The organism is Ruegeria sp. I1 (assembly GCF_056532675.1).
Genome location: NZ_JBQFNM010000009.1, coordinates 113606 through 168220, shown reverse-complemented (window position 1 = coordinate 168220; position 54615 = coordinate 113606). Strand labels below are relative to the sequence as shown.

The window sequence follows — 54615 nt, the reverse complement described above, 5'->3', positions numbered from 1 at the left end:
ACATCGTTCTGATGGGCATGGGCGAGCCGCTTTATAACTTCGAAAACGTCCGTGATGCGATGAAGATCGCCATGGACCCTGAAGGTATTTCCCTGTCGCGCCGCCGGATCACGCTGTCCACATCTGGCGTGGTGCCTGAAATCGCACGGACTGCCGAAGAAATCGGCTGCCTGCTGGCGATCTCATTCCATGCCACCACGGATGAGACCCGAGACGTTCTGGTTCCCATCAACAAGCGCTGGAATATTGAGGAGTTGCTGCAAGCGCTCGCGAGCTATCCTAACGCGTCGAATTCCGAGCGGATCACCTTTGAATATGTGATGCTGGATGGCGTCAATGACAGTGATGAGGACGCGCATCGCCTGATCGAGCACATAAAGCGCCACAATATACCCGCCAAGATCAACCTGATCCCATTCAACGAATGGCCCGGCGCGCCGTACAAGCGCAGCTCGAACAATCGTATCCGGGCCTTTGCGAACATCATCTATCAGGCAGGCTATGCCTCACCGATCCGCAAAACACGCGGAGAAGACATCATGGCCGCCTGTGGCCAGCTGAAATCGGCCACCGAACGTGCTCGTAAATCACGCAAGCAGATTGAGGCCGAGGCTGGGCTGAACGGCTGAGCGACACTGCCAGCGCCTGTTTTCTGAACTCAAAATTTGTTATATTTGGCCTGTTCGGTTCAGGTCGGGCTCACCTTTGTGCACAAGGCTGTGAGAGGAATGGGTCGTTGTGAACCACAAGCTAAATCCTTGACAATGTCCTGCGCGCGGACCGAACGCAGGCAAACTGTTTTCAGATGGGCCAATACCATGAGCACGATTTTAAAAATTAGTTTCAAAACAATACTCACCGCCTCATTCTCGCTTCTTTTCCATATCGGAGCCGCGAAGGCCGATGACCGCGAGGCACACATCACAATCGAGAACCCCGCTGAGCTCAGCAAAGACGAGGCCGAAGAGATTTATCAATCGCTTAGCCGACGTCTGGCACGCGGCTATGCCGGGGCGCGACTTGACCTGATCCGGAATTATCAAAGCTGGGCGCTGTTCAATGACTCGCCTTATGTGTCGGCGACCCACGGTCAACGATATGTGAACAGCTACGCCAATCGCATGGCCCATAACTACGGAGCCATGCAGGACGGAGACGTGTTGCCAGCGGGGTCGGTTCTGGCAAAGGACAGTATGACGGTTACCGATGAGGGTAAGATCTTTCCGGGTGCGATGTTCGTGATGGAGAAGCTACCGCAGGGCACCAACCCTGCAACGGCTGATTGGCGTTACATCATGGTGCTGCCTGACGGTTCGCTTTATGGAGACACCACAGGATCACGCCCCAATCAGGTTGTTTATTGCCACGAATGTCACGAACAGGTGGCTGAGCGTGACTACACATTCTTCGTGCCCGAAGAGTATCGGGTCAAGGCTGAGTAGCTTTCAACTTATCCACGCTTAAGGCGCGCCGTGCCGATCACTTCGATCATTTGTTGGCGGACGGGTTCGGGTTGGGCTTCGACAGCATTCAAAACCTCGCGCAGTTCGGCGCGCAACCCGTGCATCTGATCGATCAGAGAGATCATCATCGACAGGGCATCCGCCTCCATATCGTATTGCTCATGAAGCTCGCAGGCCAGTTCCAGCCGGGCGACGTCGATGCTGCGATAAACCACGCCTTGTGCCGATTGCTCGGGGATCACAATTTCAGCGGCCAGATATTCGGTCAGACGGTCCGAGGTCAGGCGGGTGATGGTGGCGATCAGTTCCTCTTCGGTCAGGGTCATGACGGCATTCCTTTCCGAGGATCATAGCTGTGGCTTTCGCGCCAGGTTTCCATGAAGTGCTTCAGGTCATCGTCGATCTGATCGGGAAGGGCGACGGTCAACTCGATCAGTTGATCCCCCCGCCCAGACGAGCCGCGTTTTTTGACCCCCTTGCCCCGCAGGCGCAGTGTCTTGCCGCTGCTGGTGCCCGCCGGGACGGTCACGTTGACACCGCCGTCGATTGTCGGGGCGGGGATTTTGCCGCCCAGAATAGCCTCATCAATGCTGATGGGCAGGGTGATGTGGATATCATCGCCCTGCCGGTCGAACACGGGATGGTCCGCAACCGAAATCGTGACCAGCGCATCACCCGCCGGTCCGTCACCATAGCCCGGAGCGCCTTTGCCCCGCAGCCGGATGGTCTGGCCCGAGGTGATGCCCGCCGGTATCTTGACCTCAATCCGGTTGCCATCGGGCAGGGTCAGTTTCTGACTGGCCCCAAACACAGCATCCAGAAAGCTGATCTGCAGCGAGTAGTTCAGGTTGTGACCCGGCGCGTGGAATTCCTGCGCGCGCTGACTGCCAAACCCACTGCGGCCACGCATGAATTCAGCGAAGATGTCTGACATATCATCCGGGTCCGCCTGCCGCCCGCGATAAGGGTTTCCGGCGGCCTCGGCATAATCACGATAGTATTGCTGTTGCGGGCGTTCCTGACCGGAGGCGTCGATCTCGCCATTGTCATAACGGGCACGGGTTTCAGGGTCTTTCAGCAGATCGTAAGCAGCGGCGGCGGCTTTGAACTTTGCCTCAGCCTCGGCATCACCGGGTTTCAGATCCGGATGGCATTCTTTTGCGATGCGCCGATAAGCTTTCTTGATATCGGCAGCACTGGCGTCTTTGGCTACGCCAAGGACGGAATAGGGATCGTCGCTCATCTCACCTCTCGCGGATGTGGGTCGGTCTGATCTTTATGAATGTGTTTTATCATGCGATTTCAACCGGCCGAAAGGAAGAGGCAATTGAATTGCTTCGTAAAATCCGGCGGGTCTGGTAGTATCTACATGATCTCAGATGTTCTTTGACGGAGGCCCCGCATGTCACGCAGATTCAAATCCGCTTTGGCCTTGCTGGCCGGGAACGCAATCGGGTTGATATTGGCCGTACTGCTGCTGACCGGTTTTGCGATCAAACCTTTGTCCTTTGTGGTCGTGGTGATTGTCTTCACCGTTGTTCAAGTGATCGCAGAGCCTTTGATCCTGAAGATCGGAGAAAAGAAAGCGCCTGCACTCAGAGGTGGGATCGCCCTGATCGTGACTTTTGTGGGTCTGCTGGTGACCGAATGGATCACAGCCGGACTTGTTATCGGAGGGGTGGCAAATCTGTTGGCAGCAACGCTGCTGGTTTGGTTGGGCGCTTTGATCGGCAGTATTGTTCTGCCGATCTATGTGTTCCCTGAACTGCGTGCGCCGAAGAAGTAGCTACAGTGCGTTCAGGCTGGCCTCGATGGCTTGCCATAGTTCCTCAACAGGTTCACATCCAACAGACAGGCGGATGAAACCGGGGTCAACATCATCGCCCCAGCGGGCGCGACGCTCGGCCGAGCTGTGGACGCCGCCAAAGGATGTCGCAGGGCGCAACAAAGGGCATCCGTTAATAAACGCCTCTGCTATGTCCTCATTGTCCAGCGTCAGGGACAACAGAAATCCGAACCGTTTCGTCTGAGCCTGCGCAAGCACATGCGCCGGATCGCCAGGCAGCCCCGGATAGCGCACTTGCATGACAGCGGAATGGGTAGCCAGCTGTTCGGCCAGCACCTGCGCTGTACTGCACATTCGGTCGTAGCGCACGTCCAGTGTTTCCAGCCCGCGATGTAGCAACCACGCCTCATGCGGGCCGGGGATCGCGCCTGAGACGCGTCGCCATTCCTCGACCCGTTCCATGATCTGCTCGTTGCGGCTGGCGACATGACCCATCAGCAAATCTGAATGTCCGCCCATTGCCTTGGTGTCGGAGGACACCACGACATCAATCCCCAGATCCAGCGGGCGCTGGCCCAGCGGTGTCAGGGTTGTGTTATCTGAAATTGTTACCCCTCCGGCGGTGCGCACTTGTTCAGCAACGTCGGCCAGATCGATCATATCCAGACCGGGGTTCGACGGGCTTTCGACGAACACCACGTCAAACCCCTCGAAACCACCCTCGGCAAAGGACGTTGTTGCGCGTTCCTCAACCTCGACCCCGAGACGCGAGAGGAATCGATCCGACAGCAAGCGCGTGACATAGTACCCGTCCGACGGGATCAGCAGGCGTGATCCGGCCTGAACCGTGGCAAACAACGCTGCTGAGATCGCCGCCATACCCGATGGAAAGCTGAGGCTCGGCGCGTCTTCAAGATGTGACAGCATATGTTCCAGCTGCACCCATGTCGGATTGTCGACGCGGCCATAAGTGGCCAGACCATCCGTTGCGCCCGGCAGGTGGTACATGCTGCTTTGGGTCAGCGGCAGGGCGACCGGTTCACCTTCGTTCAAGGAATTGCCACGCAGGTGCAGCATCTTTCCGATCTTGGGGGCCATGGTTCAGCGCCCCGGAATGGCGTCGCGGGGCGGGGCGGGTTCCCAATTCTCGATGATATCGACCGCTTCTTGCGCAGTATCGACAAAACGGAACAGGTCAAGGTCTTCGTCCGAGATCGTGCCCGCATCGGCCAGTGCCGCCCAGTTGATGACTTTCTCCCAGAACTCACGACCAAACAGCAGGAAGGGCACACGCTCCATCCGGCCTGTCTGGATCAGGGTCAGGGATTCGAACAGTTCATCCATTGTGCCGAAACCACCGGGGAAGATGGTGATGGCGCGGGCGCGCATCAGGAAATGCATCTTGCGGATGGCGAAGTAATGGAAGTTGAAACTAAGATCGGGTGTCACGTACAGGTTCGGTGCCTGTTCGTGCGGCAGCACGATGTTCAACCCGATGGAGCAGCCGTTTGCGTCTTGCGCGCCGCGGTTCCCGGCCTCCATCACGCCAGGGCCACCGCCGGTGACGATCACGTTTTCACGCCCACCGGTCTCGTTGGATTTTTCGGTCATAAGTCGCGCGAATTCGCGGGCTTCATCGTAGTATTGAGATAGACCTGCCAGCGTTTCGGTCCGTGCAGTGTGCTTTTGCGACGGCTCTGGAATACGCGCGCCGCCGAACATGACGATGGTCGAGGTGATCTCACGCTCGCTCATGATCATCTCGGGCTTGAGCAACTCCAACTGCAGACGCACCGGGCGCAGCTCATCCCGGCAAAGGAATTCTTCATCGGCAAAAGCAAGGCGATAGGCAGGCGAGCGGGTCTGCGGCGTATCCGGCACCTCGCGCGCGGTCGAGCGATCTGTTTGTGCGTCGCGGAACGGGCTGTGACGGTCTTCTCTCATGGGTGATCGATCCCTGCTTGCGTGTTTTTCAAACAGCTATAGGGTTCGCGGACAGAGCGCCAGTCACGGAAAGACAAGAATGAATTGGAAGAGTGAAATATTAGCCGCCCAGCATCGCATTTCAGGCTATGCGCAGGTCACACCCGTGATGACCAGCAAGATACCAGGCTATCCCATCGAACTGAAGCTGGAGCAGATGCAGCATACCGGCAGTTTCAAGGCGCGAGGGGCGTTCAATACTCTGATCAGTTCCGACGTGCCTGAGGCCGGTGTGGTCGCGGCATCCGGTGGCAACCATGGCGCAGCCGCCGCCTATGCGGCGCAGGCGCTGGGCTACCCGGCCAAGATTTTTGTGCCCGAGCTTGCGGGGCCGTCCAAAATCGCATTGATCAAGCAAACCGGTGCGGACCTGAGCGTTGTCTCGGGTGAGTATGCCAACGCGCTGACGGCCGCGCAGGCGCATGAACAAGCTACCGGCGCGATGCAGATTCATGCCTATGACGCGCCCGCAACGGTGGCTGGGCAGGGGACGTGCTTTGCCGAGTGGGACGCTCAGGGGCTGGAAGCCGATACTGTTCTAGTTGCGGTTGGTGGCGGTGGTCTGATTGCGGGCGCTCTGGCGTGGTTTGACGGCGCGCGCAAGGTTGTGGCGGTCGAACCCGAGACTTCTTGCGCCTTGAATGCAGCGCTGAAGGCGGGTGAGCCTGTGGATGTGTCCGTGTCCGGCATTGCAGCGAATGCGTTGGGTGCCCGGCGGATTGGCCAGATTTGCTTTGATCTGGCGCAGGGTATGAGCTCGGTTCTGGTGAGTGATGAAGCCATTGCAGAAGCGCAGCAGATGCTTTGGCAGGCGCATCGAATTCTGGTGGAACCCGCAGGGGCCGCAGCGCTGGCGGCGCTGACCTCGGGGGCCTATCAGCCCGAACCGGGTGAGCGTGTCGCGGTCCTGATCTGCGGTGGGAATATCGCCCCCGACCCGCTTGCCGGGTGAATGATCGTTGCCCAGACGTAAACGGAACCGTGTTCGTCGCATTGCGCCATGAGTGTCACTTGCGTATAGGCCAAACCAACACGAACAGATTCTGTAGGGAGACGCCCAATGTCCAACGCGCAATTGGAAGCCGCCATCGAAGCCGCCTGGGACGCGCGCGATACGATCACACCAGCAACCACGGGTGAGCAGCGCGAAGCCATCGAGGATACCCTGAACGCGCTGGACGGCGGGTCATTGCGGGTTGCCGAGAAGCAGGAGAGCGGTGACTGGCATGTGAACCAATGGGCGAAGAAAGCGGTTCTGCTGGGCTTTCGCATCAAGGATATGGAAACGCAAACCGGCGGCCCGCAGGGCGGCGGCTGGTGGGACAAGGTCGACAGCAAGTTCGCAGGTTGGGGTGACAACCAGTGGAAAGCCGCTGGCTTCCGCGCGGTTCCGAACTGCGTTGTCCGCAAATCTGCCTTCATCGCACCGGGCGTCGTTCTGATGCCGTCTTTCGTGAACCTGGGTGCCTATGTGGACGAAGGCACCATGGTTGATACCTGGGCCACTGTTGGGTCCTGTGCGCAGATCGGCAAGAATGTACACCTGTCCGGCGGCGTTGGCATTGGCGGTGTGTTGGAGCCGATGCAGGCGGGCCCAACAATCATCGAGGACAACTGCTTTATCGGCGCGCGTTCCGAAGTTGTCGAGGGCTGCATCGTGCGCGAAGGCTCGGTTCTGGGGATGGGCGTGTTCATCGGCAAGTCGACCAAGATCGTGGATCGTGAGACCGGCGAGGTCATGTATGGCGAAGTACCGCCTTATTCAGTGGTTGTCGCCGGATCGATGCCGTCCAAGAACAACGTGAACCTCTATTGCGCGGTTATCGTGAAACGTGTGGATGAGAAAACCCGTTCGAAAACCGGGATCAATGAGCTGCTGCGTGACTGATCCAAACGTAGCGTGAATGACAAAAGGCCGTGGATAGGCTCCGCGGCCTTTTTTGTAAGAACATCATGCTGCTATACCGGGCGCTGCTGCACAAGAAGAGGAAGACCCATGATCCCAATCGATATAGCCATCTTGTTCATGGGGGCTGCGATTGCGTTGGCCGCTGTTCCGGGGCCGGACAATATCTTTGTGATGACGCAATCGGCACTCTATGGCCGGATGTCAGGGTTGGTTGTGACGCTGGGACTGGCCTCTGGGCTTATCGTGCACACCACCGCGGCGGCTTTGGGCGTGGCCGTCATTTTCCAAACTTCACAAACTGCCTTTGCGGCGCTGAAATACGCAGGTGCGGCTTATCTGGTCTATTTGGCGTGGAAGGCGTTTACTGCAGCAGGGACTGCGCTTGACGGCGGTGATGCGCCGGAGATCCCGACGCGCAAGCTCTATCTGCATGGGTTGATCATGAACATCGCCAATCCGAAGGTGACGATTTTCATGCTGGCCTTCCTACCGCAATTTGTTGATCCGCTGAACGGATCGCTGATCGGGCAGTTCTATCAACTGGGCGCACTGATGTTCCTGGCGACGGTTGTGGTGTTTGGGGCCGTGGCCCTGGCTGCCGGTACGTTGGGTAGCTGGCTGAGGGGTTCGCCTTCTGTTCAGCTGTGGATGAACCGCGTTTCGGGCGTGATCTTTGTTGCGCTGGCCCTCAAACTGGCCACGGCCGAGCGCTAGGGGCCGGACCCTAAGCTTGACCAATTCAGGCCGCAGGGCTAAGGCCCGTGCCATGGAAAAGCAGAAAAAACCCTCGCGCCAGCAAGTCTATACCCTTCTTGTTCAGATCGGACGGAAGGATGGAGATGGTTTGCCCGACAGGGCAACGGGTGCGGCGTTGATCTGTTATGCCAGTGGCGTGGATGAGGCCGAGGCCGTGCGCGAGACCGTGGCGATCCTGAAGCAAGCAGATACCGCGCCTCTGGATGTCACCGGTTACGGCACGTTGGCTGAGCGTGAGGCGCAAGGCCATGACATCGATGCGGATGAACGTACCCTGATGCAGCGAGCGCTGGACGAAAACGCGGTAATCGTGGCGCAGATGACTCCGTTTTTTGAAGACGAAACCTCAGCCTCTTAGTTCTGCGATCCGAACCATTTGCGGTGTAACTCGTCATAGGTCCCGTCCTCACGCAGGGACAGCAGCGCCTGATTGACCTCTTCCACCAGTGGCGAGCCGGTCGGGAAGGCAATGCCATAGTTTTCTCGCAGGAAGATGCTACCCGTCATCGTTGCAATCCTGCGTCCCTCATGCGCCGCGAAGTAGGACAGGATAGGCGCGTCGAACACGACAGCGTCCAGATCTTCGGCTTTAAATGCCTCAAGCATCTGATCGAGCCCCGGATAGCCCGCATATTCGATTTCGCGCCGGTCCAGGAAGCTGGCCGCAGTTGAACCTGTAATGGTGCCGACATTCTTGCCATAGAGATCATTCACCGAATTCACATTGCCGGTGATCGCATCCACCGTCATGACACTGGTGATGCGGGCGGTGAAGACCGATACAATGAACAGCGAGGATACCACGAGCACCACGCCCAGAATGCGGCCAAATGGTGTGCGGGGCATCCGTTCTTCAAAACCGCCATTTACGACCAGATTCAGCGCCCACCAGAAGGATGGGAACCATGCCTCGTTCAGCTTACGGTCGAAATAGGGCTGCGCACGTCGTTCGAAACCCCACATCAACATGCCACCGCCAAGCAGGATGGCGAAGGCCAAACCAATGGCTAGAAACAATTCGGTGGACAGCAGCGCCTGCAACAGCGACGGTCTGCGCACCGCATCCGATGGCACCATGATCTGCAAGCCCGCCTCAAAAATCGGCTGGCTAAAATCCATCTGTGTTTCGCGCGATGCCGTGATCGAGATATTGGCGATGGCTAAATCGGCCGATCCGTCCTCGACCGCGCCCAGCATCTCGGCAAATGAGTCCACGCGCTGGACAGAGTATTCCCATCCCAAGGCCTCAGAAAGAGCCCCCAGCAAGTCCATCGAGAATCCGGTTTCGGCACCGTCCTCGACATAGGAAAACGGCGGGCGTGTCACTGTCGTGACATTTAGCGTCTGTGCCAGGCTTTGCTGTGCGAGAACGGCGAAAGTCAGGCTGATCAATGCGTAGAATGCGCGCTTCATGGTCAAGTCACCCGTTTCGCGGCCCTGTAACGCGAATGTATATGCGTGGGCAAGGTGGCCGCTGGGTAAATCGACATGTTTTGTTGCACTCTCAGGCTGATACTTTGCCTGTTCAGGGAGATAAATTTTGTGGATTGGCCTTGGCAATCCGGTCAATTCGTTGAATCTGTGCACGAACCTGAGCGCAAGACCAACAGCGAGGCCCACATATGACCGATGCAGTTCAACTGACGGCAGACCTGATCCGTTGCCCATCGGTCACACCTGATGAGGGCGGAGCGCTCGTTCTGCTGCAGGACATCCTAACGGAGGCAGGGTTCGAATGTACTCGGGTGGATCGCGGTGGCATTAGTAACCTGTTCGCCCGTTGGGGCCCCAAGGGACACGCGCGGACATTTGGGTTCAACGGCCATACGGATGTGGTGCCTGTGGGGGATCAGGCGGCCTGGACCAAACCGCCCTTCGGGGCCGAGGTTCATGACGGGGTGATGTATGGGCGCGGCGCGACGGATATGAAATCGGGCGTTGCCGCCTTTGCGGCTGCGGCGATTGATTTCGTGCGCGACACCCCACCCGACGGGGCGATTATCCTGACCATTACGGGCGACGAAGAAGCTGACGCGTTGGATGGCACAACCGCCCTGCTTGATCATATGGATCAGCTTGGCGAAAAGATGAGCGTGTGCCTGGTTGGTGAACCCACATGCCCGAACCGGATGGGCGAGATGATGAAAATCGGCCGGCGCGGGTCGATGACTGCATGGTTCACCGTGACGGGGATTCAGGGACATTCAGCCTATCCGCATCGGGCCAAAAACCCTTTGCCAGCCATCGCGCGGCTGATGGATCGGCTGGCCAGTCATGAACTGGACCAGGGCACCGATCACTTCGATGCGTCCACACTGGCCGTGGTCACCATCGACACCGGTAATCCCGCGACAAATGTCATCCCCGCGCAATGCAGTGGCACCGTCAATATCCGCTTCAACGACACGCATACCGGTGCGAGCTTGAGTGACTGGCTTAAGGCTGAAGCGGCGCGCGTAGCCGATGAGTTTGGCGTTCAGGTTGATACAAAGATCAAGATCTCGGGCGAAAGTTTCCTGACCCCGCCGGGCGCACTGTCCGATTTGGTGGCGCAAGCGGTTGAGGCCGAAACGAGCATGCGACCCGAACTGTCAACAACAGGCGGCACCTCGGATGCGCGGTTTGTAAAAAACCACTGCCCGGTGGTCGAGTTCGGGCTTGTCGGACGCACGATGCATCAGGTCGATGAATGCGTCGAGGTGGCCCAGATCGAGCAGTTGAAGGCGATTTATACGCGTATTCTGACTGACTATTTTGCCTGAGCGATGCAGCGCACTCTGGTCATCATGGTCAAAGAGCCTCGTCCGGGCCGCGTTAAAACCCGGTTGGGACGCGATTTCGGTATGGTAGGCGCTGCATGGTGGTTCCGGCACCAGACCCGGTCGCTGATCCGGCGGCTGCACGATCCGCGTTGGCAGATTGTGTTGGCGGTTTCCCCTGACGCAGAAGGGCTGACCAGTCGGATCTGGCCTGCCGATCTGCCACGCGTGGCGCAGGGGCGAGGCGATCTGGGTGACCGTATGGGGCGGATGCTGCGCGGGATGCCAAAAGGGCCGGTTTGCCTGATTGGGGCGGATATTCCGGGTATCGCGCTATGTCATATCTCGGACGCGTTCAAGGCATTGGGTCGTTCGCAAATGGTGTTCGGCCCGGCCCCGGATGGCGGCTATTGGCTGGTCGGTGCGCAACGCTATGGCGCGTTGCCCTTGGGCTTGTTTCGGGATGTGCGCTGGTCGACGGAACATGCGCTAGCCGATACGTTGGCGTCTGCTTCCGGCTGTCGTATCGCCCTGTTGGACGAGCTGCGTGATGTGGATACCGTCGCTGATTTGCGCGGCTGAGCCGAATGGACACTTTTTGGTCATGACGCGGTTGCATGCGCGTGCTAGGCCAAAGACATGAGTCGCATTCCCAGCAAGCAGGAGGTCCTCGACTGGATCTCAGCGAACCCCACCCTGACCTCGAAACGTGATATCGCCAAGGCCTTCGGCATCAAGGGCGCGGATCGGATCGATCTGAAGCGCATCCTCAAAGAGCTTGAGGCCGAGGGGCATCTGGAAAAGCGCAAGCGCAGCTATCGTGACCCGGATCGTCTGCCGCCGGTCAGCGTTTTGCAAGTGAAGGCCCCGAATGAAGATGGCGATCTGTTCGCGCGGCCCTTGGAATGGCATGGCGAGGGGGTCGAGCCCATCGTTCTGCTGATCACCCGCGCCAGCGATCCGGCGCTGGGGGAAGGCGACCGCATTCTGGCGCGCCTGACCGTGGTGCAGGAAGAAGACCACAATTATGAGGCCCGCCTGATCCGCCGTATCGGAACCAACCCGCGCAAGATCGTAGGTATATATCGCAAAGGGGCCGAGGGCGGGCGGATCGTGCCCATCGACAAAGCCGGTTCGACGGAATGGTTGGTGCCCGAAGGCGCGATGCATGGGGCCAAGGATGGCGAACTGGTCGAGGCCGAACAGGCCGGGCCCAAGAACCGTATGGGGCTGCCCCGTGCGCGCGTTGTTGAACGTTTGGGCGATCCGACCGCACCCAAGGCTGTCTCGCTGATAGCCATTCACCAACATGGCATCCCTGACGATTTTCCCGATAAGGTTATTGATGAGGCGGACAAAGCCAAACCCGTTGGCTTGAAGGGCCGCGAAGACCTTCGGGACATGCCGTTGCTGACTATCGACCCGTCGGACGCGCGCGACCATGATGATGCCTGCTATGCGCATGCCGATGACGACCCGAAGAACCCCGGCGGGCATGTCATCTGGGTCGCCATCGCCGATGTTGCTGCCTATGTGCAGCCCGGCACCGCGCTGGATCGCGAGGCGCGTAAGCGGGGCAATTCCAGTTACTTCCCCGACCGGGTGGTGCCGATGCTGCCGGATCGCCTGTCCGGTGATCTGTGTTCCCTGCACGAAGGTGTCCCGCGGGCATGTATCGCCGTGCGGATGCAGATCGACGCCGAGGGCAACAAGATCGGTCATCGCTTTCTGCGCGGCTTGATGCGCTCGGCCGCGTCTCTGCACTACGCCGAGGTGCAGGAGGCCATCGACGGCACCCCCAACGAACGTACCGGACCGCTGTTGGAGCCGGTTCTGAAACCGCTCTACGCCGCCTATGCCGCGCTGAAAACCGCGCGCGCGGCGCGCCAGCCGCTGGAGCTGGACCTGCCGGAGCGCAAGATCGTCCTGTCCGACACGGGTGAGGTGACCAGCGTGGCGTTCCGCGACCGGCTGGATGCGCATAAGCTGATCGAAGAGTTCATGATCCTTGCCAATGTCGCCGCTGCCGAGACGCTGATCGCCAAGCGTCGCCCGCTGCTGTTCCGTGTGCACGAAGAACCGGCCCCCGAAAAGCTGGAGAGCTTGCGTGAAACGGCGCAAGCCGCTGGCCTGAACCTTGCCAAGGGTCAGGTTCTGCAAACCCGTCACCTGAACGCCCTGCTGAATGCGGCTGCGGGTACCGAAGATGCGGAATTGATCAACCTGACCACCCTGCGGTCGATGGCGCAGGCCTATTACAACCCCGAGAATTTCGGACATTTTGGTCTGGCGCTGCGAAACTACGCGCATTTCACCTCGCCCATTCGTCGCTATGCTGACCTGATTGTTCACCGCGCGCTGATCACGGGCCACGGTTGGGGTGATGACGGTCTGACCGAGGAGGAAATCGCCCGACTTGATGAAACCGCAACGCATATTTCGGACACTGAGCGTCGCTCGATGATGGCTGAACGCGACACGACCGACCGCTATCTGGCGGCCTATCTCAGCGAACGCGTGGGCAATGAGTTCACGGGCCGGATCAGCGGCATCGCCCGGTTCGGAGCCTTTGTCAAAATGGACGAAACCGGGGCCGATGGTCTGGTGCCCGTGCGGTCCCTGGGGCGTGAGTTCTTTCATTTCGACCGCGAGGCCGGAACCCTGATGGGGTCGGATACCGGGTTGATCATCGCCATCGGCCAGCGCGTCACCGTGCGCCTGACCGAGGCAACCCCGGTGACAGGTGGGCTGGAGCTGGAACTGCTGTCCATCGACGATCAGGCCTTACCGCGCGGGCGCGGCCCCACCAAACGGGGCGTGCGGCGCAAGGCGGTCAGCACTAAGCGCAAGAAGGATAAAATCAAGCGCAAGGTCGAACGTAAGCGTCGTCAGAGATGATAGGTTAACGCCCGCGCGATCAACCAGCCATGGCGGGTGGCGTCGATCTGATCCACATCGTCGAACAGCACCGCCCTGTTGCCTTCAATCCGATCCTCATCGGGAAAGGCGGTCGTGAAGTCCCCCATCAAACGGCTTTGGCAGTGTACGAACAGGGCAAATGGCGCGGACTTATGTCCACCCAACCGAATGGTTGAGCCTTTGGGGGCCAGATAGGCGGGCTGACCCCAGCGCAGCGCCTCTTGCAGCGGTTGAGCATTGGGCAGGGTGTTGGCCGTCTCAAAGATCAGATCGCGCAACGCAAGCGCTCCGGCTCGGGTTTCCGGTGGCAAAGCCGCAAAGGCAGCGGCGACGGCAGGGTCTTCAATCTGGGTCATGACAGCGGCACAGCCTGTTCCATCCTGTCTACGTAAGTGTTGAGCAGGTTATCGTGTTTGATGCGCCGGGTCAGCGGTGTTTCGACGGGTGTTGCCCGCATTGCCGCCAGCATGGGACCAACGCTCATATCCGCCGCCGTGGGCTGATCACCCAGCAGAAACGGTGATTGCCACAGATACGCCGAGATCGCCTCAAGGTCGCGTTCGACCCGCTCAAGACGTTCGTTTAGGGAAAAGCGACCGATGCCCTGAGCGTTGATGCCTTTCAGAACGGATTTGCGGATTGCATTAGAGGCCGGTTTGCGGATTAGGGCTGGAATGCCGTTAAAGAACATCTCGCGCAGGATGGGCCAGACCTCATCATTGCCCCAGCGATCCAGAACGATGTGGAAATAGAGATGCTCCTCGGCCATACGGATTAAGGCGCGGGATTGCGCCTTTTCAACATCCGACAAGCCCGCGTCGAAGTCGGCCCCTTGCTGTTCCAGCCAATCGCGGATCAGATCGCTGTCCGGGACCAAACGCTCGGGCGTACGTAGCACAGGCAGCTTCTGGTGCGGCATCTTGCGAGGGTCCAAAATGTCGGATCGCTGCCAGGTCTGGCCGGATTTTTGCAGCATCAGCGCGGTTTTCACGCAGAACGGGCTGGCGCTGAACAAGCCAAAGGCCGAAGGGTAAGTGAGAAGGGTCAGCATCAGGGGGCTCCATCATTGGGGATGGCCGGACCTTAGACAAGTCTGATGACAGTTTCTGACATTAGGGGTAAGCTAATATCCGATATGTCCCGCACCGCCCGCCTGTTCCAGCTCATGCAAGCCCTGCGCTCTGGCCCGTCGCCGAAAACCTCGGTTCAACTGGCTGACGAACTCGGCGTGTCTCCCCGTACGATCCACCGCGATATCGATGCGCTGCGCGGCCTCGGCGCGGTTATTGATGGCGAGGCCGGATTCGGGTTCACCTTGATCGAAGACGCTACCCTGCCGCCGCTGGGATTTACCGATGATGAGCTTGAGGCGCTGGTTCTGGGACTGCGCGAAGTGCAGGTGATCGGCGATCCTGCACTGGCTGACGCCGCCAGCGCGGCACTGCGCAAACTTCAAGGACGGCTGCCGCCGCGCCAATCCCACCGACTGAGTCACGCGGTGCTGGCTGCAACGCGATTCAACCGCCCCCCTGCGCCGACCATCGAAGTTGCCGATCTGCGGCAGGCCACATGGGATGAACGCACAGTCGAATTCGCATATACCGACGCCAAGGGAGATGAGACCCGCAGGCGGGTGGACCCCTTGAGCATCGTCTACATGGACCGCTCGAATGTCTTGCTCAGTTGGTGCCATCTCAGGCAGGATTTCCGCGTCTTTCGGTTGGATCGCATGCGGGAAATGTCGGTGACAGATCAAAGCTTTCGTCCAAATCGTATACCAATGCTGCGCGATGTTATTGCCCAGATTCGTGCAAAGCGTGCCGCACATGAGCAGGATGAAAACACCTAAGACCTTTGAGAATTGCCGATTTTGCGCTATCCTTGAAGTTGAGCAGTACTCAGGAAAAAAATCGGAATGCATAAATGCATAGGTGGCGTCATGACCGCCGCATTATGGGCATCCATCGTGCAGGCGTCAGCGGCAGAACACGCCCCCAGGCCCGAGATTCGGCCTGTGGGTGGCGAAATTCAATTGGCTTCGGCGGATGTTACAACATCCCTGCGACCGGTGCCCCGACCCACGGTTGAGGTCGTGCGAGCGTCCTCGGCAGGAAACGCCCGGTTTCAGGCCTGGCTTGGGGCGTTTGAGGACCGGGCGCGGGATCAGGGTATCTCACAATCTACGCTGGGCCACGCCTTGGCGGACCTGTCCTATGATCTGGACGTTATCAAGCGGGATCGCAATCAGGCTGAATTCTCAAAGCCGATTTGGGAATATCTGGACAGCGCCGTCTCGGATACACGCATCGCAAATGGCCGTGCGGCGCTGGATCGGCACCAAAAGGTCCTAAAGCGGATCGAGGCTCAATACGGCGTCGAGAAAGAGGTCGTAACCGCGATCTGGGGGTTAGAGACATCGTTCGGTACCTATCGGGGCAGTAACCCGACGATCCGGTCTTTGGCGACACTGGCCTTTGATGCGCGTCGCGCATCCTTCTTTGAAACCCAGCTGATTGCGGCTTTACAGATCATTCAGGCAGGCGATGTCAGTGCGGGCCGGATGATCGGCAGTTGGGCTGGGGCGATGGGGCATACGCAGTTCATGCCGACCTCGTACCTAGATCATGCGGTTGATTTCGACGGCGATGGGCGGCGCGATATCTGGTCGGACGACCCAACCGACGCGCTGGCCTCGGCGGCGGCCTATCTGGCCCGGCACGGTTGGACCAAGGGGCAGCCTTGGGGTGTCGAAGTACGCCTGCCCGAGGGGTTCGACTATGCCACGGCCAAACGGGATTACACCTTGATGCCGTCGGAGTGGGCGACACTAGGTGTGGTTGGACGCGATGGTAAACCTGTTGCCGATCACGGGCAGGCCGCGATCCTGCTACCCGCTGGCGGGCAGGGCGTTGCGCTGATGATCTTCGATAACTTCGGTGTGATTGAGAGCTATAACGGGGCAGATGCCTATGTCATTGGCATTGGTCACCTGTCCGACCGCCTGGCAGGCCGCGCACCGTTTCAGGCCCCTTGGCCACGCGGCGACCGGGTGCTGAGCTTTACCGAGAAGAAGGAACTACAAACCCGACTGACCAAAGCTGGATTTGATACGCAAGGCATTGATGGGCGGACAGGACCAAACACCATCAACGCAGTGAGGGCGTATCAACTGGCGCAGGGATTGGTGCCGGATGGGTACCCGACGTTGAACCTGTTGGAGCGGTTGCGGTGATTGGGTAGGTGAACGATCTTAGTTGCTGTGGGGTTCGCGATGCGGACTTTGTTGTCGTTCGAATTTCTTGCTATCTGCGCAACTGCACGAACTGTGAAATGGAACTTCTTAATGCGACATGCCGATCATTGGAAAGAAAAGCTCGATCAGGATGCGGCGCTTCCGAGCGAGTTTCGGCTAACCAGGTCACGAATTATGTACATCGAGTCCAAGTCCGAAGGACTTGAGGGAGATGCTGTTATCGGCCGTGTGTATCTCTCAAAAACTGGCAAAACCCTTTATTACAAGGGGCTTCGCTTCCAAAGCCTCAAGGGTGCCGGTTTCAAGGCAAACTACTTCGAAACTGAGAGCGGTGATTTCTATTGGATATCTGGGCCTCGTAAAGATCAGAACGATAGGCTTTATGGTGGCAACGAAGGCGTCTTGGTCGATGACGATGTACGAGACGAGTACGAGGCGCTTATCCGTTAGGATAGCGATGTAGGTTTGGGTTCGTAGCTTACCCTGTCATGGGGCCAAATCCCCAAGAAAAAGGCGGCTGTCAAAGCCGCCTTTACTACAACCCAAGAAAAGCCGACTAAGACGCCGCCTTCATTAGCCCTTGCGCATGAATCTCAGCCTGTGCCTCATCCAGCGATTTGTGGATGCGTATGAACATCTCGTCGATATCCGCCGGAGTCAGGATCAGCGGGGGAGAGATGATCATCCGGTCGCCAACATGGCGCATGATCAGGTTGTTGGCAAAGCAACGGTCGCGGCAGATATACCCCACGGTTCCGGGGGCCGAGGCGAATTTGGCGCGGTTTGCCTTGTCGGGCGTAAGTGCGATCGAGGCCATCATGCCGACAATCTTAGCCTCACCCACCAGCGGATGATCAGCTAGAGCCTCCCATTTTTTCTTCAGATAAGGAGCGGCGACGTCGCGGACGTGCTCGACGATCTTTTCCTCTTCGAGGATGCGTAGGTTCTCCAGCGCCACGGCTGCCGCAACCGGGTGCCCGGAATAGGTATAGCCGTGGTTGAACTCGGTTCCCCCGATCACATCGGCGATTTCGTCATTGACGATGGACCCGCCGATGGGCGCATAGCCCGAGCTGAGGCCCTTGGCGATGGTCATGATATGGGGCTTGATCCCGACGGTTTGCGATCCGAACCAGTTGCCGGTACGACCAAATCCACAGATCACTTCATCAGCGATCAACAGGATATCGTATTTGTCACAAATACGCTGAACTTCGGGCCAATAGGTATCTGGCGCGACAATGACCCCGCCAGCGCCCTGAACGGGTTCTGCGATAAAGGCGGCGACGCGGTTTTCACCCAGCTCCAGAATGGTCTCTTCCAACTCACGCGCGCGGGCCAGGCCAAAGTCTTCGGGCGTCATGTCGCCGCCTTCGGCCCACCAGTTCGGCTGGTTGATGTGGTGGATATTCGGGATCGGAATGCCACCCTGTGCGTGCATTCCGGCCATACCGCCCAGCGAGGCAGAGCCCACCGACGAGCCATGGTAAGCGTTATGGCGGCTGATAATGATGTTCTTGTCGGGCTGGCCTTTTTCGGCCCAATAGGTACGCACCAGACGAATGTTGGTGTCATTTGCCTCAGAACCACCGGCCGCAAAGAAGACGTGGTTCAAATCACCCGGTGCCAGTTCGGCAATCTTGGCCGCCAAGGCAATGGCGGGCACGTGGGTCGTTTTAAAAAACGTGTTGTAATAGGGAAGCTCGCGCATCTGACGCGCGGCGACGTCGGCCAGTTCGTCGCGCCCATAACCGATGTTCACGCACCACAGACCGGCCATCGCGTCGAGGATTTCTTCTCCCTCACTATCAGTCAGGTAGACCCCTTTGGCGCGGGTGATGACACGCGCGCCTTCCTTTCCCAATGCACCATTGGCCGAGAACGGGTGAAGGTGATGGGCCGCATCCAGGGCCTGTAACTCAGCGGTGGGCATGTGGTTGGTGATGGTGGACATCCTGAAACCTCCTCAAGCAGTTTCTGGTCACAATATGATCAAATTTTTTACTGTCAATCGAATCGCGTGATTCAGGCTGGAGCCAGAGCGCCGATCATCAGCTCCATCCCTTGCTCAACATCCTGTGCAGTGGCCAGAGCGGCTTTGTTGGCATCTCCTTCGCGAAGCGCTGCGATGATGTCTTTGTGCCGGTCAGGCATGCTTTGCGTTCCGAATCGCCCGCTGACAACCCGTAGCGATGGGCCGAATCTGAGCCATAGCCGCTCGGCCAGGTCACGCAGAATCGGGGCTTGGGCATGGGCGTAAAGCGCTTTGTGAAAAGCATGGTTCAAGCGAAGATAACCGTTGATGTCGCCGTCTTCGATCATACTGTCGAGACGCTGGTCGATCCGCTCCAGCTCATCAATATCAGCAGGGCTTAGATTGGGAGTCGCGCGTCTTGAAAGTTCTGATTCTATTGAACTTCTGGCAAATTTCATTTGGTCAATATCCGAATCAGAAATCAGTGGAACACTGACACGTCGATTGCCCTGAAACACCAATGCCCCATCAGATATCAGCCTCCGAATCGCTTCGCGCACTGGTGTCATTCCAACACCCAATGCATCGGCCAGACCCTGAATTGTGACCGGTTGCCCCGGAACCAAATCGCCAAACAGGATTTGCGATTTGAGGGTGTGGTAGACCTGTTCATGCACGGGGCTTTTTGTGTCGCTCATCTGTACTGCATTTGCCTTATTTTTGATCAAATCCAATGGGCTGGTTCCAGTTTCGATACCAGTCTCTTGCGGGGTAAGACCCTTCGTGAAACCATAGTCGGTACCATCGAAAAACGCAAAACTTGATCAAATCTGAAAAACCGGGAAAATACCCGGACATTTGCAGGGAGAAAAAAATGACAATCAAAACGCTGACGCTGACAGCGGTCATCGCATTGGGGACTTCGGCAGCCTTTGCCGAAGAGGTGCGTGTTTACAACTGGTCCGACTATATTGACGAGGACCTGCTGGCGAAGTTCGAAGAAGAGACCGGCCTGACGCTGATCTATGACGTCTTCGATAGTAACGAGGTTCTGGAAACCAAGATGCTGGCCGGTGGTTCAGGCTATGACGTGGTGGTGCCGTCGGGCACGTTCTTGCAGCGTCAGATTCAGGCTGGAGCATTTCAGGAACTGGATGCTGCCAAACTGGCCAATTCCGGCAACCTTTGGGACGTGATCCAGGATCGCACTGCAGGCTATGATCCGAACAACGCCTATTCCATCAACTACATGTGGGGGACGACCGGCATCGGTGTGAATGTTGGCAAGGTCAAAGAAGCTTTGGGCGACGACGTGGCCCTGAACAGCATGGACCTGGTTCTGAAACCCGAAAATATGGAGAAGCTGGCCTCTTGCGGTGTGCATTTCCTGGATGCGCCTGCCGAGATGATACCGATGACCCTGCAGTATCTGGGTGAGGACCCTGACAGCCATGATCCGGATGTCATCGCCAAGACAGAAGAAGTACTGACGGCGGTGCGCCCATACATTCAGAAATTCCACAGCTCGGAATACATCAATGCGCTGGCCAATGGCGATATCTGTGTGGCCGTCGGCTGGTCGGGTGACATCCTTCAAGCGCGGGACCGTGCGGCCGAGGCCGACAATGGTGTCGAGATTGAATACCATCCCTTCGCTGAAGGGTCGCTGATGTGGTTCGACCAGATGGCCATTCCTGCGGATGCGCCCAATCCTGAAGGCGCACACAAGTTCCTGGACTTCATCTTGGACGCCAACAACATGGCTGCTGCGTCGAACTATGTGTACTACGCAAACGGCAACAAGGCTTCACAGGAGTTTCTGGAGGAAGACGTGATCGGCGATCCGGCGATCTATCCGGATGATGCGACGATGCAGAACCTCTATATCACGACGCCCTATCCGTCGAAAACACAGCGGGTCGTGACCCGTTTGTGGACCAAGATCAAGTCAGGCACCTGATCTTGCAGCGCGGGGCGAAACAACGCCCCGCGTTTTTCTTTACCGTACAGAAATACGGGGGCCGGTTTGAACGCTGATGTCTTTGCGCCGTGGGATGATCTACAGGCGAAACCACTGATCCAGTTCCAGAATGTCACCAAACGGTTCGGGGGCTTCACCGCCATCGACAACCTGTCGCTGGACATTTTCGAACGTGAATTCTTTGCCCTGCTCGGTCCCTCGGGCTGCGGCAAGACCACGATGATGCGGATGCTGGCCGGATTTGAGACCCCGACTGAGGGGCATATCATGCTGGGCGGGCAGGACATTGATCCGATCCCGCCGAATAAGCGGGCGGTGAACATGATGTTCCAATCATACGCGCTGTTCCCGCATCTCAGCATTTGGGACAACATCGCCTTTGGTTTGCGCCGGGACAACATGCCCAAGCATGATCTTGAGGATCGGGTCGAGGAGATGCTGCGCCTGACACGGCTGGAACAATTCGCCCGCCGCAAGCCGCACCAGATTTCGGGTGGGCAAAGGCAGCGGGTCGCATTGGCACGGTCGCTGGCGAAGGCTCCGAAGCTGTTGCTGCTGGACGAGCCCCTTGGCGCGCTGGACAAGAAACTGCGACAGGACACGCAGTTCGAACTGATGGATATTCAAGAAAAAACCGGCACCACCTTTGTGATCGTCACCCACGATCAGGAAGAGGCGATGACCGTTGCCAGCCGTGTAGCTGTGATGGATCAGGGCAAACTGATGCAGGTTGCCACGCCGGATCGTATCTATGAAAATCCAAACTCGGTCTACGTGGCCGACTTCATCGGAGATGTGAACATCATCGAAGGTCGTGCAACATCGACAGGGGATGAGACTTATCAGATCGATTGGGCCGAAGGACAGGCACCCCTGACTGCGACATCGGGCACTGAGCTTTCGAATGGTCAATCCTGCCATCTGGCCATCCGGCCCGAGAAGGTAACAATCTCCACCGATCGCCCGGCTGAGGCGATCAACGCTGTGCAGGGCAAAGTGCTGGACATTGCCTATCTTGGTAACCTCTCGACCTATCACGTGGAACTGTCAAACGGCACGATCATCAAGGCGCAATCTGCCAACACGCGCCGTATCTCGCGCCGATCCTTTACTTGGGAAGACCCGGTCTGGCTGTCTTGGACAGCAACGGCTGCGGTTTTGCTGGCGAACTGATGCGTCGCGCCCTGCTGATCGCAGTTCCCTATGTCTGGCTGCTGGCGCTGTTCATGGTGCCGTTCTTCATTGTGTTGAAGATATCGCTGTCCGACACTGAACTTGCGATCCCGCCCTATACGCCGACGCTGGACCTGTCACAGGGGTGGGCTGGCATCCGAGATTTCTTCAGCCAGTTGGATTTCGAGAACTTTATCTGGCTGACCGAGGATGACCTGTATTGGAAAGCGTACCTGTCCAGCGTCAAAATCGCACTGATCTCGACCATTCTAACGCTGATTGTGGGCTATCCAATCGCCTATGGTATGGCCCGCGCGCCCGAAGAATGGCGGCCAACATTGATGATGCTGGTGATTCTGCCCTTCTGGACCTCGTTCCTGATCCGCGTTTATGCGTGGATGGGCATCCTGTCGAACGAGGGCTATCTGAACCAGCTTCTACTCTGGACGGGTATCATTTCAACGCCGCTGACCATTCTGAACACCAATACGGCGGTCTATATTGGCATCGTCTACACCTATCTGCCTTTCATGATCCTGCCGATTTACTCGGCGCTGGAGCGAATGGACGAATCCCTGATTGAGGCTGCCGAAGATCTTGGATGTTCTCGACTACAAGCCTTCTGGCTGGTCACAATTCCCTTATCGCGCCCCGGTATCATCGCCGGTTGTTTCCTTGTGATGATTCCGGTGATTGGTGAGTTCGTGATCCCGTCACTCCTTGGTGGATCGGGTACGCTGATGATCGGCAAGGTTCTGTGGGAGGAGTTCTTCTCAAACCGTGACTGGCCCGTGGCCAGCGCTGTGGCCGTAGTCTTGCTGTTGATCCTTGTGATCCCGATTGTGCTGTTCCAGCGCAACCAGCAAAAACAGACGGAGGCCGAGCAATGAGCAAGCTAAGCTGGTTCAATGCCGTTTCGCTGACGATGGGGTTTGCGTTCCTGTATATCCCGATGATCATCCTGATCATCTTCAGCTTCAACGAAAGCAAGCTGGTCACCGTCTGGGCGGGTTTCTCGACCAAATGGTACGGCGAACTGGTCCAGAACGAGGCGTTTCTGGACGCTGCCTGGGTTACTGTCCGGGTTGCGGTGTTTTCGTCGACATTGGCGACAATACTTGGCACCGCTGCGGCCTACGTGCTGGTGCGTGGAGGCCGCTTCTTTGGGCGAACCCTGTTTTCGGGCATGATCTATGCACCGCTGGTGATGCCCGAGGTGATTACTGGCCTCTCACTGCTCTTGCTGTTCATCGGGATCGGTTTGGACCGGGGTATTCTGACCATCGTGCTGGCGCACACGACATTCTCAATGTGCTTTGTGTCGGTTGTCGTCTCGTCGCGCCTTGTGACATTTGATCAGTCTTTGGAAGAGGCCGCATTGGATTTGGGCTGTTCCCCTGCGCAGGCGTTTCGCCTTGTGACCTTGCCGATCATCGCTCCAGCCGTGATCTCGGGCTGGTTGCTGGCCTTTACCCTGTCGCTGGACGATCTGGTGATTGCGTCCTTCACATCTGGCCCATCGGCGACCACCTTGCCGATTAAGATATTCTCAGCTGTCCGGCTTGGGGTCAGCCCCGAAATCAATGCGCTTTCAACTATCATGATTGCGGTGGTCACGGTGGGGGTGATCACCGCATCGCTGGTCACCAAACGAGCGATGATGCGACAGCGGCAGGATGAAATGGCCGCTGCCCGCGCCGAATGAAACGCATCTATCCCGCCTACACCTACGGCCCCGGCCCGCGTGAGGGCTGTTGGTGGGATGAGACCTGCCCCAACCCTGAGTGGCCGGAACTGAACGGTGATCAGAGAGTAGACGTCGCCATCATCGGCGGTGGTTTCACTGGAACATCTGCCGCGTTGCACCTTGCCAAAGCGGGAGCTTCGGTCGCCGTGCTTGAAGCGGAAACCCCAGGTTGGGGCGCATCGGGGCGCAATGGCGGTTTCTGTTGCCTGGGCGGATCAAAACTGAGCCACAGGGCCTTAGAGCGCCGCTTTGGGCAGGACAGTGCCGCCGCTTATGAACAAGCAGAATACGATGCCGTCGCGTTGGTAGCTGCCTTGCTTGAGAAATATCAGATCTCGGCTGATACGCATTCAGTTGGTGAGACCCAGCTGGCGCATTCGTCGCGTGCGATGACGAAACTGCGCCGTTCCGCAGACCAAAACGGCACCTTGCACGAGCAAAAGGATTTGCCGGGGTTGGGCCTGAATGGCCCGTTTCTTGGCGGATACACGACTCCGGTCGGGTTTGGTCTGAATCCTCGGAAATACCTATTTGGGCTCGCTCAATCCGCAGCCGAATTGGGGGCGGTGTTTTATCAGACCAGCCCCGTGCGGAAGGTCGAAAAAACCTCATCCGGTTTTGAACTTGAGCTGCCCAAGGGGCGCGTGCAGGCCGATCAGGTGCTGATCTGCACAAACGGGTATTCCAGCGAGGATGTTCCCGATTGGATGTCAGGCCGATATATGCCTGCGCAATCGACGGTTCTGGTCACACGGCCCCTCACCGAGGCCGAAAAGGCCGCGCAGGGCTGGACCTCGGACCAGATGTGTTACGATACGCGGCATCTTCTGCACTACTTCCGTCTCATGCCGGACGGGCGGTTTCTGTTCGGAATGAGAGGGGGGTTGCGATCTTCCAAGGCGTCCGAGAAGGCGATCAGGGACTTGGTGCAGCGGGATTTCAGACGGATGTTCCCGGCATGGTCCGAGGTTGAGATCACCCATATCTGGTCGGGTATGGTGTGCCTTTCCCGTTCGCTGTTGCCCTATGCAGGTACCATTCCGGGATATCCCGGAATGTTCGCGGGGTTTGCGTTTCATGGCAACGGTGTTGCGATGGGCAGCTATTGTGGCCGTGCGTTGGCGCGATTGGCTTTGGGGCAGGCGACGGGTCTGCCACAGCCGATAACGCATACTCCCGCTCGGTTCCCGTTAGGGCGCATGCGGCGCGCTCTATTGCCGCCCGCCTATGCGGCTATGGCGGTTGCTGATTGGTGATGTGCAGCTAACGCAACGCCTCAACTTCAAGCCGGAACCCACGTTCATAATCCGGGGCACCATTTTCCATTCGCCACAGGCAATAGGCGGCCATGCGCCAGGCGAACCAAGGTCGAAGCTGTTCGTATCGAGACAGGATGTCGGGGTCTCCGTAAGCGCTTAAAAAGCGGTTTTCCTGATCTCCGTCCAAAGGTCCACCCCGATAGAGCAGTTGCATCGCCGGGGACAGGAACATTGCCAGGTCTTCACATGGGTCGCCCAATGCCGGGCATTGCCAGTCAATCAGCGTCAGCCCGGATGCAGCGACCAGAATATTGCCGGGCACCGGGTCGCCGTGAATCAAGCATAGGTTTGCTGTTGGTGCGACTGCGTGATCTGGCCTCAGGCTCAGCAGTTTGTTTCGGGTTTCGGGGGCACAAAGGTCCAGGATGTCTTGACCATGTCGCGCAAGATCGGCACTCCCGTTACAGCCTGTTGGCGCTGCTACTCTGACCGCTGACTGATGCAATTGCCGGAGCAACAATGCAACGGGCGCGGGATCATCGTCCCAAGGGGTGCCGGGCGCATGATCGTACAGAACCCAATGATCTGCATGATAGCCACCGGCAGCGCATAGACGTGGCACAAACCCCGTAGGTTCCAATGCGGTAAGGCATCGTGCCTCTAGCGCGGCGTCGTTGCGAAACAGCGGGTTTTGCAACGACGTACGATAGAGTTTCAGAACGCGGTCGCTGTCTCCGCCCAGAACCTTCCAGACCTGATTGGTCCGCCCGCCGTAAAGGGTTTCGAAACGCGCATCGTTTTGCACCAGCTTTTGGTCGGAAAGCTGTTGAACAAGATCAGGCGGTGGTGAGGAAAAGTTTGGCAGGGTCAAAACCAGTTCTAGGGGCGAATCGCGATCCGCCTAGGTTTGGCCTGCGTGTCTGATCAGATCAAGCGCCTGATCGAACCCCGCTCACCTGATGTGTGGGAACAATCTGCCCGCCTTCGAGGGTCAGCAAGATCGAATCCGTGCCAATCTGCGCTTCAACAACCCGGCCGTATGAGGCGACAGGTGTTTCAGACAAGCGCTCTCCATCTTGATAGCTGCTAAGGGTTGCGGTGTAGTTCCCCGGCGGCAGCGGGTTGCCATCAGAATCGGTGCCGGCCCAGGTAAATTCGGTCTGATCAAGCGGGACATCCGAGATGGAAACCACTTCTCCATCAGCGTCCCGCACGGTCAGCGTAGCTTGATCCGCAGCTTCATGCGGAGCCGCAAACAGCGTCACCGGTTGGCTATCGAAGCTGAACCCGGATGTTGACCGGACATCCATGCCGACCCAATTCGCCAGTTCGCCCAGGTTCAGGCTGCCCATGCTGGAGGTGAGGGACGCCAGCAAATCATTGGTCTGAACTTGCTGTTCCACCATCGAAAACTGCGCAAGTTGCGAGGCGTATTCGGCTGAATCCATCGGGTCCAGCGGATCCTGATTCTGGGCTTGTGTTGTCATCATCAACAGGAAGGTTTCAAAATCTGAGGCGATCGCACTGATCTTTGACCCTGAGGTTGCTTGCGACTGAACCGGTGTCTGAGCGGCCTGTGTTGGATTGATCATGTTCAAAGCCTCATATCTATGCCCCGGCCCGGGGCGGTGTTCTTTGGAAACGGTGCAGCCTGCGCACCATGGTCCTGGGGCGTCGGGTCGAAGCTGTTAGCCTGTTGGTGATCGAGCGGATTTTGCTGCGAATCCGAGGAATTCCCGAGATCAAATGACAGGTCGCCATAACCCAATTTCTGAAACTCCTCGGATAGTACAGCGATATGGCGGCGCATCAGGTCCAGTGTCTCGGGCCGTTCAGCCGCAATTGTCAGGTGAAACCCGTCCTCGCGACCATTCAGAACAATGGAAACGCGCCCCAATTCTTCGGGGTTCAGGGCAATCTCGATTGCGCCCGAACCAGGCCGCGCCTGTATGGCCGCGGCGATTTGGCCCGCGATTGCCCGCGCAACCTCGGCCCGCGCCGCCTGTGCAGATGCGCTGAGCGGTGCTGCCGAATCGCGGGCTGATTGCAACACAGGCTCATCACCCAAGGCAGCAGTAGGTTCGCCGGTATCGACTTTTAGAGCCTGTTCTGCGTCTCGCTGCCGGGCAGTGGCGCTCAATTGCAATTGCGCGACGCTGATGCCGACTGCCCCGGGGGGCACAGTTTGTGCTGGCTTCTGCTGTTGCGTGGCGGTGGGATTCGTATCCGGGGCTTTGTCAGCAGGCACCGCATCGATCTGGACGGACCTGTCTTTTGCTTGCGTTGTAGCGGTGTGTACTGCGATCACACTGGTGTCGGGACGATTGGCCACATCCTTTTGAGCCACGAGGGTTTCCCCTTGTGGCTTTGGGTGAACTTGCTGCGCTGGGTCTGCAGGCCCGATCCTCGATTTGGGCATCACGCTATGTGCCGATTCTGGCGGAGTATCCACCCCGCCACGTCCCTGCAGCGGCTGCCAGATAGCCTCATTCCCCGGCTGTGTTTGTGTCGCGGCGATTGCGAGTTCCGTTTTCCCAACCTCAACAATGTTTTGAGTTTCGAGACGCGGGGTCGGGTCAGATGCGACAACATCCGGGTCCAAAGAATCACCTTTGACCGGGCGGATATCGGTTTCGGCCGCCACCGGAGCATCTTGATCCTCTGGCAGATCTTCGGACGAGATTTCCAGCTCAGGTGGCGCGTCCTGTTCATCAAGAATATCCTGAAACTGGCTCCCGGCTTTGTTATGGCGCGCTTTCTCTGCGCCCGCCTCGGGTCTGACGGTCGAGGTTGTGGCAGCTGTCATCAGTGTAAGCGGGTTGGGCATTTTGCTCCGGGCTCCGTCATGTCTGATCAGAAATCTGCCCGCAGGAAGTTACGTTTATTTTAACTGCTTTCACCTTTGATCGAGAAAGTTCGATGTAAATTTCGGAGAAAGCGATGAAGGTCACGGCGCTGCCCCAACCGGTTCAAACCAACGCAGATAAGCTGCAGGCCACAGCGGTCGAGCTTGAGGCGACATTTCTGGCTGAGATGCTGAAATCCGCAGGGCTGGGTGAATCGCGCGATTCCTTCGGTGGGGGTGCAGGTGAGGATCAGTTTTCATCTTTCCTTGTCCAGCATCAGGCCCAGCAATTGGCCCAGTCGGGCGGTGTCGGTCTGTCCGAAATTCTGTTCAATTCAATGATGGAGAAATTCAATGACGGCTGAACCAAGCATGACGCTCATTAAATCTTTGGAAGAGATTCTGGATCTTGAACGCACTGCGCTGGTGGATGGCGATCTGGACCGCCTGACGCATATGGTGCCGGAAAAAGAGAAACTGATCGGCGCGATCAATGATCTGCAAGTGCGCGACAGTGCCGATCTGATTCGGGTTCAGCAGAAGGTCGAGCGCAACCAGGCTTTGTTAAACAGCGCAGCAGATGGCATCCGCGCCGTTGCCGCCCGCATGGCCGAACTGCGCCGTGTACGGCAGGAGTTCAGCACCTATGGGGCCGACGGGCAACGCAGCGGCTTTGCAGTTCGCAGCCACGCAAAGCTCGAAAAACGGGCTTAGTGCCGCGTTGATTCAAATCTGAAGTTTCGGGATCGGACATCTTAGCACTCCGTTAGGGGATCAGCGCCAAAAGTATCCCTGCACCTGAAATCAGCAGGTGGCGCGAATGGCCACAGGGCGCATCGCACAGGTCAGAAAGACAGCCAAGCCTGCAGTTCTCTGCGGGGTGAACATGGGCGCAAATCGCCCGAAGTGAAAGGATGACAGCAATGTCCAGCATTCTGACAAACAATGGCGCAATGGTTGCGCTGCAGACCCTGAAGTCGGTCAACAAAAACCTGGCGATGACGCAGAACGCTATTTCAACAGGTAAGGACGTCGCAACTGCCAAGGATAACTCGGCGGTCTGGGCGATTTCGAAAGTGATGGAATCGGATGTCAAAGGCTTCAACGCGATTAAAGACAGCCTTGCTTTGGGTGAGTCGACTGTGGCGGTTGCGCGGAACGCATCTGAAACTGTGACCGATCTTCTGACCCAGATGAAAGGCAAGATCGTCGCCGCGCAGGAAGGTAACGTTGATCGGGCCAAGATCAATGATGACGTGACAGCGTTGCGGGATCAGATTGCATCGGTTGTTGGTGCTGCACAGTTCAATGGTTTGAACCTTGTGGATGGTTCTGCGGGTACGGTTTCGATCCTGTCTTCGCTGGACCGTGATGGCACTGGTGCAGTCAACTCGGCGTCTATCTCGGTCGCAAGCCAGGATCTGTCCATCGGTGGTTATACCGCCAAAGGCGTGCTTGCAGGTTCGGATGGTGCGACCACCGATAACGATGTGGCTGGGTTCACCATGGACCGCACAGCCGGCACCGGCGATATCTTGATCGACAGTTCCACTGACAACTTCGAAGTTGGCGACCGGGTCTCGATTCGGGTCGGCGATCAAGAAGTGTCTTACACCATCCAGGACAGCGATCTTGATCCTTCTGGAACATATGACGAGAACTATACCGACGCATTGGTGGCGGTTGGCCTGAAGAACGAGATTGATGCGCTTGGCATCACTGGATTGGCGGTTGACTACGACTCGTCGGGCGCTCCGAATACACTGTCCTTCGCAACAGGTACGGCGGCTGCCGGGGCTGACGCGGATCAGGATATTTCGGTATCTGCTCAGTTCTCAAATGCCGGTTCGGGTGGTCTGGGTGCGCTTAGCTCGATTGACGTATCCACCGATGCAGGTGCCGCTGCTGCACTTGGCACGATTGAATCGCTGATCGACACGTCGATTGACGCAGCAGCTGCTTTTGGTTCGGCCCAGGGTCGGATCGAGACCCAGCAGGATTTCGTGTCCAAACTGACGGATTCCTTCAAATCCGGCATCGGCGCGATGGTTGATGCGGATATGGAGGAAACCTCGGCCCGTCTGCAGGCGCTGCAGGTCCAGCAGCAGTTGGCGACCCAGTCGCTGTCGATTGCCAACCAGGCACCGCAGTCGATCCTGTCGCTGTTCCGCTAATCCCGGAGCTTGGCCGGGGCGCGGTTTTCGCGCCCCGGTTCTGACCGCCTGAAGACGGCCAATTGGAAGGATTTCAAGTGACCCCGCAAATGCTTGCTCACAACGCTTATGCGCAAACTGCCGCTCCTATTCGTACACCACGAGACACTGAATTCGAGGCGATCTCGAAAATCACACGCCGCCTGAAAGCGGCTGCAGCCAGAAAGACAACAGATTTCGCCGCGTTTGTGCAGGCCGTACATGAAAACCGTCGCTTGTGGACGGTTCTGGCGACGGGCGTTTCAGATTCCGACAACGCCTTGCCCAATGAATTGCGCGCGCGGATATTTTATCTGGCAGAATTCACGGAACACCATAGCAGTCAGGTCCTTGGCAACAACGCCACCGTGGAACCATTGTTGGAGATCAATACGGCGGTCTTGCGCGGCCTGCGACAGGGTGGGGCGGCATAATGGGGGGCCTTGTTCTGAAACTCGCCCCGAAAGAGAGGGTTCTGATCAACGGAGTTGTGATCGAAAATGGGGACCGTCGCAGCCGGTTCTCGATCATGACGCCTCAGGCCAATGTTCTGCGGCTGCGAGACGCGATACACCCCGATGAGGTTAACACCCCTGTCCGGCGCGTGTGTTATGCCGCACAACTTGTTCTGTCAGGTGATATGGACCCTGTTGAAGCGCGTCAGCAATTGCTGCGCCGGGTCGAGGAATTGAGCCAGGTTTTTACTGACTCCGACAGCCGCCGTGTGCTGGGCGAGGCCACGGATGCATTGGTAGGCGAGCAATACTACAAATGCCTCAAATCCCTTCGCTCACTCTTGCCGCGGGAAGAGCGTTTGATGGCCTATCAGCAATGACATTCCGACCCGTCATACCAACGGGTGGATTGGTCGGATGGCGTTTCCTCCAGCGAACTTATGAGTCGCAGTTTCAGGCTTTTTCGAGCTCGAACATCAACGAGCGCGAGAACCGCTACTTCCTGGAAAACATCGGCAAGATTGAAACGGCCGAGCAGCTGGTCTCAGACCGGCGTCTGCTGCAGGTCGCGCTGGGAGCCTTTGGTCTGGAAGGGGATCTCGACAATCGGTTTTTCATTCGTAAGATTCTGGAAGACGGGACCAGCGCAGATGACGCTCTGGCCAATCGGTTGGCCGACAAACGGTACCGGGAATTCTCGGACGCGTTTGGGTTCGGGCCAGGTCAAGTACGGCGAACCGGCTTTGCATCTTTGATGGAACAAGTTGCTCAGGACAACATGACGGCCAGGTTCGAGATTTCGGTTGGTGAATCGGATGAGACCATGCGGATCGCCCTCTATGCACAACATGCGCTGACCGAGTTGGCGCAAAAAAATGTCAGTACCGACACCAAATGGTTCGATCTGATGGGTTTGCCTCCGCTGCGCAGCATGATGGAAACGGCGCTGGGGTTGCCCTCATCTTTTGGGCAGTTGGATATCGATAAGCAGTTGGTCGAATTCAAGGACAGGCTGCTTCGGTTGACCGGGTCTGATGATCTGGCGCAATTCACCGAAGAAGACGCGGTTACGAGATTGACCGACACCTATCTGGCGCGCAGTCAGATCGCACAGTTGCAGAACACTACCTCGCCAGCACAGACCGCGCTTATCTTGCTTGGGGCGGGATAGGCAGAACCTGGTACTCAACCACCAGAGCTTTCAGGCATTCCACTCGGAAGATTGGCCAATGCCATGGTAATAGGCGAACCGCTCTGGCGACGAAGAAACCGCTGCCGGGCTTGCTAAGAATTCAGTATCTCATCCGCGGATGTGCGCAGGGCGTAAGAGTTAACAGGCTTTGACACATTGTGCAGGGCAACTGCACCCAAGGGTTGCGCATGGGCACAGGCAGGGGCGATATCTTCGGACACAACAATGCGATGGCCGACCGTTTTGCCAAACTCACCTAGTCGTGCTGCCACATTTGCTGCGTGGCCGATGACTGTAAAATCCAGCCTCTCGCGCGATCCGACATTGCCATAAGTCACGCGCCCATAGGCGAGCCCGATTGAACAATCGCAGTGAATATCGGTGCCCGATTGCCGCAACTCGCCCAACCGTTCGACGATATCAATCGCCGTGCGCTGCGCGCTTTCACGCGCGAGGTCTGGGTTATCCAACGCCGGGAAAACTGCAAGCACAGCGTCGCCGATGAATTTCAGCACTTCGCCACCGTTTTCATGAACGATTTCCGAGACAGTTTCGAAAAACTCATTCAAGAGATTGATATAGGCTTCACGCCCCAGCTGTTCCTCCAGACTGGTGGAGTTGCGCAGGTCACAGAACATGATCGCGGCGTCGATCTCATCGCCGTCACCACGCCGGATTTCACCGCCCAGAACCCGCGCGCCTGAACGTTTGCCGACATAAGTTTCCAACAGCACCTGCGCATTTTCGCGCTGCATGAACACTTCGTAATAGCGCGCGATGACCGATGAGCATTCAAACACCAGCCCCAAGTTTTCGGTGGTAAAGCCGTTGGGGTGGTCGCAGGTGAGGGTCAGAACATTCGTGCGCCCATCTGAGAAAGGCAGGGGCATCGCTACGTAGTCGGTTGCGCCCTTCTCGCGCAAATCCTCCATGATCGGAAAGCTGTTATGCGGATTTTCGTCGTTCAACCGCTGGCGCACGCCGCCAAGCCCATTGGAAACGTGGCGCAAAGGGCTGTTGATAAAGGCCGGATGATCGTAGATTTCATAAGTCGGCGCGCGGGTCAGAATCTCTTCCTGATCCTTTTCCCAGATAAAATGCTTGCCCGCGATCAACGGGTGAAGGGACCAGGCCAGTATGCTGAGGCGTTGGATGGCGATCCCGTGCTCCAACATTTTCTCGGCCAGGGCTTCGGTAAAGGCCTCGGGAGTCGTCGCGGTCGAGGCACCGCGCATCAACCAATCGATCAACGGGCCGCTGATGTTTCCGTCATCGGGATCGCGCAGCTGGTTCGGACCCAGGTCGATATCGGTGTAAGCGCCGGGCATAAATCCGATATGGCCCTGAATGGCGATGCTTTCTGGCAAAGCCTCTTCATAGGCCCAGACGGAATTGGCCAGATACTCGCCCTGCACGGTGATATCATGGTAAGTCGCTGTGCCCTTGAACGGACAGAAGGTTTGCAACTCGGTTTCGGCGCTCAGGTCGACGCATAGATCATCGCGGGGGATGTAGATGGTCGGCGGCAGGCGAGTTTCATACATCACCTTGGCGTTATGACTTTCGGCCAACAGAGTATGGTTCCGATAAATGGCAATCTTGCCCTTTAGCGGTTCAACCGAGATTCCATAGCCCGTGGTTCTTGGTGTGGCGTGGACGTTCATGATTGACCTCCCTTGCCATGGGTCCACAAAGAATGGGGCCTTACGCCGTTCATTCCAAGAGGGAACATGCAGATTTTACCGACAGTGGGATCACACGCCCAACGATCTCAGACCATTTGAATGACATCTTTCTCGATCGACAGCATATAGCCTTTCTTGGCGATGTTTTTTACCAACAGCTCGCTGACCATCTGGTTGCCCAAGGTATCGCGCAGCCGTTTGATCCGTGTCGCACCTGCCGCTTCGTCGCAATCCGACGCGTCCCGGCCAGAGATCATTCCTTCGATCTGGGCGCCGGATAGTACCTCGTCATCCAGACGGGATTCCGCCAGAACGGACAGGGTTTCCATTGCCGCGGGGGTCAGTTTGAAATCCATGTTGTTGAGGTAGACAGTGTTTTCCTCGCGGCTGATCAGCAGGGAAGTAACCTGTATCCCGGTGCGTTCGATCTGGGCCATGCGACGGTTCAGCAGCACCAGCATGACCAGAAACACAAAGGCTGAAATCAGCATCGCGCAGGAAAAGACCAATAAGACGTAAATCACCATCCGATAGCTGGACAGCGTATCCGCAAAGGCGGTGCCGGATTGGGCCAAAATTTCCAACAGCCGGATTTCTGTTTGCGATGTCAGATCGCTTTCAACGAATAACCGCTCGACCCGCGCGTTGAAGGCGTTGGCGTCGGGCAATGTCCACAGCAAAAAGGCGGCAGCGGTGACAAGGATGATCAGGATCGCGGCGATTCCCAGCCCCACTAGCCGGGTGCCAGACCGTCTTGCATCAGAAACGGAGATAGAATTTTCCGGCATTGGCCTTCCTTTGATCCAACCCTTCCGGCCCGAACACCGTCATTACATTCAGCAAGGTCCAGCCAGAGCCTTGCAGGCGCTGGGCGACCTCTTGCTTCGCCTGACCTTTGTCGCACGAGGTCACCTGCATCACACCGTAGTGCAGGCGCAACGGGTTGTCCTGTTTTGCCTTGTAGTCCGCGTAGCAATCCGCTGCGGACGCGACTGAGCCCACCGATATCAGGGACGCCAGGGCCAAAGAAGAGATGATCTGTTTCATAGGCCGCATCCTGCGCATGTGTTGGCCCGATATTCAATAACACAAGGGGTTTGCGCAAGTTGATATTGGATAGCAAGGGCCTGTTATTGCCTGTCTGAAAGGTGCGGGCCCAGTTTGGGTGCATCGAATGCGCGGCCCGTCATGCGGTCGCATCCACATCCGAAAGGACAAGCAAGATGCACAAGAAATTCATTGCTCTGATCGTTGGGGTTGCCATGGCTGTGACCGGGGTTTCCGCCTCGCAAGCGCGCGCGGCGGACACGGGTGACATATTGGGCGGGCTGGCCGCAATCGCGATCATTGGTGCGGCGGTCAATCATTACAACAAGGAAAAACGCAAAGATCGTGAACGTGCCTCGCGGCGGTACACCCATGTGGACCCCAAACCGCGCCATGTGAAACCACTGCCCAGACGGGTGGCGCGTTACGATCTGCCGCAACGCTGTTTGCGAACTTTCAATGCCTATGGGGGCCGTCCGCTGTTGGGGACCGGGTGCCTCAACAAGCACTACAAACACGCCAATAGCCTGCCACAAGAGTGCAAGGTCGGTTTCTGGAATGGCAAAAAGGTCAAACGGGCCTACGAGCCCGCATGCCTGCGCCAACAAGGTTACCGCGTGGTTTATCAGTAATCAGTCACGAGCAGGAGCGGTGCCGCAGAAGCACCGCGCAAGAGAGGGGGCGGCGCGAGCGGCCCTCTCTTTTTTCTTGCGGTCGGTGATGAAACACGGTTTTCCAAAGGGATGATGGTTCCGAATTTTGAGCTTGAGCAAGCCCTGTTGCACAGCGGACGTCTTCGCATCGCGGGTGTGGATGAGGTGGGGCGCGGCCCATTGGCCGGGCCGGTGGTTGCGGCCGCCGTGATCCTGAACCCGCAGGAAATTCCCGAAGGGTTGAATGATTCCAAGAAGCTGACCGCCAAACGCCGCGCCGCTTTGGATGCGGCGTTGCGGGACCGGGCAGAGTTTGCAGTGGCCGAAGCATCCGTGGCCGAGATCGATGAGGTCAACATCCTGCGCGCCTCGCATTTGGCAATGGAGCGGGCGGTGGCGGCCCTCAGCCCGGCGCCTGATTATCTGCTGATCGATGGCAATATGATCCCGCGCGACCTGAAGATCCCCGCCCAAGCCGTGGTAAAAGGAGACGCCCGATCAGTGTCGATTGCGGCGGCCTCGATCCTGGCAAAAAACTGGCGTGATCAACTGATGGTGGATTTGGCGCAACAGCATCCGGGATATGGATGGGAGACAAACGCCGGTTATCCGTCAAAACAACACCGCGACGCGCTGCGAAATCTTGGTGTGACCCCACACCATAGACGTTCATTCAAACCGGTCCACAATATCTTGTATCAAGTGTAAATCGTAAGCCACTGATTCAAAAAAGAATTTGACGACGAATCATCTTTGACTCATCCTTGTCTCAACCAAATGAGCGCAAAAGCGCCGTGGAACTGAGGCAGTGATATGACCACCATTAAGACAAAGGGCGCAGCCGCGCTCCCCTTAAACTCGATTCTTTCCGGAGACTGCATCGCGGTGATGAACAGTCTGCCCGAGGCGTCGGTTGACCTGATTTTCGCGGATCCACCGTATAATCTGCAGCTGAAGGGCCAGTTGCATCGCCCGGATAACTCTCAGGTCGATGCGGTTGATGATCACTGGGATCAGTTCAGCAGTTTTGGTGCCTATGATCAGTTCACCCGCGAATGGCTGAAGGCGGCGCATCGTCTGCTGAAACCGAATGGTGCGATCTGGGTGATCGGCTCGTACCACAACATCTTCCGCGTGGGCTCGGCCCTGCAGGATGCGGGGTACTGGATTCTGAATGACGTCGTGTGGCGTAAATCGAACCCGATGCCGAATTTCCGTGGCAAGCGTTTCACCAACGCGCATGAGACGATGATCTGGGCCTCGAAACAGGAAGGCGCGAAATACACGTTCAACTACGAAGCGCTGAAGGCTCTGAACGAGGGCGTGCAAATGCGCAGCGATTGGGTGTTGCCGATCTGTACCGGGCATGAACGTCTGAAAGACGACAACGGCGATAAGGCACATCCTACACAGAAACCGGAATCGCTGCTGCATCGCGTTCTAATCGGGTCGACCAATCCGGGTGACGTGGTGTTGGACCCGTTCTTTGGTACTGGCACCACGGGTGCCGTCGCGAAAATGCTTGGTCGTGAGTTCATCGGCATTGAGCGCGAAGAAAGCTATCGCAAGGTCGCCGAAAAGCGCATCGCAAAAGTGCGCAAGTTTGACCGCGAGGCGCTGGAGGTCAGCGCCAGCAAACGCGCCGAGCCGCGCGTGCCCTTCGGCCAGTTGGTCGAACGCGGCATGCTGCGTCCGGGTGAGGAGCTTTATTCCATGAACCAGCGCCACAAGGCCAAGGTTCGGGCAGATGGCACATTGGTCGGTGACAATGTCAAAGGTTCGATCCATCAGGTTGGCGCGCATCTGGAAAACGCCCCCTCCTGCAACGGCTGGACATATTGGTGCTTCAAACGCGATGGCAAGACTGTACCCATCGACGTGTTGCGTCAGCAGATCCGGTCTGAGATGCACAACTGATTTCAAGAATACCGCCGGTGCCTGTGGCCTGACACAAGGCACTTAGCCTTGCCCCGCCGATCCTACGGCGGGGTCTTTTGTTTTTGGCCAAGGAATGATTGCATAAGCCAAACTCGTCAGACCGTACAGGAGTGCTGACCCTTGACCGACATTGCACCCAGCCCGTCCCGCTTTAGCCGTTTCTTTATAACTCAGCCGGACGATTTTGATCTGGACCACAAATACGCCGAAGAGGCGCTGGAACGGCACAAGCGCGAAGGGCTGGAGCTGGCGGTCAGGGCCCGCTGGGTTGCGATGGGTTTGACCGGGATTCTGCTGATCTATCTGAACCCAAACTGGGAAGTTCTGTACTATCACTTCATCCTTTTGCTGATTTGCGCAAACGGCTGGTTGATCCAGCGTGCGGGGCGCGTCGGGCAATCCAGGGTCGAGCTGCTTTTGATCTTTGCGGATCTGCTGATCATGACGCTTGGTATGATCGTCCCGAACCCGTTCAGCGATGATGTACGGCCCCTTGCGACACAATTTCGGTTCGACAACTTCCAGTACTTTTTCATTATTCTTGCTGCGGGAACGCTGGCCTATTCATGGCGCACTGTTGTTGCGATCGGATCCTGGACGGCTATGATTTGGACCGTTGGCTGGGTTATTGCCTGGTGGGTTGCAACGCCATTCCCTGAATTGGGTGACAGTGTCTTTGTCGCGCTGCAAGGGTATCCCGATCTACAGGGATTGCTTGATCCCAACAATTTCCTTGTTTCTCTGCGGGTTCAGGAAGTCATCGTATTTGTGATGGTCGCTGTGACCTTGGGCATTTCGATGCGACGGCTCAATCGCCTTCTGCTCAGCAATGCAGGACTAGAGAGGGAGCGCGCAAACCTGTCACGGTATTTCTCGCCCAATGTGGTTGAATCATTGAGCCATAACGATGAGCCACTGAAACAGGTTCGCAAAGAGAACATAGCGGTTTTGTTTATCGACATTGTTGGGTTCACCCGGTTTGCGGCGGGTCGCGACCCTTATGAGGTGATCGAGGTTCTGCGTGGGTTTCACGGGCGGATGGAGACTGAGGTATTTCGGCATAACGGTACGTTGGACAAGTATCTTGGCGATGGCCTGATGGCCACGTTTGGAACGCCGGTCACAACGCCGTTGGATGCGACCAACGCGCTTGGCTGCGCGCGGGCCATGGCCGAGGTTATCGAGCGATGGAACCTTGAACGCCGGCGCGCGGGTGAGGTCGAGATTCACGTCGGGATCGGGGTCCACTATGGCTCGGTCGTTTTGGGAGATATCGGTGCCAACCGGCTGGAGTTTGCGGTGATCGGCGACGCGGTGAACGTTGCGGCTAAGCTTGAGGCGATGACCCGTGAATTTAAAGCGGATATTGTAGTCAGCGATGCGCTGCGGGACCAAGTGTTGAAAGAAAGCCCGACGAGCCAGCCATTGCTGGAAGGGTTCGCCCCAAAAGCCAGCCAACCAGTGCGCGGCGTTGAAGACCCTATGGATATCTGGATCAACTAAGGGGCTCCCGCCCGGAGGGGCCGCATCAAAGATGCAACCCCACCCGTTGGGCCGGGCAGCGCGCTGGGCGCGCTGCGGTCAGGTATTTGGCTGCGGGTTCTGCGCTTTGTTGTAAGGGTGCCAATCCGTGATTTCGGGGTAGTATTGCCGCCGCCAGGCCCGGACCCGAGGGTTCATGACGCGCCGCCACAGGGGCGGGATCATCGCGGCAACGGTCATCACGGGGTAGCCATAGGGCAGTTGCGGCGCGTCCTCTTGTGCATGGTTTTGCAACAAGGGGAAGCGCCGGTTTGGTTTGTAATGGTGGTCGGAGTGACGCTGAAGGTTGATCAGCAGCCAGTTCGAGGCTTTTTGCGCGGCATTCCAAGAATGGCGGGGCAAGACATGCTCGTATTTTCCGTCGCCCATGTGTTTCCGTGTCAGCCCGTAATGTTCGACATAGTTGACCAATTCCAGCTGCCAGATGGCAACGCCCGCCTGCAATAGGAGTAATCCCAGCCCGGCCCATCCTCCGATCAGCCCCGCCAGCAGAAGCATCCCGCCTTGTAACGCCCAATAGCGCCAGAACGGGTTTGCGCGGTCTGTCCAAGGGCGATCTTTGCGGGCAAGCTTGTCCTTCTCGGCGTGAAAGGCAGAGACCAGGCATTGCAACAAAACGCGTGGATAGAAGCGATGGAACCCCTCGTTATAGCGCGCGGTAACCGGGTCTCGCGGCGTTCCGACATAGCGGTGGTGCACCAGCAGATGCTCGGATCGGAAATGGGAATAGAGGACCATTGCCAGCAAGATATCCCCCAGCCAGCGTTCCAGCCGAGACCGCTGGTGCATCAGTTCATGGCTGTAATTGATACCCACCGTGCCCGACAGGATGCCCATACCGAAGAACAGGCCAATCTTAGACCAGGTCGTCAGATGGTCGGTATGGGTTGCATACCAGATCAGGCCAAACAGGGTGACGAACTGAGCAGGGACCCAAAGCTTGGTCAGCAATATATACCAATGCAGGATATCGTCGGGCGTTTCCGGGTTTGCATTGTCAAGATTGAGCCCGGTGAGCCGATCCAGCGCAGCAAAGGCCCACCAGGTGGACAAGGGGATCAGCAGAACCCACCATCCGCCTGCTATTGCCGTGGCCCAGATCAAGGGGATCAACAGGAACGATACCCAGAAGGGCATCGCGGTCTGCCAGCGGGTCAGGGTTTGAGTTGCGATCATCTAGTGCTCCGAACCTTCGAACGCAGCCTAGCCCGAGCAATCGCGCTTGGACAGCGGGCTTATTGCCCCCTCCACAAATCGTGAGCCTTGCGCATCACAGTAGGCAGGTCGTTGGGTTTGAACTCATGCTTGGTCAGAAGTGTCAGCCCATCTGGTATGGTGTTGGCTGGCAGCACGGCTGTCCAGATTTTCAGCACCAGATGGAAATGTGTAAAAGTATGGCGCACTTCGCCCGGCAGGGTGCGCCAATTCGCTGGGAAAGGGGGCGCTTCGGCAGGGGTTTCAGACCAGTCAGACCCGGGCCAGCCGAGCATTCCGCCCAATAGACCCTTATCAGGACGGCGTTCCAACAGCAGCGCCCCGTCCATGCGTTGGGCGATGTAGATATGGCCGAAGCGGGTGGGTTTGGGCTTTTTCGGTGTTTTCTTTGGCAGCTCTGCCTGTGTTCCGGCGATCCGGGCCTGGCAGGGATCGCGCAGCGGGCAAATGCCGCAGGCGGGGGATTTTGGAGTGCAGATGGTTGCGCCCAGATCCATGACCGCTTGTGCGTAGTCCCCGGGCCGCTGATCGGGAGTCAGCGCAGAGGCTTTTTCCTTCAGAACGGATTTCGATCCGGGCAGCGGATCGTGAATGTCATAAAGCCGCGCCATCACCCGTTCGACATTGCCGTCCAGCACAGTCTCGGGCCGGTCAAAGGCAATGGCCGAGATCGCAGCGGCGGTGTAGGGGCCAATTCCGGGCAATTGCAGAAGCGCATCGTAAGTGTCCGGAAACTGCCCCTTGTGATCCTCGGCCACGACCCGCGCGCATTTCAACAGGTTGCGGGCGCGGGCATAGTAGCCAAGTCCGGCCCATTCCCCCATGACCTGATCATCCGGTGCGGCGGCCAGCGCTTGAACCGTGGGCCAACGCGTGGTGAAGCGTGTGAAGTAATCACGCACGGCGGCCACGGTTGTTTGCTGCAACATCACCTCGGACAGCCAGACGCGGTAGGGGGCAGGCTGTACACCAGCCGCACGATCCGCCGGACCCACGCGCCATGGCATTTCGCGGGCGTGGCGATCGTACCAGTCCAAAAGCGCGGTGCTCACGCTGAATTCAGTGATGTCACGCAAGTTTTATCTAACTCCCCGTCAGGTTTCGCTGGCACCTGCCATTCTGCCCATTACAATAGCGGCGCAGGAGTTGGAAACCAGATGCAACGCAGACGTTCCTCGACCCGCGGGTTCAAACGCACCGCCAGTTTGCTGAATGATCAGATTCGGCGCGCCGGGGAAAGCCGGGGGTTTGCTGTGTCGCGACTGCTGACCCATTGGGCCGAGATTGTGGGGCAGGATACTGCCTCGATCGCGCGTCCGGTGAATGTGGGATATGGCAAAGGCGGGATTAGTGCCACATTGACGCTGCTGACCACAGGGCCGCAGGCTCCGATGCTGGAAATGCAGAAGGAGCAGCTGCGCGGCAAGGTGAATGCCGTTTACGGTTACAACGCGATCAGCCGTATCCGGATCACTCAGACCGCTCCGACCGGATTTGCCGAGGGGCAGGCCAGTTTCGATCACAAACCGAAGCCGCCGAAACCCGAAATAGAACCTGAAATCGCAGCCGAGGCAGACAAAGTGTCGCGTGACGTTCACGATGGTGATTTGCGCGCTGCCCTTGAACGTCTGGGCCGCAACATTTTATCTAAGCACAAACGCTGAGAAAGGGCTGAGAATGAGCCGTATTGCAACAGGAATCTGTGCGGCTGTCGCCATTGCCGCTGGTGGGTATTGGCTGACAACCACAAGTTCGACCCCCGCCAACCCGCTGGTCGGAAGTGCCATCGCACAAGAGGCAGAGCTGGATACATCAACCATTGTTGAAATGGTTCAAGGGGCCGAAGATGCCCCGGTCGAAATCATCGAATACGCATCCTACACCTGCCCGCATTGCGCCACCTTTCATAAAGGGGCCTATAAGCAGTTGAAGAAGGATTTCATCGACACTGGCAAGGTCAAGTTCACCTATCGTGAGGTCTATTTTGACCGCTATGGCCTGTGGGCGTCGATGATAGCGCGCTGCGCGGGTCCCGATAAGTTCTTTGGCATCACCGATCTGCTTTATGAGGGTCAGTCCGAATGGACCCGCGCCGGTGGCCCGACTGAGATCGTGGATGAGCTTCGCAAGATCGGTCGCCTCGCAGGTATCGACAACGATCAGCTTGAAGCTTGCTTGCAAGATGGAACCCGCGCCCAGACATTGGTTGCTTGGTATCAGGAAAACGCCGAGCGTGACGGGATTGAGGCGACACCGTCTTTCATCGTCAACGGCAAGAAAGTGTCCAACCAGTCCTACGCCGATTTCAAGCAGCTAATCGAATCTGAACTGGGCAGCTAAGCTGTTATCCGGTCGGCCCGAACAGGGCCGACGCTAGGGTGAGGGCGCGACCTTTGCCAACATCTCTTTGACGGCGTCTGCATCCGAGATGTGAAGACGAACCGGCAGGGTCACGACCTTTCGCCGGAAGGCTTCGGGCAGGCGGACAGCGTCTTTCTCGGTTGTCACCATTTGCGCGCCCAATAGGCGCGCTTCGTTCTCAAGGCGGGTCATCAGGGCTGTGGTCAGTGGCTGGTGGTCATCCAGCGCTTCGGCGCGCGCAAGCTCTGCCCCCTGTTGGCGGAGGGTTTGAAAGAACTTCTCAGGGTGGCCGATCCCGGCGAAGGCCAACACTTTGGAGCCTGTCCAGTCCATACCGGTCTGCAAGGGCTCGACCACTCCGGTTGCAAGCGGCACGGTGATCGCATCACCCCACTGCTCAGCAAATCTTGCCTGTGCGGGGGTATCTCCAAGTGAAAGCACCAGATCGGCGCGTTTCAGACCAACATCGACCGGCTCGCGCAAGGGACCTGCGGGCAGGCACAGTCCGTTCCCGAACCCGCGCTGGGCGTCCACCACGATGATCGAGAAATCCTTGGCGACCGAGGGGTTTTGAAACCCATCGTCTAAAACGATGACCGTTGCCCCATCCTCCGCCGCCGCGCGTGCCCCGGCGGCCCGGTCTTTTGCAACCCAGACATCGGCGAACATGGCCAGCAGCAACGGTTCATCCCCGACTTGCGCTGCCGAATGCTTGCCGGGGTCGACCCGCACCGGGCCTTCCAGAGTGCCGCCGTGCCCACGGGTCACGATATGTGGCGTGTGCCAGCTGTCGCGCAATTGCTCGACCATCCAGATTGCCGTGGGTGTCTTTCCCGTACCGCCTGCGTTCAGATTGCCGATGCAAATAACCGGCGCGCCCGGTTTGATACCGGCCTCCTGTGCGACGCGGCGAGCCGTTGCCGACGCATAGATACGACCCAGGGGGGCCAATATGCGCGCCCTTAGATCCAGTTGATCCGGGGGGGTGTTCCAAAATTCAGGTGCCCGCATTTTCGGAACTCCGTTGGTCCAGCGCGTCCTGCACCATCTCGATCAACCTGTCGGCCTGAGGCGCGCCTTCGGTGATCATTTGCCACCCGGCCAGTGCCATCCCCGCTGCCTGATCTGGCGCCAGTAGTTCGGTTACTGCGTCGCCCAACTCGGTTGCGGATTTGATCATGCGGGCTGCTTTGATCTGTTTCAGCTGATCGTAAAGTCCCTGGTATCGATGCACAAACGGACCGTGCACGATGGCGGAGCCAAGGGCAATCGTTTCCAGCGGGTCGCATCCGCCTGCGCCGCGCTCAAGCGAGCTGCCCATGAAGGTCACTGGGCAGACCCGTTGCCACAGGCCCAGATCCTCGGGCTCTGAGGTCAGGATGACCTGTGTCGCGTCTTCGATCTGGTCACCCTCGTCCCAGTTGCTACAGCGTAGATCCATCGATGCCAGCCGCCGCTGCAGGGGCTGTGCTTCACCGATATCGGCGACATGCAAAACCAATACCAGCCGGGGCATCATGCGCAAGGCCTGACGGTGGGCGCTGAGGACCGAGATAAATTCTTTATCCTGAGTTCGTGCCGCCAGCCAGACGGGCCGGCTGGACAGGATATGGGTGACCTCGATCAGTTCGTCTTCGGGCCATGGCCTTGGGTTCGGACTGATCTGGAGGGGTGGGGTTTCCTCGACTTTTGACGACGGAATGCCCAGCCGCCTAATCTGGCGCGCGATCTCTTCTGATGGCGTCAGAATATGATCAAAGCAATTGAAGGTATACCGGCTGATATCCGGCAGCCAGCGCGCAAGTCTGACGCTTGAAACCTCGGGTGTTGCTTCGATCAGGATCAGAGGGATTTTCTGGTCTGCGGCGCGGGTGATGATGCTTGGCATCAACCCACCACCGACCCACAGACCCATGTTCGGGCGCCAATGATCCAGAAAACTTCGGGCTGCACCAGTATGTTCCAAAGGCAGTGTGATCAGGGGAAAGCTGGTTTCCGCCCAACGCGAAAGATCAGCGTCCGGAGGGGCGGTTAGCAGCAAGGATAATCCCGGCCGGACCTGTTTCAATCGCTCGCACAGATCGACGATCACGCGCAGGCGGTCCGGATCGGCGATATGCACCCACAAAACCTCGCCTGTTGGGCGCGGTATATCGGTTCGGCCATCGTTTTTCGGCATACGCCACGACAGAATCCGATAGGCCATAAGGCTAAGCGATTGGGGTTGGCTCATGCCGGGATCCCCGGACCATCCTCATCGAGTTGTGCGGCCAGAATGGTATGCAGTCCTTCACCGGCGGCGACCACCCCGTTCAATCGGGGATGTTCGTTATTGAAGCGCAGTGGTTGTCCTTGGCGGTCCGTACATATCCCACCTGCTTCGCGTACGATCAGATCGCCTGCCGCGATATCCCATTCCCAGCTAGGGCGCAGCGTCAACATTCCGTCGAACCGGCCCTCGGCGACCAGAGCCATGCGATAGGCCAGCGATGGGCGGTAGGCCCGTTTGAAGGGTGGTACCTGACCCGCGCGCCAATGATGTGCAGCCAAGTTCGGCTTGGCTGCCAGAAGCTCGGACTTGTCCAAAGCCTCGGCTTGGGTCGCGTGGATCGCCGCGCCATTCAGCGTGGCCCCCTGGCCCTTGCTGGCGGCATAAAGCAGATCGCGCATCGGCAGGAAGATCACGGCAGCAGTGACTTCGCCTTTGTCGGTAACGGCCAGCGAATGGGCCCATGTCCGGGACCCCTCGGCAAAGCTGCGAGTGCCATCGATTGGGTCGATGATAAAGGCTCGGTCTCGATCGAGACGCTCGGCGGTATCTTCGGTCTCTTCGCTGAGCCAGCCATAGCCCGGGCGTGCCGCTGGTAAGCGTTGTTCGAGCATCGCGTTCACGGCCAGATCGGCTTCGGTCACGGGTCCGGCACCGTCGGGTTTATCCCAGCGCTGCGCCTGCGGTCCCGAATAGCGGGACGCGATCTTGCCAGCCTCAAGGGCCGCGTCGATCAGAAGGGGCAGATCAGTTGCCGGCAAGCGTCATTCCTTCGATCAGTACCGAGGGCACGACCCGTGACAGATAAGGCCGCGCATCATTGGCCGGGATCATCCGCATAAGCATATCGCGCAGGTTACCCGCGATGGTGCATTCGTTGACCGGATAGGTGATCTCTCCATTTTCGACCCAGAACCCTGATGCCCCGCGTGAGTAGTCACCGGTGTTGGGGTTGATCGTTGAACCGATCATCGAAGTAACCAACAACCCGGTTCCCATATCGCGCAGCAAATCGGCGCGGCTTTGCGTGCCTTGGGTCAGACTCAGGTTCCAATTGCTGGGCGAGGGCGGACCTGAGACGCCACGGGCGGCATTTCCGGTCGACTCCATGCCCAGCTTGCGAGCGCTGGACAAATCCATCGTCCAGCCGGTCAGGATACCGTTTTCAACAATTGCGCGACGTTGGGTTGGCAGGCCTTCGGCATCAAAAGGGCGAGAGCCCGAGATACGCGGGCGATGCGGGTCTTCGATCAGGGACAGATGCGCGGGTAAAACCTGTTCCCGCAGATTGTCTTTCAGCCAGGATGCTCCGCGCGCAATTGCGGCGCCGTTGCTCGCTGCCAGCAAGTGACCGATCAAAGAAGTCGATATGCGCTCGTCAAACAAAACTGGAAAGCTTCCGGTCTTGGGTTTGCGTGCGCCCACCAACGACACGGCCCGTTTGCCTGAGGAGTGGCCAATATCCTGCGGCGTGCGCAGATCTGACTGAAAGGTTCGGGCGTCGCCGTCATAGTCACGCTCCATCCCCGTGCCTTCACCCGAGATCGCAACGCAGGAGGTTGACCGATAGCTGCGCGCGTACTCCCCGGAAAACCCGTTGGTCGCCGCCAGACTAACCCGATGGGTGCCGTAGCTGGCCGCTGCATCTGACACTTGCGATACCCCGGAAACCGCCAGCGCGGCGGCTTCAGCGGCAATTGCATCCTGCATCAAGGCATCTGCTGCGGGTTCCGGCGCAGGATCGAATAGCTCCAACGCGTCGATATCCCAAACTTTCGCCAATTGAGCGCTGTCAGCCAGGCCCGTAAACGGGTCCTCGGGTGCTTCCTTTGCCATCGCCACGGCGCGTTCCGCCATTTTGGTCAGCGTATCGGGCCGCACGTCAGAACTGGAGACAATCGCTTGCTGCTTGCCCACAAACACGCGCAGCCCAAATTCCGTTTCTTCAGAGCGTTCGGCATGCTCCAACGCTCCGTGCCGCACCTCGACAGAGACCGACGAGCCATCGATTACGATGGCATCCGCTGCCTCAGCCCCGGCTTTGCGGGCGGCATCCAACAGGTTATGGGTCAACTCTTGTGGCGTGCGGGTCATGGCGTCTCCGGTTTCTTTGCACAGGACCTAGCCTTGCACAGCCCGTCTCGCAAGACCTGCAGCCGGATGCAATCGTGGTGTTTGCATCCAAGGTCATGAACAAGGGCGCATCGGGGCGCCCTTGTTCGATCACATTTACTTAATGCGTTGACCATTGGCCAGAATTTGGCCGTCTTCTTTGAACTCGATGGTCGATGTCAGCGTATCGGGTTCATCACCCGGCACGGCCATCATGCCCATCATCATACGCGCACCCAGCGCGTCATTCTCGGACATCAGCCCCATGCCAATCAGTTTGTCGATCAGTGCATTTGCGCCCACCAACTCAAGATTGGCGACACCCGATGGGGCGGGCATGCCGAATTCCTGGGTGTTTTCGTTGTCGAAGGCAAAGTCGCCGTCACCTGACAGGCGCGCGCCAACCAGCGAGACCAGCAGCTCGTTGATCGTTAACGAATGCAACTCGGCAGGCAATTCGTCGGAGCTTTCCAGAGCTGCCGCCTGTTCCGGGTCGAAGATGTTCATCAGCACCTTGGCCGTTCCGCTTGTATCCAGTGCAATTGTTGCAGGATCGCGGGGCAAGGTGCCTGCGGGGTCAAACATGCTCCACAAAACGTCAGACATGGTGAAATCGGTCAGGTTCATCGCAAACCCAAATGGTTTGACCTCATCCGAGGGCTGCACCGGGATATCAAGCTTCAGACCAGCCTTTTCCATCGCCAGTTCGAGCGGGAAAGGCAGGTCGGCTGTGGTCACTGCCATCTGGGTTTTGTTCTGTTCAAGATCATAAGCCAAGCTCTCGGCGTCCATACTGGCCGCGAAACGCCCACCTTCGGAGGAGCTTGCCATGGTGAACTCGCTACCTTCTGCGACCCCGCTGATATTTGTCTCGCCCGAGCCGTAAGTGAATTCACCATCAAATTCGAAACCGGAGGTATAAAACGCGCTGGGATCGCTCAGGTCTAGCCCGCTTGGCAGAACATTGTCGCCTTCGAATGTCAGATCATTCAACTGTCCGACGAACAGGCCCGAATCCCCAAGTTCAGGGTCTTCAAACGCGACGTTGTAAGACAGCTCCGCGGCCTCTAAGGTCTGAGCGATGGTGCGATCTTCACCGATGAGCATGCGCGAGCTGCCAGTCACATCGACCATATCGAACTGGACGTCAAATGCATCAGCGGGCAGCGCTTCATCGCCTGCCTCCAGCTCTTCAATCGCCACGCTCAGCTGGGATGCCGAATAATCATAGGTCATGTCCTCAGGTGTGCCTGAGACAACCATGTCCAGATCGGTCTGAGAATAGATCAGGTCGACGGAAAACACCTCATCCTCGGCGGTGCCGGACAGTGTCAATGGAAAGCTTTCTGGGAAGCCGATGCTGATCGTGCCATCGCCGTTTTCTGTCAGCGTAACTTCAGGCATCATCATGCTGAACTCGGCCTCATCCTCGGGCAGATCCATCAGCACAGTCATGTTCGTGATAGTCGTCACGTCCCCGGCACTGCTTTCATCACCGGTAATGGTATAGCCCATCGACTGAAAGTAAGACTGCCAATCCGCCCAGATATCATTGGCGGTCAGGTCGGCCCAGGCGCCTTGGGTGGCAATTGTATAAGCCAGGGCTGCGCCGCAGCTGCGGCGGAGGAAAACAGACATAAGGTAACCCTTCTTGATCAATTTGATGCGCATGGTCGGGGTTGTGGCGGGCATCGTCAAGGGGGCAAGGGCTGGACCCTTTCCCCGTTTCCGCGCTACGCCTGTAGCCAAATTCCAACTCAGTACGTCAGGAGCGGCAAATGCAGGGAAAAACAGTACTTATAACCGGGGCCAGCCGGGGCATAGGCGCTGAAGCTGGGCGCGTTTTTGCCGCAGCCGGGGCCAATGTCGCGCTGGTTGCACGCAGTCGTGATCAGATTGATGCACTGGCGGCTGCGCTGGGGGATAACGCGATTGCGCTGGCCTGCGATGTCAGCGATTTCGTGCAGGTTGAGCAGGCGGTGGCCGATTGCGTCGCTCGCTTCGGCAGTTTGGACGTGCTGATCGGCAATGCCGGGGTGATCGAGCCGATCTTTCACCTGGCCAATGCTGATGTCGCGTCCTGGAGCCAGGCCATCGACATCAACCTCAAAGGTGTCTTCTACGGGATGCGCGCCGCCCTACCGATCATGCGCGCAGCGGGCGGAGGGACGATACTGACCGTTTCTTCGGGCGCGGCTTCGAACCCGGTTGAGGCGTGGAGCCACTATTGCTCCTCGAAAGCGGGGGCAAAGATGCTGACCGAATGCCTACATCTGGAAGAGGCGCATAATGGTATCCGCGCCATGGGTCTGTCGCCGGGTACGGTGGCCACAGATATGCAGCGCGTTATTAAGGCCAGCGGCATCAACCCGGTCAGCCAGTTGGACTGGGATGTTCACATCCCGGCGGACTGGCCCGCGCGGGCGCTGATGTGGATGTGCTCATCCGATGCGGATGAGTTTCTGGGATCCGAGATTTCCCTGCGCCAGGATGACATCCGCCAAAGGATCGGTTTGACGTGATTGAATTGACGCAGGACGACGGTCTTTGGATCGTCACGATCAATAACCCGGGTAAGGCAAATGCTTTGACACGGGCGATGCTGACCGAACTGGCCGAGATTGCAGAGGCGGCGACTGAGGCCAGCGCCCTAATCCTGACAGGCGCCGGCAAAGTGTTTAGTGCTGGCGCCGATCTGGACGAGGCGCGCGCCGGGCTCGCCACCTCGGACGTATGGGAGCGCCTGTCGGGCGCGATTGCCGCCTTGCCCTGCCTGACGGTGGCCGCATTGAATGGCACGCTGGCCGGTGGAGCGAACGGGATGGTGTTGGCCTGTGATCTGCGCATCGCGGTGCCGTCGGCCAAGTTCTTTTATCCGGTGATGAAGCTGGGTTTCCTGCCGCAACCGTCTGATCCCAAACGCATGGCGGCTTTGATTGGCCCTGCGCGGACCAAACTGATCCTGATGGCGGGGCAGAAGATCACAGCAGAAGAGGCCTATGCCTTCGGTCTTGTGGACCGCATCGTTGCGCCCGAAGACCTGATGCCCACTGCGCAAGAGCTGGTGGCGGACAGTGTGGCTGCAAAACCCGACATCGCCGCTGGCATCGCCGAGCTGTGCCGATGAGGTTGTCCGCGCTGCGATTGCGCGTCGCCGACCCGGATCGCCTAGCCGGTTTCTATCGGGAGGCGCTGGGTATGTCGGTGCAGGTCGAGGGGCAGAACCGCCGTGTTGGCTATGACGGGCAGGATGCGGATCTGTTGCTGATGCCGGGTGGCGGCGGGTACGCCCATGATCAGGGGCAACGATACTGGAAGATCGGGATTACCCTGCCCAATGTGGACGTGGCGGTTGAGGCGTTGGGCAAACAGGGCCATGCTGTCAGTGTCCCGCGTCAGTTTCTGGATATCGGCTACATGGCCCATCTCAGCGACCCCGAAGGCTTTGTGATCGAACTGCTTCAGCATGATTTCGAAGGCAACCGGCCCGAAACCGCAGCAGATCCCGCGAACCCGTTCGCGCAGGCACGGGTTGGCCAGATCACCCTGCGTACAGGTGATATAGCCGCCGAGGACGCATTCTGCCGCGCTCAGGGCATGAAACTGCTGTCAACGCAGGACGTCGCCCCATACGGGTTCGATCTGCATTTCTATGCGTTCACGCATGACGTACCGCCTGATCCCGATCTTTGGGCGGTGTCGAACCGCGAATGGCTTTGGAAACGCCCTTACACAATGCTGGAATTCCAGCACGTTCAGGGCGCGCAATTCGCGCCTGTGCCGGACTACCAGGGGCTGGAGGTCGAAAGTTTGGCAGAGCCTATTCAGGATGCGTTTGGCGACCCAGTTCTGCCAGGCTGATCATCGCCCTCTGCGCTTGCCCGGCACTTTCGATTGAAAGCCGGGTGGGCGTCTGCGGACCCAGTTCAGGAATTTCTCAAGCCGTGGATGGGCGCGCAGGGCCTCGACCGTGCTGAAACTGCGCGCCAATTCGGCTTCGGACAGCGTGGCGTGGATTTCCTTGTGGCAAATCTTGTGCAGCAGCACGGTGGGTCCGCCCTTGCCTCCTTTGAGTTTTGGGATCAGATGATGCAGGCTGCCGCCGCCCTCGGGGATCGGGCGGTCGCAAAGCGGGCAGATTTGATCGCTGTTCGTCATGATCTGGAATGATGCGCCTGCGGGCGATGAAGGCAAGAGGGCTGCAATGGCGCAGGCAGTGGTGATCGGGGCAGGGCCCGCCGGATTGATGGCCGCAGAACAGCTGGCCCAAGCTGGTCACAGGGTTTTGGTGGCCGAGGCCAAGCCTTCAGTCGCGCGCAAGTTTCTGATGGCGGGTAAGTCGGGCTTGAACCTGACCAAGGATGAACCTTTCGAGACGCTGCTCCAATCCTATGACGAAGCCGCTGACTGGCTCCGCCCGATGCTAGCTGAATTCGACGCGCAGGATGTGAAAAACTGGGCTCAGGAGCTGGGGCAGGAACTATTCACCGGTTCTACCGGGCGTGTGTTTCCGTCGGTTATGAAAGCCTCGCCGTTGCTGCGCGCGTGGTTGGCGCGCCTGTCTGAAATTGGCGTTGAGATTAAAACCCGCTGGCGCTGGACCGGATGGCAGGACGACGCGCTCAGCTTTGACACGCCAGACGGGGTGCAGACGGTAGCGTCAGACGTGACGATTCTTGCGATGGGTGGGGCAAGTTGGGCGCGTTTGGGATCGGATGGGGCTTGGGCGAATGACCTTGTCCAAAGAGGTGTCGAGGTCGCCCCCTTTGCCCCCGCAAATGCGGGTCTGCTTGTCGATTGGTCCGATCACATGTCAAAGCACTTCGGCGCGCCGATCAAAGGCGTCGCCCTGCGGGCCGGATCGCTGCGCACACGGGGCGAGGCCGTGATCTCAGCCCGTGGTCTGGAAGGCGGCGGCATCTACAGCATCTGCAAAGCCGTGCGGGAAGGGGCGGAGTTGACCTTTGATCTGATGCCCGATCTGTCGGCGGAGGATGTGGCACAGCGCCTGAGCAGACCGCGCGGCAAGGCCAGCCTGTCCAACCACATCCGCAAAGTGCTGAAACTGGGGCCGACACGAACCGCACTGTTGACCGAGTTTGGTCGCCCTCTCCCCTCTGCGCCCGATGCGCTGGCCCGGCTGATCAAATCGCTGCCCGTTCGTCACGCCGGATTGCGCCCGATAGACGAAGCAATCTCGACCGCAGGGGGTGTTTCACGCGATGCGGTGAATGATGGCCTGATGCTGACCAACCTTCCGGGTGTGTTCTGCGCGGGCGAGATGCTGGATTGGGAAGCCCCGACAGGAGGCTATCTGCTCACGGCGTGTTTCGCCACCGGGCGCTGGGCTGGTCGATCAGCCGCGGACTGGCTGCGAACTAGCTAAGCTCGGCCAGTTTCTTATAGGCAGGCCGGTTCCGCATTTCTTTGCCATAGGTTTTCAGTACATCTGAATTCAAAGTGAATCCGGCGCCTTTGGCCCAGCTCATGCAATGGACCAAAAGGATATCGGCAATCGTCATTTGATCACCCAGCAGGAATGGACCTTGAAACCGGCGTTCTAGCCGCTGGAAATTATTGTCGAATTCCCATTTGGCCGCCTCACTGATGCCGGGTGCGCGTTTGTCTTCGGGCAAAATGAAGCCATGTCGTGCGGCGACCCATAGAACGGCGTCCAACTCGTCAAGAATTGCATGAAAAAGCGAATCCTGAATGGCGCGGTCATAGCTGCCTGCCGGATAGGTGAAAGCGGCATGTTTATCAGCCAGATAGGTCATGATCGCGGAGCTGTCCGAGATCAACTGGCCATCATACTCCAGTACAGGGATCTTACCAGTGTGGTTCAACGCAACGACCTGGGGATCGCGTGGTCCGACTTTTATCAGCTCATATGGCTGACCCAACTCCTCAAGCAGCCAGATGACACGCGCTGCGCGGCTTCGAACGCTCCCATAGACTTTGTACATGCTATCCTCCTGCCAAATGTCTGCCCGAATGTGACCCGGATCGCGCGTACGTCAAGACATACGCGGGGTCAGCGTGACCGCGCCAGCATCGCCAATCGGATCATTGCGCGTTCGACCAATGCCATCGCGGGGGCGGTTTGGCCGGCAGATCGCAGGGACAGGTCGGTATCTGTGAGTACCGTCAGTGCCGTTTGTAGTTTTGGCGCGCCCCATCCCTGCGCCTGACGCAGAATGCGGTCGCGCCGTTTGCCATAGACCGGAGGCCGCAGCTTGCCGATGCCTTGTGCTGCACCACCGGGAGCTGAGGCGCAGGCATAAAGTGTGCGAAAATGCCGGGTCGCACCAATGCAAAGCGTTACCCCGTTGGTGCCTTGTGCCTGCAAGCGTCGGATGAGCGGCCCGATTTCTCCGGCGCGTCCTTCGGCAACAACGTTCAGGACATCGTCCAGCGCCGCCTCGGTCGAGCGGGGCGCGCAGGCTTCGATGTCGTCCATGCTCAGTTCTGTGTCATCGCCGCGTTTGTAAAGTGACAGCTTTTCAATGGTTTGGGCGAAATCACCTGGGCTGAGGCTGACGGCCAGTTCGCTGAGTGCTGACATCGAATCGCGCGGGATGTTGCTCAGCCCAGCCTGGGTCAGAACCCGCTCGACCTCGGCCCGTGAGGGGGGGTCATCGTAGATGCCAACCGCGTAGGCCTGCGGATGCGCCTCAAAGGCCTTGCGGATTTTCGAGCTGGGTTTCAGCTGACCTGCGGTGACGATGATCTGCGCATCACCGGGCGCCCAATCCTCGAGCGCCGCCAAAATCGACGGCGCGGCAGTATCGGTCGCCTCTTCCACAAAAACCGCGCGCGGACCCGGGAAAAAGCCAACCGCCTTGACCGCATCCAGCAATAGGGCCGGATCGCCGCGCAAGTCGCTGCCCGGTATCCGTGTCAGGCGCATTTCCTCTTCGGCGTTCTCTCCAAGCAGAGCGGCCAGAACCTGTTGACGTTTCAAAGCAACCCGCATGGCATCGGCACCGTAGATCAGCAGCCCAGTTTTATCCGCATCCGGCTTGGCGAAATAGCCATCCGCCTCACGCGGGCTCAGCTTCATGCGGTCAGGTCCGGCGTGGCATAAAGGCGATTGACGATCTGATCCGACAGAATCGACATCAGTCGCCGTTTCGCATCCCGCTCATCTGCCAGTGTGGAAACGGTCGAACCTGCAGCCGAATAGCCCACAAAATCGGTAACCGTACCCGACGCCATGATCTGACCTGTTTCGTTGGATCGAAGCGAAAACTCTGCCCGGCCGTTGATGGTATAGCGGTTGGTTTCGTTGGTTGTCGTGATCGCGGCGGCTTGAATGTTGGTCGCAACCTGAACGTTCAGCTTGTAATCCTTGCCGGATGTGGCGCTGCGGCCCAGTTTTTGTTCAAGGTTTTCAACCAGAAGAAAACTATCAACCGTGTTCGGAGCCGATAGCTCGACCCGGCCAAACAGTTCGGAACCAGACCCACCTGGGGCGTAAACAGGTTCAAATCCGCAGGCAGACCCGGCAAGGCAGGCTGCCAGTGGCATCAGTAGAACTCTTCTGCGATCAAACGACGACATTCACGATCCGACCCGGAACAACGATGACTTTCTTCGGTGCAGCACCATCCAGCGCCTTTTCGACAGCTTCGGTGCTAAGCGCGATTTTTTCAACCTCGTCCTTGGGCATATCCTTCGGAACGCTGATTTCTGCGCGGCGCTTGCCGTTGATTTGAATGGGCAGGGTGACGGTATCATCCACCAGCATCGCCTCATCCGCCTCTGGCCAGGGTGTTGTCGCGACCAACCCTTCGCCACCCAACAGTTGCCAGAGCTCCTCGGACAGGTGCGGCGTCATCGGCGACATCAACTGTGCCAATATCTTCGCTGCCTGGCGTTTGGCATCTGACCCTGCTTTGGATTTGGCAAGCGTATTGGTGAACGCATAAAGCTTAGCGATAGAAGCGTTGAAGCCAAAGGATTCGACCCCGCCAGATACATCATGGATCGCTTTGTGCATCTCGCGCAGAAGGGTCTCATCCTCGTCATTGGCCGGGATATCCAACTCGGCGATCTCAGACGCAATGCGGTGCACGCGGCTGAGGTGCTTAAAGGCGGCCTCGGCCCCGGATGCGGTCCATTCCACGTCCCGTTCAGGCGGAGA

At 58.1% G+C, this 54615-nt stretch carries 61 protein-coding genes (2 of these 61 only partly in view); 34 read left to right on the top strand and 27 right to left on the bottom strand.

What is annotated here, in order from left to right:
• Window positions 1-629: the 3' portion of a dual-specificity RNA methyltransferase RlmN gene (rlmN, locus tag ACR0DH_RS16680; RefSeq protein WP_480550604.1), read on the top strand. 559 nt of this gene lie to the left of the window's left edge; 629 of the gene's 1188 nt are visible here — the last part of the coding sequence; its start codon lies off the left edge, out of view; the stop codon is at window positions 627-629.
• A gap of 189 nt (window positions 630-818) precedes the next feature.
• Window positions 819-1442, top strand: coding sequence for a cytochrome P460 family protein (locus tag ACR0DH_RS16675; RefSeq protein ID WP_480550606.1), 624 nt, complete (start codon window positions 819-821; stop codon window positions 1440-1442).
• A gap of 8 nt (window positions 1443-1450) precedes the next feature.
• Here the strand turns inward: ACR0DH_RS16675 and ACR0DH_RS16670 are convergent, their stop codons facing one another.
• Together ACR0DH_RS16670 and ACR0DH_RS16665 are read right to left on the bottom strand one after the other, a co-directional pair.
• Entirely contained in the window at window positions 1451-1789 is a 339-nt protein-coding gene (locus ACR0DH_RS16670) for a hypothetical protein (RefSeq protein WP_170533578.1), read from the bottom strand.
• Window positions 1786-2706 carry a DnaJ C-terminal domain-containing protein gene (locus ACR0DH_RS16665; RefSeq protein ID WP_480550608.1) on the bottom strand — a complete coding sequence of 307 codons (921 nt, stop codon included), beginning with the start codon at window positions 2704-2706 and terminating at the stop codon, window positions 1786-1788. The genes ACR0DH_RS16670 and ACR0DH_RS16665 overlap by 4 nt, the downstream gene beginning before the upstream one ends.
• Window positions 2707-2865: 159 nt before the next feature.
• Here ACR0DH_RS16665 and ACR0DH_RS16660 point away from each other — a divergent pair, with 159 nt between their 5' ends.
• Window positions 2866-3249 carry a hypothetical protein gene (locus ACR0DH_RS16660; RefSeq protein WP_480550610.1) on the top strand — a complete coding sequence of 128 codons (384 nt, stop codon included), beginning with the start codon at window positions 2866-2868 and terminating at the stop codon, window positions 3247-3249.
• Here the strand turns inward: ACR0DH_RS16660 and ACR0DH_RS16655 are convergent, their stop codons facing one another.
• Window positions 3250-4347, bottom strand: coding sequence for a cystathionine gamma-lyase (locus ACR0DH_RS16655; RefSeq protein WP_480543222.1), 1098 nt, complete (start codon window positions 4345-4347; stop codon window positions 3250-3252).
• Between the two features lie 3 nt (window positions 4348-4350).
• Window positions 4351-5193 carry an LOG family protein gene (locus ACR0DH_RS16650; RefSeq protein WP_170533568.1) on the bottom strand — a complete coding sequence of 281 codons (843 nt, stop codon included), beginning with the start codon at window positions 5191-5193 and terminating at the stop codon, window positions 4351-4353.
• A 79-nt stretch (window positions 5194-5272) separates the two neighbouring features.
• Between ACR0DH_RS16650 and ACR0DH_RS16645 the strand changes: the two genes are divergently transcribed.
• From ACR0DH_RS16645 to ACR0DH_RS16630, 4 genes are all read left to right on the top strand, one after another.
• On the top strand, window positions 5273-6184 hold the full coding sequence (locus tag ACR0DH_RS16645) for a threonine/serine dehydratase (protein ID WP_480550612.1): 912 nt from the start codon (window positions 5273-5275) through the stop codon (window positions 6182-6184).
• A 108-nt stretch (window positions 6185-6292) separates the two neighbouring features.
• Window positions 6293-7120, top strand: a complete 828-nt coding sequence (dapD, locus tag ACR0DH_RS16640) for a 2,3,4,5-tetrahydropyridine-2,6-dicarboxylate N-succinyltransferase (protein ID WP_480550613.1) — start codon at window positions 6293-6295, stop codon at window positions 7118-7120.
• Window positions 7121-7228: 108 nt separating this feature from the next.
• The gene (locus tag ACR0DH_RS16635; protein ID WP_480550615.1) at window positions 7229-7855 is read left to right on the top strand and encodes a LysE family translocator; all 627 of its coding nucleotides are present in this window, start codon (window positions 7229-7231) and stop codon (window positions 7853-7855) included.
• 52 nt (window positions 7856-7907) lie between these two features.
• Entirely contained in the window at window positions 7908-8255 is a 348-nt protein-coding gene (locus tag ACR0DH_RS16630; protein WP_480550617.1) for a hypothetical protein, read from the top strand.
• Here the strand turns inward: ACR0DH_RS16630 and ACR0DH_RS16625 are convergent.
• Window positions 8252-9310 carry a transporter substrate-binding domain-containing protein gene (locus ACR0DH_RS16625; protein WP_170533554.1) on the bottom strand — a complete coding sequence of 353 codons (1059 nt, stop codon included), beginning with the start codon at window positions 9308-9310 and terminating at the stop codon, window positions 8252-8254. The two genes, ACR0DH_RS16630 and ACR0DH_RS16625, sit on opposite strands and share 4 nt — an antisense overlap.
• A gap of 209 nt (window positions 9311-9519) precedes the next feature.
• On the opposite strand from ACR0DH_RS16625, the gene dapE reads away from it, so the two are divergent.
• From dapE to rnr, 3 genes are read left to right on the top strand one after another with little or no spacing between them, the layout of a single operon-like run.
• Window positions 9520-10659, top strand: coding sequence for a succinyl-diaminopimelate desuccinylase (gene dapE, locus ACR0DH_RS16620; RefSeq protein ID WP_480550619.1), 1140 nt, complete (start codon window positions 9520-9522; stop codon window positions 10657-10659).
• Window positions 10660-10662: 3 nt separating this feature from the next.
• Entirely contained in the window at window positions 10663-11238 is a 576-nt protein-coding gene (locus ACR0DH_RS16615) for a TIGR04282 family arsenosugar biosynthesis glycosyltransferase (RefSeq protein ID WP_480550621.1), read from the top strand.
• Between the two features lie 57 nt (window positions 11239-11295).
• Entirely contained in the window at window positions 11296-13554 is a 2259-nt protein-coding gene (gene rnr / locus ACR0DH_RS16610) for a ribonuclease R (protein WP_480550623.1), read from the top strand.
• On the opposite strand, the gene ACR0DH_RS16605 is transcribed toward rnr, so the two are convergent.
• A complete protein-coding gene (locus ACR0DH_RS16605) occupies window positions 13545-13931 on the bottom strand; it encodes a DUF1801 domain-containing protein (protein WP_480543206.1) in 387 nt (128 codons plus the stop codon). The genes rnr and ACR0DH_RS16605 overlap by 10 nt on opposite strands.
• Window positions 13928-14626 (bottom strand): glutathione S-transferase family protein, encoded by a 699-nt coding sequence (locus ACR0DH_RS16600; protein ID WP_480550625.1) that lies wholly within the window; start codon window positions 14624-14626, stop codon window positions 13928-13930. The genes ACR0DH_RS16605 and ACR0DH_RS16600 overlap by 4 nt, the downstream gene beginning before the upstream one ends.
• Window positions 14627-14710: 84 nt before the next feature.
• On the opposite strand from ACR0DH_RS16600, the gene ACR0DH_RS16595 reads away from it, so the two are divergent.
• The 3 genes from ACR0DH_RS16595 to ACR0DH_RS16585 all read left to right on the top strand — a co-directional run bounded on the left by ACR0DH_RS16595 (window position 14711) and on the right by ACR0DH_RS16585 (window position 17278).
• Window positions 14711-15424 carry a helix-turn-helix transcriptional regulator gene (locus ACR0DH_RS16595; protein WP_480550627.1) on the top strand — a complete coding sequence of 238 codons (714 nt, stop codon included), beginning with the start codon at window positions 14711-14713 and terminating at the stop codon, window positions 15422-15424.
• Between the two features lie 90 nt (window positions 15425-15514).
• On the top strand, window positions 15515-16807 hold the full coding sequence (locus tag ACR0DH_RS16590; protein ID WP_480550629.1) for a lytic murein transglycosylase: 1293 nt from the start codon (window positions 15515-15517) through the stop codon (window positions 16805-16807).
• Between the two features lie 111 nt (window positions 16808-16918).
• On the top strand, window positions 16919-17278 hold the full coding sequence (locus ACR0DH_RS16585; RefSeq protein ID WP_480550631.1) for a 1-deoxy-D-xylulose-5-phosphate synthase: 360 nt from the start codon (window positions 16919-16921) through the stop codon (window positions 17276-17278).
• Between the two features lie 106 nt (window positions 17279-17384).
• Here the strand turns inward: ACR0DH_RS16585 and ACR0DH_RS16580 are convergent, their stop codons facing one another.
• Both ACR0DH_RS16580 and ACR0DH_RS16575 read right to left on the bottom strand, forming a co-directional pair.
• Window positions 17385-18782 carry an aspartate aminotransferase family protein gene (locus tag ACR0DH_RS16580; RefSeq protein WP_480550633.1) on the bottom strand — a complete coding sequence of 466 codons (1398 nt, stop codon included), beginning with the start codon at window positions 18780-18782 and terminating at the stop codon, window positions 17385-17387.
• A gap of 71 nt (window positions 18783-18853) precedes the next feature.
• Complete coding sequence (locus ACR0DH_RS16575; RefSeq protein WP_480543180.1) at window positions 18854-19501, bottom strand: GntR family transcriptional regulator; 648 nt, start codon at window positions 19499-19501, stop codon at window positions 18854-18856.
• A gap of 176 nt (window positions 19502-19677) precedes the next feature.
• Between ACR0DH_RS16575 and ACR0DH_RS16570 the strand changes: the two genes are divergently transcribed.
• The 5 genes from ACR0DH_RS16570 (at window position 19678) to ACR0DH_RS16550 (ending at window position 24960) form a co-directional block, all read left to right on the top strand.
• Window positions 19678-20763 (top strand): polyamine ABC transporter substrate-binding protein, encoded by a 1086-nt coding sequence (locus ACR0DH_RS16570; protein ID WP_480543178.1) that lies wholly within the window; start codon window positions 19678-19680, stop codon window positions 20761-20763.
• Between the two features lie 66 nt (window positions 20764-20829).
• Complete coding sequence (locus ACR0DH_RS16565) at window positions 20830-21957, top strand: ABC transporter ATP-binding protein (RefSeq protein ID WP_480550635.1); 1128 nt, start codon at window positions 20830-20832, stop codon at window positions 21955-21957.
• Entirely contained in the window at window positions 21957-22847 is an 891-nt protein-coding gene (locus tag ACR0DH_RS16560; protein WP_480550637.1) for an ABC transporter permease subunit, read from the top strand. Before ACR0DH_RS16565 ends, ACR0DH_RS16560 begins: the two co-directional genes overlap by 1 nt.
• The gene (locus tag ACR0DH_RS16555) at window positions 22844-23662 is read left to right on the top strand and encodes an ABC transporter permease (protein ID WP_480550639.1); all 819 of its coding nucleotides are present in this window, start codon (window positions 22844-22846) and stop codon (window positions 23660-23662) included. The genes ACR0DH_RS16560 and ACR0DH_RS16555 overlap by 4 nt, the downstream gene beginning before the upstream one ends.
• On the top strand, window positions 23659-24960 hold the full coding sequence (locus tag ACR0DH_RS16550; protein WP_480550641.1) for an NAD(P)/FAD-dependent oxidoreductase: 1302 nt from the start codon (window positions 23659-23661) through the stop codon (window positions 24958-24960). The genes ACR0DH_RS16555 and ACR0DH_RS16550 overlap by 4 nt, the downstream gene beginning before the upstream one ends.
• A gap of 7 nt (window positions 24961-24967) precedes the next feature.
• Here the strand turns inward: ACR0DH_RS16550 and ACR0DH_RS16545 are convergent, their stop codons facing one another.
• The 3 genes from ACR0DH_RS16545 to ACR0DH_RS16535 are packed head-to-tail and all read right to left on the bottom strand — an operon-like array spanning window position 24968 to window position 27790.
• The gene (locus tag ACR0DH_RS16545; protein WP_480550643.1) at window positions 24968-25834 is read right to left on the bottom strand and encodes a phosphotransferase; all 867 of its coding nucleotides are present in this window, start codon (window positions 25832-25834) and stop codon (window positions 24968-24970) included.
• A gap of 58 nt (window positions 25835-25892) precedes the next feature.
• Window positions 25893-26555 carry a flagellar hook capping FlgD N-terminal domain-containing protein gene (locus tag ACR0DH_RS16540; RefSeq protein WP_480550645.1) on the bottom strand — a complete coding sequence of 221 codons (663 nt, stop codon included), beginning with the start codon at window positions 26553-26555 and terminating at the stop codon, window positions 25893-25895.
• A gap of 2 nt (window positions 26556-26557) precedes the next feature.
• Window positions 26558-27790, bottom strand: coding sequence for a flagellar hook-length control protein FliK (locus ACR0DH_RS16535; protein WP_480550647.1), 1233 nt, complete (start codon window positions 27788-27790; stop codon window positions 26558-26560).
• Between the two features lie 113 nt (window positions 27791-27903).
• Between ACR0DH_RS16535 and ACR0DH_RS16530 the strand changes: the two genes are divergently transcribed.
• From ACR0DH_RS16530 to ACR0DH_RS16505, 6 genes are all read left to right on the top strand, one after another.
• Window positions 27904-28173, top strand: coding sequence for a rod-binding protein (locus ACR0DH_RS16530; RefSeq protein WP_480550649.1), 270 nt, complete (start codon window positions 27904-27906; stop codon window positions 28171-28173).
• Window positions 28163-28522 carry a flagellar biosynthesis protein FlgN gene (locus tag ACR0DH_RS16525; protein WP_353008959.1) on the top strand — a complete coding sequence of 120 codons (360 nt, stop codon included), beginning with the start codon at window positions 28163-28165 and terminating at the stop codon, window positions 28520-28522. The genes ACR0DH_RS16530 and ACR0DH_RS16525 overlap by 11 nt, the downstream gene beginning before the upstream one ends.
• 209 nt (window positions 28523-28731) lie before the next feature.
• The gene (locus ACR0DH_RS16520; protein ID WP_170533499.1) at window positions 28732-29982 is read left to right on the top strand and encodes a flagellin N-terminal helical domain-containing protein; all 1251 of its coding nucleotides are present in this window, start codon (window positions 28732-28734) and stop codon (window positions 29980-29982) included.
• A gap of 77 nt (window positions 29983-30059) precedes the next feature.
• Window positions 30060-30434 (top strand): flagellar biosynthesis regulator FlaF, encoded by a 375-nt coding sequence (gene flaF / locus ACR0DH_RS16515; protein WP_480550651.1) that lies wholly within the window; start codon window positions 30060-30062, stop codon window positions 30432-30434.
• Window positions 30434-30835 carry a flagellar biosynthesis repressor FlbT gene (gene flbT / locus ACR0DH_RS16510; protein WP_353008964.1) on the top strand — a complete coding sequence of 134 codons (402 nt, stop codon included), beginning with the start codon at window positions 30434-30436 and terminating at the stop codon, window positions 30833-30835. The genes flaF and flbT overlap by 1 nt, the downstream gene beginning before the upstream one ends.
• Window positions 30832-31626, top strand: coding sequence for a DUF1217 domain-containing protein (locus tag ACR0DH_RS16505; RefSeq protein ID WP_480550653.1), 795 nt, complete (start codon window positions 30832-30834; stop codon window positions 31624-31626). Before flbT ends, ACR0DH_RS16505 begins: the two co-directional genes overlap by 4 nt.
• A 113-nt stretch (window positions 31627-31739) precedes the next feature.
• Here the strand turns inward: ACR0DH_RS16505 and ACR0DH_RS16500 are convergent, their stop codons facing one another.
• The 3 genes from ACR0DH_RS16500 to ACR0DH_RS16490 form a co-directional block, all read right to left on the bottom strand.
• Entirely contained in the window at window positions 31740-33311 is a 1572-nt protein-coding gene (locus ACR0DH_RS16500) for a DUF427 domain-containing protein (RefSeq protein WP_480550655.1), read from the bottom strand.
• A gap of 107 nt (window positions 33312-33418) precedes the next feature.
• Window positions 33419-34120 (bottom strand): winged helix-turn-helix domain-containing protein, encoded by a 702-nt coding sequence (locus tag ACR0DH_RS16495; RefSeq protein ID WP_480550657.1) that lies wholly within the window; start codon window positions 34118-34120, stop codon window positions 33419-33421.
• Window positions 34092-34379: a hypothetical protein gene (locus ACR0DH_RS16490; protein ID WP_353008971.1), complete on the bottom strand. Its 288-nt coding sequence runs from the start codon at window positions 34377-34379 to the stop codon at window positions 34092-34094. The genes ACR0DH_RS16495 and ACR0DH_RS16490 overlap by 29 nt, the downstream gene beginning before the upstream one ends.
• Before the next feature lie 176 nt (window positions 34380-34555).
• On the opposite strand from ACR0DH_RS16490, the gene ACR0DH_RS16485 reads away from it, so the two are divergent.
• The 4 genes from ACR0DH_RS16485 (at window position 34556) to ACR0DH_RS16470 (ending at window position 38473) form a co-directional block, all read left to right on the top strand.
• Window positions 34556-35011: a hypothetical protein gene (locus tag ACR0DH_RS16485; protein ID WP_480550659.1), complete on the top strand. Its 456-nt coding sequence runs from the start codon at window positions 34556-34558 to the stop codon at window positions 35009-35011.
• Window positions 35012-35122: 111 nt separating this feature from the next.
• Entirely contained in the window at window positions 35123-35740 is a 618-nt protein-coding gene (locus ACR0DH_RS16480; RefSeq protein WP_480550661.1) for a ribonuclease HII, read from the top strand.
• 105 nt (window positions 35741-35845) lie between these two features.
• On the top strand, window positions 35846-36949 hold the full coding sequence (locus ACR0DH_RS16475) for a DNA methyltransferase (protein ID WP_480550663.1): 1104 nt from the start codon (window positions 35846-35848) through the stop codon (window positions 36947-36949).
• Between the two features lie 141 nt (window positions 36950-37090).
• Window positions 37091-38473 (top strand): adenylate/guanylate cyclase domain-containing protein, encoded by a 1383-nt coding sequence (locus ACR0DH_RS16470; RefSeq protein WP_480550665.1) that lies wholly within the window; start codon window positions 37091-37093, stop codon window positions 38471-38473.
• A gap of 78 nt (window positions 38474-38551) precedes the next feature.
• On the opposite strand, the gene ACR0DH_RS16465 is transcribed toward ACR0DH_RS16470, so the two are convergent.
• Complete coding sequence (locus ACR0DH_RS16465) at window positions 38552-39688, bottom strand: alkane 1-monooxygenase (RefSeq protein WP_480550667.1); 1137 nt, start codon at window positions 39686-39688, stop codon at window positions 38552-38554.
• Between the two features lie 59 nt (window positions 39689-39747).
• A complete protein-coding gene (gene mutY, locus ACR0DH_RS16460) occupies window positions 39748-40803 on the bottom strand; it encodes an A/G-specific adenine glycosylase (RefSeq protein ID WP_480550669.1) in 1056 nt (351 codons plus the stop codon).
• 81 nt (window positions 40804-40884) lie between these two features.
• On the opposite strand from mutY, the gene ACR0DH_RS16455 reads away from it, so the two are divergent.
• Both ACR0DH_RS16455 and ACR0DH_RS16450 read left to right on the top strand, forming a co-directional pair.
• Window positions 40885-41391, top strand: a complete 507-nt coding sequence (locus tag ACR0DH_RS16455) for a DUF721 domain-containing protein (RefSeq protein ID WP_480550671.1) — start codon at window positions 40885-40887, stop codon at window positions 41389-41391.
• Window positions 41392-41404: 13 nt separating this feature from the next.
• Window positions 41405-42067 (top strand): DsbA family protein, encoded by a 663-nt coding sequence (locus ACR0DH_RS16450; RefSeq protein WP_480543146.1) that lies wholly within the window; start codon window positions 41405-41407, stop codon window positions 42065-42067.
• Between the two features lie 33 nt (window positions 42068-42100).
• Here ACR0DH_RS16450 and lpxK read toward each other — a convergent pair whose 3' ends face one another.
• From lpxK to ACR0DH_RS16425, 5 genes are all read right to left on the bottom strand, one after another.
• On the bottom strand, window positions 42101-43099 hold the full coding sequence (gene lpxK, locus ACR0DH_RS16445) for a tetraacyldisaccharide 4'-kinase (protein ID WP_480550673.1): 999 nt from the start codon (window positions 43097-43099) through the stop codon (window positions 42101-42103).
• The gene (locus tag ACR0DH_RS16440) at window positions 43086-44321 is read right to left on the bottom strand and encodes a 3-deoxy-D-manno-octulosonic acid transferase (RefSeq protein ID WP_480550675.1); all 1236 of its coding nucleotides are present in this window, start codon (window positions 44319-44321) and stop codon (window positions 43086-43088) included. Before ACR0DH_RS16440 ends, lpxK begins: the two co-directional genes overlap by 14 nt.
• Window positions 44318-45118 (bottom strand): inositol monophosphatase family protein, encoded by an 801-nt coding sequence (locus ACR0DH_RS16435; protein ID WP_480550677.1) that lies wholly within the window; start codon window positions 45116-45118, stop codon window positions 44318-44320. Before ACR0DH_RS16435 ends, ACR0DH_RS16440 begins: the two co-directional genes overlap by 4 nt.
• Complete coding sequence (locus ACR0DH_RS16430) at window positions 45105-46451, bottom strand: TldD/PmbA family protein (RefSeq protein WP_480543137.1); 1347 nt, start codon at window positions 46449-46451, stop codon at window positions 45105-45107. Before ACR0DH_RS16430 ends, ACR0DH_RS16435 begins: the two co-directional genes overlap by 14 nt.
• A 135-nt stretch (window positions 46452-46586) precedes the next feature.
• Entirely contained in the window at window positions 46587-48107 is a 1521-nt protein-coding gene (locus ACR0DH_RS16425; protein WP_480550679.1) for a DUF2125 domain-containing protein, read from the bottom strand.
• A 140-nt stretch (window positions 48108-48247) separates the two neighbouring features.
• On the opposite strand from ACR0DH_RS16425, the gene ACR0DH_RS16420 reads away from it, so the two are divergent.
• Genes ACR0DH_RS16420 through ACR0DH_RS16410 form a run of 3 tightly spaced genes read left to right on the top strand, consistent with a single transcriptional unit; the run spans window position 48248 to window position 50330 of the window.
• On the top strand, window positions 48248-48991 hold the full coding sequence (locus ACR0DH_RS16420; protein WP_480550681.1) for an SDR family oxidoreductase: 744 nt from the start codon (window positions 48248-48250) through the stop codon (window positions 48989-48991).
• A complete protein-coding gene (locus tag ACR0DH_RS16415; RefSeq protein WP_480550683.1) occupies window positions 48988-49596 on the top strand; it encodes an enoyl-CoA hydratase/isomerase family protein in 609 nt (202 codons plus the stop codon). The genes ACR0DH_RS16420 and ACR0DH_RS16415 overlap by 4 nt, the downstream gene beginning before the upstream one ends.
• Entirely contained in the window at window positions 49593-50330 is a 738-nt protein-coding gene (locus ACR0DH_RS16410; RefSeq protein WP_480550685.1) for a VOC family protein, read from the top strand. Before ACR0DH_RS16415 ends, ACR0DH_RS16410 begins: the two co-directional genes overlap by 4 nt.
• Here the strand turns inward: ACR0DH_RS16410 and ACR0DH_RS16405 are convergent, their stop codons facing one another.
• Window positions 50331-50627, bottom strand: coding sequence for an HNH endonuclease (locus tag ACR0DH_RS16405; RefSeq protein WP_480550687.1), 297 nt, complete (start codon window positions 50625-50627; stop codon window positions 50331-50333).
• Between ACR0DH_RS16405 and ACR0DH_RS16400 the strand changes: the two genes are divergently transcribed.
• On the top strand, window positions 50626-51855 hold the full coding sequence (locus ACR0DH_RS16400; protein ID WP_480550689.1) for a TIGR03862 family flavoprotein: 1230 nt from the start codon (window positions 50626-50628) through the stop codon (window positions 51853-51855). The two genes, ACR0DH_RS16405 and ACR0DH_RS16400, sit on opposite strands and share 2 nt — an antisense overlap.
• Here ACR0DH_RS16400 and ACR0DH_RS16395 read toward each other — a convergent pair.
• The 4 genes from ACR0DH_RS16395 to leuS all read right to left on the bottom strand — a co-directional run.
• Window positions 51848-52435 (bottom strand): glutathione S-transferase family protein, encoded by a 588-nt coding sequence (locus ACR0DH_RS16395; protein WP_480550691.1) that lies wholly within the window; start codon window positions 52433-52435, stop codon window positions 51848-51850. The two genes, ACR0DH_RS16400 and ACR0DH_RS16395, sit on opposite strands and share 8 nt — an antisense overlap.
• A gap of 68 nt (window positions 52436-52503) precedes the next feature.
• Window positions 52504-53532 (bottom strand): DNA polymerase III subunit delta, encoded by a 1029-nt coding sequence (gene holA / locus ACR0DH_RS16390; RefSeq protein ID WP_480550693.1) that lies wholly within the window; start codon window positions 53530-53532, stop codon window positions 52504-52506.
• Complete coding sequence (gene lptE / locus ACR0DH_RS16385; RefSeq protein WP_480550695.1) at window positions 53529-54032, bottom strand: LPS assembly lipoprotein LptE; 504 nt, start codon at window positions 54030-54032, stop codon at window positions 53529-53531. Before lptE ends, holA begins: the two co-directional genes overlap by 4 nt.
• Window positions 54019-54615, bottom strand: partial view of a leucine--tRNA ligase gene (leuS, locus tag ACR0DH_RS16380; RefSeq protein WP_480550858.1) — the 3' end only. The gene runs 1956 nt beyond the window's last position; the window shows 597 of its 2553 coding nt (coding positions 1957-2553); its start codon lies beyond the right edge, outside the window; it ends in the stop codon at window positions 54019-54021. Before leuS ends, lptE begins: the two co-directional genes overlap by 14 nt.

Excerpts from the sequence above, each read along its gene's own strand:
- ACR0DH_RS16635 (WP_480550615.1), top strand. The coding sequence starts at position 7,229 with ATGATCCCAATCGATATAGCCATCTTGTTCATGGGGGCTGCGATTGCG.
- ACR0DH_RS16560 (WP_480550637.1), top strand. The coding sequence starts at position 21,957 with ATGCGTCGCGCCCTGCTGATCGCAGTTCCCTATGTCTGGCTGCTGGCG.
- ACR0DH_RS16530 (WP_480550649.1), top strand. The coding sequence starts at position 27,904 with ATGAAGGTCACGGCGCTGCCCCAACCGGTTCAAACCAACGCAGATAAG.
- ACR0DH_RS16485 (WP_480550659.1), top strand. The coding sequence starts at position 34,556 with ATGCACAAGAAATTCATTGCTCTGATCGTTGGGGTTGCCATGGCTGTG.
- ACR0DH_RS16650 (WP_170533568.1), bottom strand. The coding sequence starts at position 5,193 with ATGAGAGAAGACCGTCACAGCCCGTTCCGCGACGCACAAACAGATCGC.
- ACR0DH_RS16660 (WP_480550610.1), top strand. The coding sequence starts at position 2,866 with ATGTCACGCAGATTCAAATCCGCTTTGGCCTTGCTGGCCGGGAACGCA.
- ACR0DH_RS16600 (WP_480550625.1), bottom strand. The coding sequence starts at position 14,626 with ATGCTGACCCTTCTCACTTACCCTTCGGCCTTTGGCTTGTTCAGCGCC.
- ACR0DH_RS16425 (WP_480550679.1), bottom strand. The coding sequence starts at position 48,107 with ATGTCTGTTTTCCTCCGCCGCAGCTGCGGCGCAGCCCTGGCTTATACA.
- ACR0DH_RS16625 (WP_170533554.1), bottom strand. The coding sequence starts at position 9,310 with ATGAAGCGCGCATTCTACGCATTGATCAGCCTGACTTTCGCCGTTCTC.
- ACR0DH_RS16395 (WP_480550691.1), bottom strand. The coding sequence starts at position 52,435 with ATGTACAAAGTCTATGGGAGCGTTCGAAGCCGCGCAGCGCGTGTCATC.
- ACR0DH_RS16440 (WP_480550675.1), bottom strand. The coding sequence starts at position 44,321 with ATGAGCCAACCCCAATCGCTTAGCCTTATGGCCTATCGGATTCTGTCG.
- ACR0DH_RS16455 (WP_480550671.1), top strand. The coding sequence starts at position 40,885 with ATGCAACGCAGACGTTCCTCGACCCGCGGGTTCAAACGCACCGCCAGT.
- ACR0DH_RS16675 (WP_480550606.1), top strand. The coding sequence starts at position 819 with ATGAGCACGATTTTAAAAATTAGTTTCAAAACAATACTCACCGCCTCA.
- ACR0DH_RS16645 (WP_480550612.1), top strand. The coding sequence starts at position 5,273 with ATGAATTGGAAGAGTGAAATATTAGCCGCCCAGCATCGCATTTCAGGC.
- ACR0DH_RS16540 (WP_480550645.1), bottom strand. The coding sequence starts at position 26,555 with ATGATCAATCCAACACAGGCCGCTCAGACACCGGTTCAGTCGCAAGCA.
- ACR0DH_RS16575 (WP_480543180.1), bottom strand. The coding sequence starts at position 19,501 with ATGAGCGACACAAAAAGCCCCGTGCATGAACAGGTCTACCACACCCTC.
- ACR0DH_RS16535 (WP_480550647.1), bottom strand. The coding sequence starts at position 27,790 with ATGCCCAACCCGCTTACACTGATGACAGCTGCCACAACCTCGACCGTC.
- lpxK (WP_480550673.1), bottom strand. The coding sequence starts at position 43,099 with ATGCGGGCACCTGAATTTTGGAACACCCCCCCGGATCAACTGGATCTA.
- ACR0DH_RS16450 (WP_480543146.1), top strand. The coding sequence starts at position 41,405 with ATGAGCCGTATTGCAACAGGAATCTGTGCGGCTGTCGCCATTGCCGCT.
- ACR0DH_RS16520 (WP_170533499.1), top strand. The coding sequence starts at position 28,732 with ATGTCCAGCATTCTGACAAACAATGGCGCAATGGTTGCGCTGCAGACC.
- ACR0DH_RS16630 (WP_480550617.1), top strand. The coding sequence starts at position 7,908 with ATGGAAAAGCAGAAAAAACCCTCGCGCCAGCAAGTCTATACCCTTCTT.
- ACR0DH_RS16590 (WP_480550629.1), top strand. The coding sequence starts at position 15,515 with ATGACCGCCGCATTATGGGCATCCATCGTGCAGGCGTCAGCGGCAGAA.
- ACR0DH_RS16580 (WP_480550633.1), bottom strand. The coding sequence starts at position 18,782 with ATGTCCACCATCACCAACCACATGCCCACCGCTGAGTTACAGGCCCTG.
- ACR0DH_RS16605 (WP_480543206.1), bottom strand. The coding sequence starts at position 13,931 with ATGACCCAGATTGAAGACCCTGCCGTCGCCGCTGCCTTTGCGGCTTTG.
- flbT (WP_353008964.1), top strand. The coding sequence starts at position 30,434 with ATGGGGGGCCTTGTTCTGAAACTCGCCCCGAAAGAGAGGGTTCTGATC.
- ACR0DH_RS16410 (WP_480550685.1), top strand. The coding sequence starts at position 49,593 with ATGAGGTTGTCCGCGCTGCGATTGCGCGTCGCCGACCCGGATCGCCTA.
- ACR0DH_RS16420 (WP_480550681.1), top strand. The coding sequence starts at position 48,248 with ATGCAGGGAAAAACAGTACTTATAACCGGGGCCAGCCGGGGCATAGGC.
- lptE (WP_480550695.1), bottom strand. The coding sequence starts at position 54,032 with ATGTCGTCGTTTGATCGCAGAAGAGTTCTACTGATGCCACTGGCAGCC.
- holA (WP_480550693.1), bottom strand. The coding sequence starts at position 53,532 with ATGAAGCTGAGCCCGCGTGAGGCGGATGGCTATTTCGCCAAGCCGGAT.
- ACR0DH_RS16595 (WP_480550627.1), top strand. The coding sequence starts at position 14,711 with ATGTCCCGCACCGCCCGCCTGTTCCAGCTCATGCAAGCCCTGCGCTCT.
- ACR0DH_RS16475 (WP_480550663.1), top strand. The coding sequence starts at position 35,846 with ATGACCACCATTAAGACAAAGGGCGCAGCCGCGCTCCCCTTAAACTCG.
- ACR0DH_RS16555 (WP_480550639.1), top strand. The coding sequence starts at position 22,844 with ATGAGCAAGCTAAGCTGGTTCAATGCCGTTTCGCTGACGATGGGGTTT.
- ACR0DH_RS16665 (WP_480550608.1), bottom strand. The coding sequence starts at position 2,706 with ATGAGCGACGATCCCTATTCCGTCCTTGGCGTAGCCAAAGACGCCAGT.
- ACR0DH_RS16495 (WP_480550657.1), bottom strand. The coding sequence starts at position 34,120 with ATGCCGGAAAATTCTATCTCCGTTTCTGATGCAAGACGGTCTGGCACC.
- rnr (WP_480550623.1), top strand. The coding sequence starts at position 11,296 with ATGAGTCGCATTCCCAGCAAGCAGGAGGTCCTCGACTGGATCTCAGCG.
- ACR0DH_RS16405 (WP_480550687.1), bottom strand. The coding sequence starts at position 50,627 with ATGACGAACAGCGATCAAATCTGCCCGCTTTGCGACCGCCCGATCCCC.
- ACR0DH_RS16615 (WP_480550621.1), top strand. The coding sequence starts at position 10,663 with ATGCAGCGCACTCTGGTCATCATGGTCAAAGAGCCTCGTCCGGGCCGC.
- ACR0DH_RS16525 (WP_353008959.1), top strand. The coding sequence starts at position 28,163 with ATGACGGCTGAACCAAGCATGACGCTCATTAAATCTTTGGAAGAGATT.
- ACR0DH_RS16400 (WP_480550689.1), top strand. The coding sequence starts at position 50,626 with ATGATCTGGAATGATGCGCCTGCGGGCGATGAAGGCAAGAGGGCTGCA.
- dapE (WP_480550619.1), top strand. The coding sequence starts at position 9,520 with ATGACCGATGCAGTTCAACTGACGGCAGACCTGATCCGTTGCCCATCG.
- dapD (WP_480550613.1), top strand. The coding sequence starts at position 6,293 with ATGTCCAACGCGCAATTGGAAGCCGCCATCGAAGCCGCCTGGGACGCG.
- ACR0DH_RS16465 (WP_480550667.1), bottom strand. The coding sequence starts at position 39,688 with ATGATCGCAACTCAAACCCTGACCCGCTGGCAGACCGCGATGCCCTTC.
- ACR0DH_RS16655 (WP_480543222.1), bottom strand. The coding sequence starts at position 4,347 with ATGGCCCCCAAGATCGGAAAGATGCTGCACCTGCGTGGCAATTCCTTG.
- ACR0DH_RS16550 (WP_480550641.1), top strand. The coding sequence starts at position 23,659 with ATGAAACGCATCTATCCCGCCTACACCTACGGCCCCGGCCCGCGTGAG.
- ACR0DH_RS16505 (WP_480550653.1), top strand. The coding sequence starts at position 30,832 with ATGACATTCCGACCCGTCATACCAACGGGTGGATTGGTCGGATGGCGT.
- ACR0DH_RS16570 (WP_480543178.1), top strand. The coding sequence starts at position 19,678 with ATGACAATCAAAACGCTGACGCTGACAGCGGTCATCGCATTGGGGACT.
- ACR0DH_RS16670 (WP_170533578.1), bottom strand. The coding sequence starts at position 1,789 with ATGACCCTGACCGAAGAGGAACTGATCGCCACCATCACCCGCCTGACC.
- ACR0DH_RS16430 (WP_480543137.1), bottom strand. The coding sequence starts at position 46,451 with ATGACCCGCACGCCACAAGAGTTGACCCATAACCTGTTGGATGCCGCC.
- ACR0DH_RS16585 (WP_480550631.1), top strand. The coding sequence starts at position 16,919 with ATGCGACATGCCGATCATTGGAAAGAAAAGCTCGATCAGGATGCGGCG.
- ACR0DH_RS16490 (WP_353008971.1), bottom strand. The coding sequence starts at position 34,379 with ATGAAACAGATCATCTCTTCTTTGGCCCTGGCGTCCCTGATATCGGTG.
- ACR0DH_RS16480 (WP_480550661.1), top strand. The coding sequence starts at position 35,123 with ATGATGGTTCCGAATTTTGAGCTTGAGCAAGCCCTGTTGCACAGCGGA.
- ACR0DH_RS16500 (WP_480550655.1), bottom strand. The coding sequence starts at position 33,311 with ATGAACGTCCACGCCACACCAAGAACCACGGGCTATGGAATCTCGGTT.